Below are 44,866 nucleotides of genomic sequence, written 5' to 3' on the forward strand. Positions count from 1 at the left end.
TGATGGTCATGGTGTGCTCCGTTCTGTTCCGGGCTAGCTGTAACGATTCGCCAGGTATCGAACCGTCATATAACGGCAACATGATGACGTTGCCATCGGTATTGCCCGGCTCAGGGCAAAGGCGGCAGGCCGGGCAGTGCGAACGGCAGCTGCGGCAGCGGGAGGTGGACCGCCGGCAGCAGGCTCGGCGCCGGCGCCGGGATGTGGGGGTTGGGTACGTTCCAGGCGGCCGGGCTCTGAGTGCCGCCGCCGTGGTCCGCCCGATCCCAATCCGCCGGCTGGTCGTAGCTGCCGTTGTCGCTGTGTGAATCGCGGTCGGGGAACTGGTTGCCGCCACTGTTGAGGTGGTCCTCGTACCCGTCGTAGTTCTGCCGGTTGTGATCGACGTAGCCGTACTGGCCGTTGTCGTCCCAGCCGAAATCCCCGTTGCCGTTCCAGCCGTCGCTATCGCCGAAGCTGTCGCCGGAATCGTGGGAATCGCTGATCTGAGACGCCTGGCCGGGGTCGGCGAGGGCGGAGCCGGCGGTGACGGCCAGCGGTGTGAGGGCGATGACCGCGACCGCGGCGATTCGCGCGGCGAGGCGGCGGGTGCGCTGTGCGGGGTTCGTGTTCATCGGCGGGTCCTCACTCGGTCGCGCCCCGGTGCGGGATCCGGGGCGGTCACACTCACTGGAGTGCTTTATCGGAACATCACTCACCGTACCGCTAAATAACGGCACGTTCAATAGATAGCCGTCAAGTGGGGTGAGCGGCCTCACTGCGGAGTGGCGTGAACTGTGGATGCCGCCGCTATTGTGTGTACGTATATGTCTACGTATAGTTGGTTCATGCCGAACAAGACCATCTACGTCGCCGACGACGATCTGCCACTGTTCCAGCGCGCGCAGGAGTTGGTCGGCGGCAATCTGTCCGGCGCGGTGGTCACCGCGCTCAAACGCTTCATCGAATTGGAGGAGGGCAAGGTCGAGGGGTACGAGGAGATCGTGCTCCGGGTCGGCCACAACGGTGTCCGGCAGGTGCGCTTCCAGGGCGCCCTGCTCGGTGAACACCGGGACGTGGGCGATGAGCGCATGGAACACATCCGGGTGTTTCGGGGTCGCAAGGGGAAATACGCGCTGCACGAGCAGTATTCGAATTGGTCGGACTATCCCGAATCGGCGAACTGGCTGCGCGACCTGAAGAATTGGCGCCGCATGCTCGGTATCGAGCACGACTGGGGCGACTATGTTTTCACGGTTGTGGACACTCTGGAGGAATTGCGGGACAAGATTCCCGACCAGCTCTACCGGCGCATCTCGGGAGTCGCCGACCGTCCACCTGTGGAAGAACTCGATATCTGATCCGCTGCGGCCGCACACGGCCGTGACCGCGTACTGAAAACACCGCACCGCGACCAGGGGAGCGGTGTCGATAAAACATGCTCATATTCGCATCAAATTATTGATATTCGAAAGGATAACCATGAACAACGGACGCAGCCCGGCCATCCGCGCGGCCGGTCTCCGCAAGTCCTATGGGGACAAGGTGGTGCTCAACGGTGTCGATATCACCGTCGCCGAGGGCACCATCTACTCCTTGCTCGGTCCCAACGGCGCCGGCAAGACCACTACCGTGCAGATCCTGAGCACCCTGATCGCCGCCGACGACGGTGATATCCACGTCGGCGGACACGACCCGGCCACCGAGCCGGACGCCGTGCGCTCGGCGATCGGTGTCACCGGGCAATTCGCCGCGGTGGACGAACTGCTCACCGGGCGGGAAAACCTCCAGCTCATGGCGGATCTGCACCATATTCCGCGCAAGCGCGGCCGGGTACTCGCCCAGGAACTGCTGGAACGCTTCGATCTGCTGGAGGCGGGCGACAAATCCGCCGGCACCTACTCCGGGGGCATGACCCGCCGCCTGGACCTGGCCATGACCCTGGTCGGTGATCCGCGCATCATCTTCCTGGACGAGCCCACCACCGGTCTCGACCCGCGCAGCCGCCGCACCATGTGGGAGATCATCGACGGCCTGGTCCAGGACTACGGGGTCACCGTCTTCCTCACCACCCAGTACCTGGAGGAAGCCGACCAGCTGGCCGACCGGATCGCCGTACTCGACCACGGCCGGATCGTGGCCGAGGGCACCTCGGCCGAATTGAAACGGCTGGTCCCCGGCGGACATATCCGGGTGCAGTTCGGTGACGCCGCCGGGCTCCGCGCCGCGGCATCCGTTTTCGGTACCACCGCACGGACCCTCGATGAGGAACTGATCCTCGCCGTGCCCGGCGACGGCGGTCTCGGCTCGTTGCGCTCGGTACTCGACCGCATCGACGCCAATCACCTTCGCGCCGAGGGCCTGTCCGTGCACACTCCCAACCTGGACGACGTCTTCCTCACCCTCACCGGAACCCCCACCGCAGACAAGGAACCCGTGCGATGACCACTCTCACCCACGCGCCGCGTACGGCCGCACCGCTGGCCGATTCCTGGACCATGCTGCGGCGCAACCTCTTACAGGCGCGGCGTTATCCGAGCATGACGATCTCGGTCACGATCATGCCGATCGTCCTGCTGGCGATATTCAACTATGTCTTCGGCGGTGCGCTCGAGGGCGGTCTCGGCTCCGGTCCCGACGGCGGCAGCGTCGACTACATCGACTACCTGGCCCCCGGAATGCTCCTGCTGCTGCCGGCCTATCTGACCGCCTCGGTGGCGGTATCGGTGTGCACTGACGTCACCAAGGGCATCGTCAACCGGTTCCGGACCATGGCGATCTCACAGTCCTCGCTGCTCACCGGCCATGTGCTGGGCGTCCAGGTGCAGGCGTTGCTCGCCCTGGCCGCGATGCTGGGGGCATCGCTGCTGATGGGATTCCGCCCGTCGGCGACGCCGCTGGAATGGGTCCTCGCGATCGGCTTCCTGCTGCTGATCGTCTTCGCGCTGACCTGGCTGTCGGTGGCGTTCGGACTGATCGCCCCGAACCCGGAGAGCGCCAGCAATCTGCCGTTCCCGATCATGATGCTGCCGTTCCTCGGCTCCGGTCTGGTGCCCACCGACACCATGCCGACGGTGATGCGCTGGTTCGCCGAATACCAGCCGTTCACCCCGTTCACCGAGACTATACGGGGCCTGCTGATGGGCACCGCCATCGGAAACAACGCGCTGATCTCGCTGGGCTGGTGCCTGGTGATCGGCCTGGGCGGTTTCCTCTGGTCGACCACGGTGTTCCGCCGCCGGGGCCGCTGACACACCCGCCTGTGCCTGTCCCCGCCGGTCCGCCGGCGGGGATCTCGGCGCGCTAGTTGCGTTCGACCTCGATCGGATGGGTGGCCAGCAGCGACAGCGGCAGCGGCTGCCGTCGCAGCACCTCGGCCCACATATCGGTGCGGCGGCCGGCGATCGGGTCGCTGGGCAGAGCGGACACCACGATCCAGTCGTCGTTGGCCAGTTCACTGTCCAATTGGCCGAAGGTCCAGCCCGCGTACCCGGCGAAGATGCGGACACCCTCGACCAGCGGGCCGATCCGGTCCGGTTCGGCGTCCAGATCGACCAGCACCACCCGGCCGTCCACCCGGCGCAACCCCGGCGCCCCGTCGATGGACGCGCCCACCCGCAGCGTCCCCAGGCACAGCGCAGCGTCCCGTTTGACGGGCCCGCCCACGAACAGGGTGTGCGGCCGGGCCGACAGTTCGGCCCACTGCGGGAGCACATCGTGCACCGGGGTGTCGCTGGGCCGGTTCAGCACCACCCCGAGCGTTCCGGCGTCGTTGTGCTCGATGATGTAGACCACCGTGCGGCGGAACGTGGGCTCGGCCAGGTCGGTCGAGGAAACGAGCAGGGTCCCGGCCCGTACCGTCTGCTCACCCTGCCGGTTACCGCGACGACCAGGTTCGGGCTCATGCCCGTCACCGCGGCCGCCCCGGGTCTTGCGATCATCGGGGTCATCTGCCTGCGCCACCTGGCCATCATCGCAGTTATTGCCCGACTGTGCCGCTCTGATCAACTGTTCACTTCGCGCGAAGTCCGCCCGGCCGCCGTTTCCGCGCCATCTGGACATACCGCGACAGCCTCGTAGAGTCAGCGTATGCGTCCCCCCGAGGTGCTCCTGGACAACAGCGACGAAGTGTATGCCTTCTACCGCGAACACCGGCAGAACCGCCTGCAGGCGATGGGTGCCTACGCCCTGCTCGGGCGGCGCTACCGGCCACGGATCGGCTACGCGGCCGGGGCGCGCGAGGCGATCGGTGCCCTCATCCGCTCCCGGACCCCGCTGCTGATCGCGGTGAACCATCTGTCGCGGCTGGACCCCTACACCCTCGCGGCCGCTGCCTGGCGCAGTGAACTACGGCCCATCATCGGCCGCACCCGGGTGCTGGCCAAGGACGAGCTGTTCGAGCAGGCCAAATTGCGCCGCCGCATCGACATGATGGGTGGTATCCCGGTGTTCCGCGGGAGAGACCACGGACTGCGCGCGGTGAACGCGGCCGGGCAGCGGATGATGGATATCTGTGCCGAACGCCTGGCCGGTGGCGACAGCCTGGCGATCTTCCCGGAGGGGACCTGCAACGTTGTCGATCCGGCGCGGGTGCAGGCGGTCGGCACGGGTATCGGGCATATCGCCTTCCGAACGGCCAGGTCGGGGGTCCGGCCGGCGCTGCTCTGCCTGGGCCTGAGCTACGGTCCTCGCCCCGACCCTGCGGTGGAGCCGACCAAGGAGGAGGCGAAATACGCGAGCTTCCATTTCACGGCGCCGCGCACCGAACTCCCGGCCCGGCCCGCGGAGATCGCCCGGCTGGTCCGCGACGATCTCCAGCGGGCACTCGACGGGGCGATAGCCGCATACTGAGAGCGCCCGCGGCACCGGGCGGGTTCGTTCCAGAAGGAGGATCGCTCCGGCTGTGCGGCCGGCCCGCGGTGGTCACGGGCTCGGTGTGGCACCAGCGACAAGGATGGTTTCCGCAGCGCTGGACTGTCGCTTCTCGGTATAGCTACCGCGGCCCTACTGCGGTAGACCGAGGCGATCGCGGGCCCAGTGCGGCACCAGCGACAGGTACTGCGGTGTGGTCTCGATGAAATGCTGGACGGCCCGGCACATGGGCAACACGCCGAGCCCTTCGGCGCGGGTGGCGTCCAAGGCGGCCCCGACGAGGGTCCGGGCGTAACCCCGGCCGTCGAATCGCGAGTCGACCTCGGTGTGCACGAATGCGCGCTCGCCGACGGTGTCCTGATATTCGGTATATCCCGCGACCTCGCCCTCGATCGTGATTTCGAAGCGTTCCAGTGCGGTGTTGTTGCGGACCTCCGTCGGCATGGCTCGACGTTACTCGTTCGGCGGGCGATTTTCGCATCGATATGCGCGGCGGTTCAGTCCATTTCGATGATCGCCCGCCCGACGATCTCACCGCGGGCCAGTGCGCCGTAGGCCTCATCGGCCCGATCCAGCGAGTAGCGGCGGGTGATGACCTCCTGCGGCCGGACCGTGTTCGCCGCGACCATCCGCAGCAGCGCGGGCATATCGGTGCGCGCCTTCGCGCCGTAGGAGCCGCGGATCTGCAATTTGCGGCGTACCAGCCGGGCCAGATCCACCGCGCCGGTGGCACCGGCGGGCGCGATTCCCACCACCACCGCCCTGCCCCCGTCGTCGAGTACGTCCAGGGCCGTCGTGAACGTCGCGGCGCTACCCAGCGCCTCGAACGCCACATCCACTCCGTGCCCGCCGGTCAGCTCCCGGACCCGGGCCGCGGCGTCCTCGGTGCGGGAGTTGACCGTATGGGTGGCGCCGAGTTTCGTGACCGCGGCCAGTTTGTCGTCGCTGATATCGATCGCGATGATCTGGGCGACCCCGCTCGCCGCCGCGAACTGCACGATCGATGAGCCCACGCCGCCGGCCGCGACCACCGCGATCCGGTCGCCGAGCCCGAGCTCGGCGGTGTGCACGGCACCGAGCGCGGTGAACGAACTGCAACCCAGGATCGATACGGCCTCGAGTCCGATATCCGCGGGTACTGCGAAGACATCGGAGGCGGGCACCACGCAGTATTCGGCGAGCCCGCCCATCGAGTACATGGCCAGCGGAGTTCCGTCGGCACGGGCGAGGCGCGTCGTGCCGTCGTACAGAGTGCCGCCCAGCCGGTTGTACGCGAAGAATTTTTCGCACAGGTCCTCGGCGCCGCGGACACAATGGCGGCAGTCGCCACAGGGCATGATGAAGCTGCAGACCACGTTGTCGCCGACCGCGACCGTTTCCACGCCTTCGCCGAGTTGTTCGACCACGCCGGATACTTCGTGGCCGAGGACCGCGGGCGCGGGAAATTTCACCTCGGAGCGCAGGACGTGCAGGTCGGTGTGGCAGACCCCGCAGGCGGAGACCCGCAACAGGACCTCGCCGCGCCGGGGGACCGGCACCGGGATGTCCTCGATCACCAATCGGGGTTCGGCTCCGTGAAAAACTGCGGCCCGCACGCCACTCTCCTCGTCGTTCGTTCCGGCACATGCGCCCGATGTCGCGTGTGGGAACAGCCGGGCCTGACCACCGTCTCAGAAAAACGTGCTGCCGGGAGCCGGTTCGGCCGTGCGGCCGGGAATTGCCGCCCGAACCATCGCGCTTATGCGGTCCGGCATGGGGTCACACCTGCGTATTCGAGTAAAGGAGAGCACTGCTCTTGACATAGGCGCCGGAAGGTGCGATTGTTGTTCACAACAGAGAGCACTGCTCACAAAGGAGAAGATGATGTCCACCGCGACCCGCTACCTCGCCCCCACCGGTTTCGATCCGATCTTCAACCGGCTCGCCAACCTGCTGCCCAAACTCGGGATCAGCGTCGCCGGTTCGCGGTTGCTGGCGGTGCGCGGCCGCAAGTCCGGGGAGTGGCGGACCACCATGGTCAACCTCATGACCGCCGCCGACGGGCAGCGTTACCTCGTGGCGCCGCGCGGCCACACGCAGTGGGTGCGCAATCTGCGGGTGGCCGGTACCGGCGAGCTGCGGCTCGGTCGGCGGACCGAGGTCTTCACCGCCGTCGAGGTCGCCGACGCGGACAAGGTGCCGCTGCTGCGGCTCTACCTCGAGCGGTGGGGCTGGGAAGTCGGCCGCTTCTTCGAGGGCATCACCAAGGACTCCACCGATGCCGAACTCGCCGGAATCGCCCCGGGCTTCCCGGTTTTCCGGATCGAGAGCGCGAAGTGAGGCGCGGCCCGGGGGCCGGGCGTCAGATCCGGCGGGTCAGCAGGAATTCGATCGCCGCGGCGTAACCGTGGATGCCCATCCCGGCGACGACCGCGTCGGCGATGGGGGAGACGTAGGAATGCCGGCGGAACTCCTCGCGTGCGTGCACATTGCTGATGTGCACCTCGACGATCGGCACTTCCGGAACGACCAGCGCATCGCGCAGTGCCACCGAGGTATGGGTCAGGCCGCCGGGATTTATCACGATCGCCGACACCGTGCCGCGCGCCTCGTGGATCCGGTCGATGAGCGCGCCCTCGGAGTTCGACTGGAAATGGGCGATCTCCCGCCCGTGCGCCGCCGCGGCCCGACGACACAATTCGATTACATCGTCGAGGGTTTCCGAGCCGTATATCTCGGGTTGCCGAGTGCCGAGCATATTCAGATTGGGCCCGTTGAGGACCAGAATCGGGGTGCTCGAGGTTTGCGGGACGGCGGCATCGGACATGACAGCAACCCTACCGACACCTCACGCGCGGGCGGATGATTCTGGGCTACCGTAACGGGGTATCTCTTCGATGAATGCGGACTCGCGGGGTAACGGCGCACCGCTTCTGATCGATCGGTAGCGTAGCGTCGCCGGGTGGTCTCGGGCGCCCCGATAATTGATCATGGTCTGCTGTGCGACGAGTTGGGCTCGGCCGCAACCGCACACGGTGGGACAGGGTATGGTTTCGGGTTTGCGATCACTCGCAAGCAGGCATTTTTCAGGTACGGTGGTCTTGTTACCGGTGTGACAAGAGTGAAGAGTGGGCGACATGGACGTGAGGGGATCCCGCCGCTTTCGCTTCCGGGGCGCAATAGCCCTTGTGGGGGTGGCGGCTCTGGCAGTTGCGATGGGATCGTGTGGGTCCGGTACCGAGGCGGCCGGGCCCGAAGCGGTCGTCGACCAATTCACCGAACGGCTGGACGAGCACGACTACGCCGGCGCAGCGGAGTTGACCTCCTACCCCTCCGCGGCTTCGGCGACCCTTCAGCAAATGTTCGAGGGGCTCGAATCGGGCACCGTCGACTACGAGAAGGCGCAATTCATCGGACTCGATGCCGAATCCGGCATCTTCAGCCTCGACGTCGGGTGGAACTTCGGCGAGCAGAAGAACTGGTCCTACGGGCTGGAGGGCACCGTACGCAAACTCGCGAACGGCTGGCGGATCTCCTGGGACCCGGCCGTGGTCATGCCCGAGCTCAGCCAGAACCGCACCGTGCAGTTGGTGCGCACCACGCCGGACCCGCCGCCGAAGGTCGTCGACAATATCGGTAAACCGTTGATGACCCAGCAGATAATCAATGTCGTGGAGCTCGACCCGGCGCGGATGCCCGACCCGGTCGCCTCCACCGACGCGCTGGCCCGTGCCATCGAACCGGTGGCGCCCCTGATCACCGGCGCCTCACTCCGTGACGACCTGGCCGCCGCCGGTGGAAAGCCGATTACGGCGGTCAGCCTGCGCGAGGGCGATTTCGCGATCCTGGAACCGCGGATGGCGCCGATTCCGGGCGTGGTGATGAAACAGGAGCCGCGGCTCATCGTCTCCGATCGCCGGATCTTCTCGCCGATGCTCGATGCCATGAAGAAGGTCTGGGAGCAGAGCCAGGACCAGCATTCCGGCTGGGGTGTGCAACTGTTCGAGAACGGTCGCTTCGTCAAACAGCTGGCGGGCAGCCAGGGTCCGGCCGGTCCCGATATCGCGGGCACCATGGACCAGCGGTTGCAGCGCGCTGCCGAGGACGCCGTGGTCAGCGTGGGTTCACCCGCCTCCATCGTGGTCACCCAGCCCTCCACCGGAGCCGTGGTCGCGGCGGCACAGAACAACTACTCGAGCGCGCAGGGCCCCGTCGCGTTCACTGGGCTGTACCCCGTGGGCGGTGCCATCGAATTGTTCAGGAAGGCGGCCGGGGCGGCCAAGGGCAAAGCGCCCGAGGACGTCACCGACCAGGAGGTGATCGAGGCGGCCGCCATGCTCGGCGTCGGCGTGGACTTCCGGGTCCCGGGGCTCGAGGAAGTGACCGGGCGCCCGGCCGGGGCGGGCGGAGCCGAGCCGGTTCGCCAGGGCGGTGGAACGGATGCGCTGCTGGTCAGCCCGTTCGGTATGGCGATCGCGGCCGCGGCCATCACCAACGGCGCGACCCGCCCGCCGATGCTCGAACGGGGCCGGCCCGGCGAAACCGACGCACCCATGGGCCCGCTGCCGGGCCCCGTCGCCGCGGCCCTGCGCGCGGCGATGCGCGACGGGATGAACGCACCGCAGATGGCAAGGCTGCGCGGATTCCGTGACGTCGCGGGTTTCTCGGCGCAGGCCGGCGACGACGGCTGGCTGATCGCGAGCATGGGTGATCTGGCGTTCGCCATCCATATCGCCGATGTCGACAGCGGCGATATGGTCGTCCGTATGGGCGAGCGGATGCTGCAGGCGCTGGCGAAGCCGGACGAATGAGCGGCAGCCGGGTGATCACCTGATCGCCGCGACGGCCCCTCGCCAGCCCAGCAGGAAGAAGGCCAGTACCAGCGCCGCCACCACGATGAAACTGAAGGCGGTGCCCTGACCGGCGACCACCCGCAGCAGCATGCCGATCACCAGGGTGCACGACCAGATCACCACACCGGCGGGCCACAGGCGCGACCCGTCGAACGGGTCGGTACCGGCCCGGACGCGCTCCAGCAGTACCGCCGCGACCCAGCCCACGGCCAGTCCGGCCACGAACGGCCACGCCGTATGTAGCAGACCGGTGAGCACGGCCTCCTCGTGACTGCGCCGGCCGATGGCACAGAACAGCACCACCAGGACGAAGTCGGCACCGATCGCAGCGACCCATTTCACTCCGAGCAGCTTAGAGCGTGTGTCGAAGTAGCGGGTGGGGTGGCACCACTGTGTGGTGCCACCCCACCCGCTGTTCACCGGAAGACGCTGTCCGGGACAACGGCAAGCCGTAATGCCCGGGCGTTCGGGTCATCGTGCGTCGGCCGATGTCCGGCTGATGCTTTCCCATACTTCCGCACGTCGTTGCGCGAGCAGCCGCAAGCCCTTGTCGGCGGTGGACTTCACTTGGTCTGGAGTGGCGTTCTCGGGGCCGAGCAGGGCGGTTACGGCGGCGGCGAGCACCGACTCGGGGTCGACGGTGCGGGACCGAGGCGAGCGGTCGGCCGCGGTCGCGAGGAACCCGGTGGTGAGTGCCTGTAGGGCGAATGCCTGGTCGGCCAGCGGCCAGTCGGTACGCGCCATGCCGTCGGCCCGCCAGAAGGGCAGGACATCGTGCATCATGGCGTCGGGTCCGAGGGTGTCGAACAGCCTCGTGATCCGCCGATCGGCCGCCAGCGCGCCGAGCAGTTTATCGTCGCGGGCCATCAACGCGTTCGCGTACGGGTGCATGGCCGCGACGCGCAGCAAGAACGGGCACAGCCGGGAGGGGCGAGCCAGGTCGGGGTCGGCGATCACCGCGGCGGTGATCTCCTCGGCCATCGCGAGGAAATCCCGGCCGACCACGCTCATCAGCAGGTCCTCCTTGGAGTCCCAATACAGGTAGACGGTGCCCTTGCCGACGTGGGCCTTCCGGGCTACGTCGGCGATCGTCATCCCCTTGCTGCCGGTCCCGAGCAGCAGATCTTCCGCGGCAGCGAGAATACGCGCGGCCTTGGGCGAGCTGTGCTCGGGAAGTTCAGGCAACGGTAGTCCTCTCGTGCGGGCCGGTCGGCGGAAGATCGCGCAGTACTTTTCCGACAATATCGGCGTTCTTGAATTCGATGATGTCGGCAGTGTCGATCACCCGGTCGGCGAACCGTTTACCGAGTTTCGTCCGCGACAACAGCGGCAGTGCGCGGCGCACCATGATCTGGAAACGGTTGTCCATCACGAAAATCCGGCGCTGATCGATGGCCTTGTCCTGGTAATGCTCGAGATAGGGGCGCAGCACGCGCTCCCATTCGCCGAGTGCGGCCTCGATATCGTCGGGGTGCCGTTCCAGCATGGTGCCGAGCAGGTCCGCACCCGCGAAACCGGCGGAAACACCCATCCCGGCGTACAAGGTCACGCACCACGCGGCGTCGCCGATCAGCACCACCCGGCCGCTGTACCAGCTGTCCATGCGCACCTGCTCCACGGAATCGAACAGCACGGTGTCGGCGGACTCGAGTGCGGCGACGGCCTCGCCGAGAACACCGCCCAGCGGTGCCGGGCCGAAGGCGGCGCGGACGCGGTCGGCGGGTGACCGGGTGAATTCGGCGTCGACGTCGTCGGTCCGATAGGTCAGCAGAATGGTGGGATCGTGGTCGGCGAATGGGAACACCCACATCGAGCGGCCGGGTTCGAACAAAGTGGCGCCCTGCTGTGGCGCGAGACCGGCGGGCGTGCCCGGGAACGCGAATGCGGCGATCATGTAATTCAGTCGCTTCAGGTACCGGGAGTGCGGACCGAACACCAGGGTGCGCACTGTGGAACGCAAACCGTCCGCGCCGACGACCAGGTCGAACCGCTCGGTGGCCGATGTGTCGGCCTCGGTGTTGTGCAGGGTCACCGTGACGCCGGCCCCGTCCTGTTCGATCGCGGTCGGCACGGTCGAGAAGCGGACCTCCACATCGTCGGGAAGTGCCGAGTAGGCGGCCTTTTCGGCGTCACCGCGCAGCATCATCCACGGCCGGCCGGGCAGTTCGCTGATCGGCACACCGGGACGGACGCGGCCGTCGCGGTCCAGGTCCAGCGCCGGTGTGGCCGTGGTGCGATCGTGCATTTGGTCGAGAATCCCCAGTCGCTGTGCGGCGGCGCGGCCCGCGCCGAACAGCAGTACGAAGTAGCCGCCGGAGCGCCGGACCGGCGAGCGCTCCACGATGACCGGCGTCCACCCGGCCCTGTGCAACCTCGCGGCGGTAGCGAGGCCGCTGACGCCCATTCCGACTACAAGAACTCGTTTTCCATCGAACTCACTCACATTCCCGAGACTAACTGACCCGTTTGTTCATTTGGTCAGTTCGAGGCGTGAGCGCTTCGATACGGGTGAGGAAGCAACGTGTTCAGCGCCTCTTGTGCGAACCCGATTGCCCGCCCGGCCCACTCGGAGCAAAGGGATGGGCCGACGCGCGGCAGAGCAAAGTCGTCGCGCGACCGTAGGTCCACCATGAGGCCGGTTAGTTGTCGCTGTCGTCACTCGGCGGCTCCGCGCCGACTACGGCACAACCCGGCGGGTCCTGGTCACCGTTCATCCGTACACCCGGGCCGCCGACGCGGCAGTGCGCTCACGCGGCCGGCTCCTGACGAGTTGTCGGCGTGTGGACGATATCGAACGGCCGCGGCGCCGCGGCGACGGTGTGCGCCGCCGGCTCAGGCGATGCGCTGGGAGAATTCCTTCTCGTACTCGTCGTCCTCGGCATTGCGGGTGCGGAACAGGAACGCGAAGACGATCCAGCCGATGACGGCGATCAGCACGAAACTCACCAGCCGGTACACGAACGCGGCGGCGACCGCCTGCGCCGCGGGCAGTCCGGCGGCCGCGGTGAGACCGTAGATCAGCGTCGCGTCCACGTAGACGATCCCACCCGGGGCGAACGGGATCGAACCGACGGCCTTACCCGCCGCGAACGCGATCAGCAGTCCCGCCCAGCGGGGATCGCCGCCGATGGCATAGCAGGCAGCGCCCAGGCAGACGATATCGGCGAACCGGTGGATCACCGCCCACCAGGTGACCCACCCGCCGTCCCGGGTGCCCAGTTTCACCGATTCGACCTGGTCGAGCATTTCCCGGATCTTGTCGATACCGGTTTCCGCGGGCCTCTTACGCATCCGGTTCACCAGAAGCAGCGCCCGGCGCAGCACCTTCTCGAGCGTGCCCGGATGCCGTGAGGCGTAATTGTCCGCCCAGACCAGCGCCACCACCGCGGCCACCGAGACGAGCAGGTTCACCGGACCCACCCGGCCGCCCGCGAGCACGGTGCCGAGCACGCCGATCAGGGCCAGGCCCGCCGCGGAGACCACACCGGAGAAGACCAGCTGCCACGAGGCGACCACCGGGCTGGCGCCCCAGCGCCGGGTCTGCCGGTAGGTGAACGCCGTGGAGAACACCTGACCGGCGGGCAGGGTCACCGACATGGCGGTGGCGCCGTAGACCACAGCGACCGAGCGATGCTGGCTCACCTCGACACCGCCGGCACGCAGCAGTTGTTTCTGGACATGGCCGAATCCGGTCATGGACAGCATTTGCGCCGCGATACACAGCGCCACCCAGCCCCAATGGATTTCGGTGAGTTTGCGCCACGATTCGTGTAATCGCGGCCACAGATAAAACGCTTCGCCTATCAGTAGGAGAAGCACGATCGAAACGGCCAGCCATTTGAGCCACCGAATTCTGCGACCGCGATTCCCGGTATGCTCCGGTTCTCCGGCTCCGGGCACAGCAGCGGCGTCCGCTGCATCACCGTTGGCCGTCACGGGCCCAGCCTAATGGACACCCTTCGCCGAAGTCCGCTGCCTGGTCCGATACCGCCGTGAGCGGGTCAGTCCACGGTTTCGCTCGGCCAGGACAATCGCGTCTTACGGCGGCGGCCGCGCAGTTGCACTTCTTCGCCCGCCGTCCAGTGCCGCTGCTCGCTGTCCTCGGCGAAATACAGCGCCGAACCGGAGGCCAGCACCCGGCCCGGATGGTCCTTGGCGAGTTCGGTGAGCCGGGACGCCTCGTTCACCGGATCGCCGATAACGGTGTATTCGAAGCGATTGGCCGCACCTATATTCCCCGCGACCGCCAAGCCCGCGGAAACTCCGATACCGATATCGAGACCGGCGACCGCGCGCAATGCCTCACGTAGATCGCGGGCGGCGGCCAGCGCGGCCGTCGGCGCGTCCGGGCGGTCCAGCGGGGCACCGAAAATCGCGAGGGCGGCGTCGCCGACGAATTTGTTGACGAACCCGTGGTGGCGGTCGATCACATCCACCACGACCCGGAAGAATTCGTTGAGCAGGCTCACCACTTCGGTCGGTGGGTGTTCGGCGGCGGTCGCGGTGGAACCGACCATGTCCACGAACAGGACTGCCACGAAGCGGGTTTCCCCGCCGAGTTCGGTGCCGTAGTCCAGGGCGCGCTGGGCCACCTCGGCGCCCACATGCTGACCGAACAGTTCCTGCAGCCGCTGCCGGGTGGCCGCCTCCTCCATCATGCGGTTGAAACCGACCTGTAGCAGCCCGATCTCACTTCCGTCGAAGACCTCCACCTGCACATCGCGGGCACCGTTCTGCACCTGGTCGATTGCCTGGCTGAGCTGGCGGACCGGGTCGGAGATACTGGACGCGGTGAGCATGGACAGGGCCAGCGCCTGCATGATCACCACCCCGCACAGCAGCAGGATCGATACCGCCAGCGACTGCGCGGAGAATTTCACATCCGAGGAGATCTGGGTGACACACAGCAACACGATGGCGATGGTCGGGGCGAAGGTGCCCATACCCCAGGTCATCGCCATCCGGGTGCCGACGCCGGGAGTCAGGGTGTGGTCGAAACGCCCGGCGGTGAGTGCCTCGGCCGCCACCGGGCGCAGAATACGTTCACCGAGCATGTAGGTGAAGCCGAATACGATGGTCGCGGCCATACATTCGGTGATGATCACGGTGGCGGCCAGGGCCGGGGTCTCGGAGATGATCGCCGCGCCCAGCACCCCGCCGCCGAGGATCCACAGCGCAAGATGCAGAATCGCCTGCCGCAGCGGCGCGTGCAGGGCGGCCATCTGTTCCTGCCGGCTGGGCGGACCACCGCGCACCTGCCAGCGCATCACCGGTCGGAGCATCAGGGCCGAGGCCGCCACACTGAGGAAACCACCGGTGAGAAAGACGACGGCCGGGACCAGTAGTCCGATCTGCCGGGTACCCGGCTCCTCGCCTTCGGGTACCGGCAGTCCGTACTGGATGAACGCCCACACCAATACGGCGCCGAACGCATTCGCGAGCAGCATCGAGGTGAGGTACAAAGGCCAGCGCGTATGCATGGTCTGTTTGACCGCTTCCAATGGCGCTGACACGTGTACCAATCTAGCGCCCGGGGCCGAGGGCCCCGTGTTCCCGGGTTGTGCGGTCGGCCCTACCTCCGCCTCCGCCCCGGCCCCGCGCGTTAGGCTCGGCGGAGTGACCGACCCGAAACCATCTGCCGCGGACGCTGTTCACCCCATCGTCCGGCAGACCGCCGAATGGGCCTGGCGGTTGCTGGTGATCTTCGCCCTGGTCGCGGTGCTGGCGGCGGCAGTGCGGCGACTCGACACGGTGGTGATCCCGCTGGCCATCGCCATGCTGGCGGCCGCGCTGCTGGCGCCGCTGGTGGACTGGATGCAGCGCCGCGGGGTGCCCCGCGGGGTGGGGGTTTTCGTCGCGCTGGTCGGTTCGCTCGGGCTGGTCGCCGGCGTGGTGACCTTCGTGGTGGAGCAGTTCATCGTGGGTGTGCCGCAGCTGTCCGACGAGTTCACCAACAGTATCCACAAGGTCCAGGACTGGGCCATCAACGGTCCGATGCACCTGAGCGACGACCAGATCCGCAATGCCGGCGATGCCGCGGTCCGGGCCATCCAGTCCAATCAGGACACGCTCACCAGCGGCGCGCTGACCACCGCGACCATGATCGGCCATATCCTGACCGGCACCTTCCTCACCCTGTTCATCCTCATCTTCCTGCTCTACAGCGGTGACCAGATCTGGCGGTTCGTCACCCGCGTCGTGCCGACCCCGCACCGGGAACGGGTACGCACCGCGGGAGAACTCGGGTTCGGTTCGCTGGTGGGTTTCGTGCGGGCCACCGTCGTGGTCGCCGCTGTGGACGCGATCGGGATCGGCGCCGGGCTGGCCCTGCTCGGCGTGCCGCTCGCGCTGCCGCTGGGCTCGCTGGTGTTCATCAGCGCGTTCATCCCGATCATCGGTGCCTTCCTGGCCGGTTTCGTGGCGGTGTTCATCGCGCTGGTGACCAAGGGTTTCGTTACCGCGCTCATCGTGCTCGGCATCATTGTCGCGGTGATGCAGCTGGAGGGTCATGTGCTGCAACCGTTGTTGCTCGGGCGTGCCGTCCGGATCCATCCGCTGGCGGTGGTGCTCGCGATCGCCGCGGGCGTGGTGCTGGGCGGTATCGCGGGCGGCCTGCTGGCGGTACCGCTGGTCGCGGTGCTGAACACCGCGATCCGCTCGCTGCTCGCCGCGGACCCCGAGGAATTGCTCGGCGAACTGACACCGGACCGTAAAGGGATCTATGTGGCCGAACCGGATTCACCGGAGGACGGCGAGCATCCCGTGAGCAACAGCCCCCAGGTCCTGGGCCGTTTCGATCTCGGGGCCCTGCTCGCCGAGGTGCAGCGCCGGCTACCACTCGCCCGGACCGTCGCCCTACCGCCGCGCCGCGACGGCTCGGACCCCGAACGCAGCACCTCCACCACCCGGCCCGAAACCGGAGATGAGCAGGGCTGACGTGCCCCCTGCCACCCCCGCATCGGGGAATGCCCTGATGCGGGATCCGGGCTGTGCTGGGTAATCTCGGTCCTATGAACGGCCCCGATCCGGTATTCGACGGTGCGGGTTCCGGTGGCCAGGTGGGCAACCGGGACCTGCGTGTATCCGACGCCGAACGGGAACATGTCGGGCAGCTCCTGCAGCGCGCGGTGGGTCTGGGCATGCTCTCCCTGGGTGAGTTCACCGAGCGGATGGACACCGCGCTGGCCGCCAGGACCCGCGGCGAACTGAATTCGGTGCTCGTCGACCTGCCCGGGGTCCGGTTGATCGGTGAACCCGCCACCGCGCGGGGCGGTCACGGCAAACCCGTGCCGCTACCGCAACCCGGGGACGCCGCCCGCGCGGGGCTGTCGGGGATGGTGCAGGGCGGAGTCATCCGGCCGCGGATGTCCGGGGTGAATCGCCGGGGCAACTGGCAGGTCGCCCCGATGATGCGGGTCAACAGTTGGTTGTCCGGCGTAACCCTGGATTTCACCCAGGCGATCATGACGACCCAGGTGGTGGAGATCCAGGTCGACGACTACGCCAGTTCGCTCACTCTGGTGGTGCCGCAGGAGGCAACGGTCGATCTGGACGGCCTGGAACTGATCGGGTCCAGCGTGAACAACAAGGTGCGCAGCGGTCCGCCGATCGGACCGCTGCATCTACTGGTGCACGGCCGGGTCCGGTTCGGCTCGGTCACCGCCAAACAACCCTTCGCCGCTCATTGGCGCCGGTTGCTCGGGCATTGAGCCGTCGTTGCGGCGGCGCTAGTCCTGTTCGCGGCGGCGCAGTAGTTCGTTCACGCTGACCGAACGACCCTCACTCTGCTGGTGGCGGCCCGAGTCGTCGGCCGGCATCCCGGCCTGCTGACGTCGCGCGGACCGCAGCCCCGCCATCCACGATTCGATGCTGTTGCGTTCGCGCGGGTCGGCGTTCTGCTGCGGACCGACTCCACCGGCGGACTGCTGGGCCAGGCTGTCGGGCCGCGATCCGGCCGGGGCCGGGCGTTCGGCGGGCCGGGTCGGCGGCTCCGGTGCGGGGTAGAGACCGGGTACGCCCGGGGGCTGGGCTCCCGGTACCCGGCGCGGAAGTTCGGGCAGACCCGAGGCGGGTCCGGCCAGGGGCGGGCCGCCGGATTCCGGACCTCGCGGGATCGGGCGCGGCTGCGAACCGTGGTCCTGGCGCAGGCGCGGATCCGCCGGGGCCGGGTGTCCGTCCGGCCCGGGGCGGCGGGGCGGGACGGGCGGTCGCGCCGGACCCTGCCCGGGCCCCGGACGATTGCCGTCGCCTGCCCACCCGCCCGGCTGTCCGGGGCCGGGACGACCGGGCGGCCGGCCCTCGGGCGCCGCGGGGCGCGGCGGTGCGGGCGGTCGGGTCGCGCCGCCGGGCTGTCCGGGTGCGCCGGGGATACGCAGTGAACTGTCCGGCCGCGGGCTGGTCCGGGTCTGCTGCGGGGTGGGCGGCACGGGGGGAGCGTCGGCGGGGCTCGGGTAGACGGTGCGACCGCCGGCGTTCTGGGCCTCCCCGTCGTCGGTCGGTTCGGAGGCGAACAGACCGCGCAGGTTCGGGGTGGCGAAACCGGGCCGGGACGCACCGGGTTGCGGCCGGGCCGGACCACCCGGACCGGGCGGGGTGCGCGGTGCGTCCGACGGCGCAGCGGGCTGCTCCGGGCCCGGCTGGTTCGGCTGGAGGCGGCCGGGTCCGGGCCGGCTACCCGGGAGCGGCCGCAAGTCGTTGCGCGGGGCGGGAGCACGGCCCGGGTCGGCGACGGGAGCGCCCGGACCGCGGCCGGGTTCGGGGGCGCGGCCGGGAAGGCGGCCCGGTACCGGGCCGGATGGCTGCGGGCCCCGCTTCGGCGCCGCCGGGCCTTCCGCGGGTGACTGCGACGCGGCGGGCTGTGGGGCGGGGCCCTCTGTGGACCGTGGTCCGCGGCCGGGTTCCTCGGCTGCGCCGCGGCCGGCTTCGACCGGCCCGTCGGCGGGCGGATTGGCGCGCGGCCGGGTCGGGTCCGGTGCGGTGGGCATCTGCTGTTTGGGTGCCTTCGGGCCGGCGGGGGCCTGTTTGCCCCCGGTCTTGCGCTGACCCTTGGACACCGTCTGCATATGCGCGGTGGGCGCGGCGGCCTCGATCTCCTCGCGGGTGCGCTTGAGCACCGGGGTCTTGCGCTGCTTCTCGGTGTCGAGCGCCGGCATCTGCATGGTGACCGGATCGGTCACCGGGGTCGTCTTGACCAGGTCGACCACATCGCCGCCGCCGGGACGCTCATCGGCCAGGATCGGTTCGCCCAGGCCGATCTTCTGCTGGATCCGTTTCATCCAGGCCGGGGCCCACCAGCAGTCGTCGCCGAGCAGCTTCATGGTCGCCGGCACGAGCAGCATGCGCAGGATGGTGGCGTCGATGATGAGCGCCGCGATCATGCCGTAGGCGATGTACTGCATCATCACCAGATCGGAGAACGCGAACGCGCCGGTCACCACCAGCAGGATCAAAGCCGCGGCGGTGATGATGCGCCCGGTGTGCGCGGTGCCGATCCGCACCGCCTCGGTGGTCGAGGCTCCCATGGCGCGCGCCTCGACCATGCGCGAGAGCAGGAACACCTCGTAATCGGTGGACAGGCCGTAGATGATCGCGATGATCAGCACCAGCACCGGCGACATGATCGGCTGCGGCGTGAAGTTGAGCAGCCCGGCACCGTGACCGTCGACGAAGATCCAGGTGAGAATGCCGAGGGTGGAGCCGAGGCCCAACGCGCTCATCAGCGCCGCCTTGATGGGCAGCACCAAGGAGCCGAAGGTGAGGAACATCAGCACCGTGGTGACAAGCAGCACCAGGGCGATCATCAGCGGCATCCGGTCCAGCAGCGCGTCGATACTGTCGCCCTGCAGGGTCGGCTGACCGCCGACGTACATGGTCACGCCGTCGGGTACTTCGATCGCCCGCAGATACTCCACGGTCGGCCGGTAGTCCTCGGAATCGAGCAGTGTCGCGCTGCTACGGAATACCCCGGACTGCGTCGGCGACTCGGACGGAACCGAAAAACCGGACGCGTCGGCCAGGCCCGGCGCCTTGTCGGCCTCGCGCATCACCTTCGCGATGGCCCGGGTGTCCTCGCTGACGAACACCAGCTGGATGGGGTCGGACTGGCGCAGCGGGAAGGTTTTGTCGAATTCCTCCTGCGCGACTCGGGTGTCGTTGTCCGGCGGCAGGTAGCGTTCGCTCATACCGCCGAAGGCCAGGTTCTTCACCGGGATGATCAGCAGCAGGAGCAGCACACAGATCGGAATGGCGATCTTGAGCGGATGCTGCATGACCCAGGTGGTGGCCCGGCCCCAGAAACTGGCCTCCACCTCCTCGGCGGATTTGGTCTTGCGGATCTGCTTGAAACTGAGCATGTCCACCCGTTTGCCCAGCACACTCAGCATGGCGGGCAGCAGGGTGATCGAGGCCAGGGCGGCGAGCGCGACGGTCGCGATGGTGCCGTAGGCCATGGATTTGAGGAAGCCCTGCGGGAACAGCAGCAGGCCGCCGAGGCTCGCGATGATCATGGTCGCGGAGAAGACGACCGTGCGTCCGGCGGTGACCACCGAGCGACGGACCGCGGCGCGGGTGTCGTAACCCTCGGCCAATTCCTCACGGAACCGGCTGACGATGAACAGGCCGTAGTCGATGGCCAGACCCAGCCCGATCATGGAGACGACCGCGCCGACGAACGTGTTCACCTCGGTGAACTTGGTCAGCATCATGATGATGCCGTTGGCGCTGATGATGGTCAGGCCGCCGATGATCAGCGGCAACGCCGCCGCGACCACGCCGCCGAAAATGAAGAACAGCAGTACACCCACGGCGGGGATGGCCAGGATCTCCATCCGGTGCTGATCGTGGGCCATGGTGTCGTTCAGGGTGCCCGCCACCGGCTGCAGGCCCGCGACCTGCACATTGACGCCTTCGATATCGAAGACGTCCTTGACCGCGCGATAGTTGCGCACCATATCGGTGTCGTTGTCGCCGACGATCGCGACGGAGGCGAAGGTCTTGGTCTTGTCCTGCGAGCCGAACACCGCGGGCTGGGCTTCGCCGGTCTCGGTCTTCCAGTAGGCGCCGTTCACCTTGGCGATCTGGTCCGGATGCTCCCGGGGCAGCCGGTTCAGGCTGTCGACGATCTTGTCGCGGAAGGCCGGATCGCTGTCGACGGTCTGGCCCTCGGGCGCGGTGTAGAGCACCAGCACATCGGCGTTGTGGTCGCGACCGAACGCCTCGTCGGACAGTTCGGCGGCCTTCACCGATTCGGAGTTCGGATCGAACAGACCGCTGGAGCTCAGATGGTCGGCCAGGCCGAGACCGTAGGCCCCCAGGCCCAGCATCCCGGCGACGACGACTCCGATGACGGCGAATCGCAACCGATAGACCAGATCGCCCCAGCGGGTGAACACTTAAGCGACTCCTTGTGCGGGGCGAGAGGTGAGCAGCGCCGACAGCGGCCGGAACGGCTGCAGCCAGGCACCCTCGTCGGGCAGCGAGTCGAGGCTCACCCGCGGCAGCGGTTCACGGAAAACTCCCGGGATGTCCTCGAGGTCGACGAATTCGAGAGTATCGGATGTTACTGCCCAACTCGCGTGCTCGCGGAAGCCGAGTACCTGAACCGGGATGCCGTCGGAGGCGAGCTGCTCCAAAGGTTCCCGGAAGGCCTGGCCGTCGGCCGAGGCCACGATGATCCCGGCCAGGCCCGCGCCCCGGGTGCGCGCGGCGATATGGCCGAGCATATCCGAATCGACATCGGAATCCTCGTCGATCTTCGGCTTGGCGAAAACGGCGTAACCGACATTACGTAGCGCCTCGACCCACGGCCGGACCACATCCGCGGTGCCGGGGGCGATATTGGTGAACACGGTCGCCTCGGGCTCCAGCCGGTTCTTCTCCCCGACGGAGAGTTCGGCCGTGCGGGCCAGCAGCCACCGGCCGAGCGCGTCGAAGCGAGGCCGGTAGGCGGCGGTGGGCCGCCCACCCAGGATGGCGCCCAGTCCCATATCCAGGTTCGGCGCGTCCCAGACCAGCAGGACCCGCCGCAGACCGTCGGTATCCGGCCCTACCGACTCGTCGCCGGATTCGTGCAGACTTCCGGCAACCTCGTCGCCGGCCGGGGCCATCTCACTGACGCTCATCATTCGATCTTGCCCCATATGAACTCGTTGATCGCACTACCGGCGGTGTGTGCCTTGCTCTCGAATTTGGTGACCGGCCGCTCGAAACCGATCGGCGCGGTGTCGCGTTGCGCGGTACCGGCTCCCCCCACGGTCCCGTTCAACCCGATGAGCAGGGGTTGGGTCGCGCCGACCTCGGCGATGTGCTCGGCGTACCCGGCGTGGTCGGTCGCCACGTGCAGGATCCCGCCGGGGCGCAGCCGGTCGGCGATGAGCGCGAGGGTGGCCGGTTGCAGCAACCGGCGCTTGTGGTGGCGCGCCTTGGGCCACGGGTCCGGGAAGAATACGCGCACACCGGTCAGCGATCCGGGAGCAATCATGTTCTCCAGCACGTCCACGGCATCGCCGCGTAGCAGCCGGATATTACCGATCTCCTCGCGTTCGATTCGCTGGACGAGCTGGGCCAACCCGGGCTGATAGACCTCGATGCCGATCAGGTTCAGATGTGGTTCGGCCATGGCCATGGCCGCGGTCGCCGTTCCGGTACCGCAGCCGATCTCGATGACCAGGGGAGCCGAGCGGCCGAACCACGCCTCGGCGTCGAGCGATTCGTCGGCGACTTCGCGGCCGAGTACCGGCCAGCTGCGATCCCATGATTTCTGCTGGTTGGGGGTGAGTGCGCCGCGCCGGGACCGGAAGCTGGTGACCCTGGGATAGAGCCGGGAACCGGCGTGCCGTCGCCGCGGGCCTCCGGTATCGCCGGAGGTTTCCGAGAGGGCAACCGGAACGGACTCGGAGCTGGGGTGCACGGCGTCGTTCACAGCCCTATTGTCCAGCATGGCCGCTTCCGGGCCGCAGCGGACCGGTCCGGGGGCTACCCGTTGGTAGCGCGGGCCGCGGCGCACCCGGCGCGTAGCGGCCCCGGTTCTGACAGAATGCGCACGGAAGAAGGGGGTGTGGCGCGTGTCGGCAGTCGAAGGATCGGACAGGTATATGCGGGAGGGCGGCGCCGGAGATCCGCTGGACCGGCTGATCTCCACGCTCCGGATGGGCGACAGTGCCGACGCGGGGATCGCGAACGGTATCGAGGTGGCGGTGCAGCGCTGGCGGACCCTGCCGCGCGCGCAGGTCGCCGGCCGCACCCGGGCGGGGCGGACCACGGTGGCCCGGGCCCTGGGACTGCGACAGGCGGTGGAGACCGCGCCTGTCGACGAACCGGGCTTCCCCGATCCCGTACTCGACGCCGATATCGTCATCTACGTCCTGGCCAGTACCCCCTCCCCGGGTGACCGGCGGTTACTCGAGTCGCTGCGCCCGGAACGGACGATCCTGGTGCTGAACAAAGCCGATGCGATCGGCACCGGCTGGGCGGACGCGGTGGACGCGGCCCGGCAGTTCGCCCGGGAATTCCGGCTGCCCACGTTCCCGATGGTGGGTTCGCTGGCCGCGCGGACCGTTTCCGGTGCGTTCCAGGAGACCGATCTGGCGCTGCTGCGCCGGCTGGCGCAGTCCGGTATCGCGGCGGCGTTGTCCGCCGAGGCCTTCGTCTCACCGGCGGTGGGCCCCGATACCGATGAACGCGCGGAATTGCTCGAACGCTGGGATCTGTACGGGCTGGCCTGTGTGCTGACCGCTCTGGAACGGGAACCGGACCTCGCTCCGCAGACGGTCCTGCAGATGCTGCACATTGTCAGCGGGGTCGATCCGGTGGCGCGACTGCTCGGGCAGCGCTATCAGCAGGCGGTATCCCGCCGGGCGGGGATCCTGATCGATGAACTGACCCGGCTGGCGGTGCGTGCCGTGCCACACGGACGCAGCCGGGCGCGGGCACTGATCACCGAATACCTCGACACCGACGAGGCGCGGTGGCTGGCGCTGTGCGGCGGTCTGGTCGACCCGGAAGTAGCTCATCTGGCCGCGGGCTATCCCCGGCCCGAGCCCGAGGACGCCGACGACGCGCTGGCCCGCGCCATCCGGTGGCGGGCGGTGGTGGCCGGGGATATGGCGCCGGGTGCGCGCCGCGCGGCCATCCGGGTCCACAACGGTTACGTCCGGATGTGGGAGCGGATGAGCAGTGTCGGACTCTGACCCGGGTCCGGGGGCAAGGCCGCCGGACCCGCGGGGGTCGTCCGGTGCCGCGGCGGTGCATACGCTGCCCGACGCCGTGGCCGAGGTGGTGGCGCGCTGGAATCCGCAGGGTATGGCGTTGTTGCGGACGATGCCGGTCTCCGGCGCCGTGGCCGAGGTGCGGCTCATCGGCGCCGATGACGCGAACACCGCCCTGTTGCGTACCGAACTCACCCATCTCGAACCCCGGATCGAGCTCGGCGCGCCCACGGCCGATCCGTGGGTGAACGCCGCACCGGGCAGTGTGGTGCTGCTGATCCTCGACGCCGGCGTGGTGATCGGTGCGGCGGAGCTGGACACCGTACGCCGGCTGTGCGCCGCGGGGGCCCGGGTACTGCTGGTGCTGAACGGTACCCATGCGCACAAGGACTGGCAGCTGGTCCGGGACCGCAGCGCTCAGCAGCTGGCCGCCGCGGAGCTGGACTGCGAGATCGTGCCGGTATCGGCCCGGCTGGCCCTGGCGGCCCGGACCGGGGCCGATTCGACATTGCTCGACCGTTCCGGGCTGGCCGCGCTGCACGCCCGGCTGGTCGCGCTCACCACCGATACCGCTACCGCGGGCGCCCGCCGCGCGGCAGCCCTCGCCCAGGTGGTCGCCGGAACCCGGGAACGAATCGCGCAGGAGGAGGCCCGGCTGCGGTCGGGCACCGAAGTCGAGCTGCTGCGAGCGGAACGGGCCCGGCTGCTCGCCGATCGGGACGGCGGGCGCGCGGTGGCGGTATCCACCCTGCGTGCCCAGATCAACCTGGCCCGGGTGGATCTGCTCACTCAGGTCGGCTCCCGCGTGCGGGGATTGCATGCCGAGGCCCGGGCCGAACTGGACAGCATGGATCGCGGGGGCGGGCGCGACTTCCCGGAGCGGTTGCGGCAGGCGGTCGGGCAGTTGACCGGGACGGTGGACCTGGATATCGCCGCCCGGCTGACCGAACTGCGGGCGCGGGCGGCGGCCGCGCACCCGGCGAGCGTCCCACTCGCGGAGGGGACGCCCACGCCGCGGTACGAACCCGCGCCCACGCTCGGTCCGGATCCGCAACCCCGGCGCGGGGGTGTCGAAGATCACCTGATGATCGTGTTGGGCGCCTCGGCCGGAGTCGGTCTGGGACGGCTGATGGTGTCGCCACTGGCGTTGGTACCGGCATTGGACGTGGCGAGCGTGCCGGTGACACTGCTGCTCGGTGCGGGCGCGGCCGCGTGGGTGGTGCGGGCGCGGCGCCAGCTCGCCGACCGCGATCACCTGCGGCAGTGGGTCGCCGACGCGGTGGCGAATGTGAAAGCCCAGCTCGAGCAGCGAGCGGTGACCGCGCTGGTGGAGACCGAATCCGACCTCTCCGACGAAATGGTGCGAGCCGCGGCGGCCGGCATGGTGGATGTGGACCGCCGGGTGGCCGAACTGGAGGCGGCATTGCGCCGCGCCACCACCGGACAGCCCGGCCGCCTCGCCGCGTGTGCCCGCGACCGGCAGATACTGGAGCAGTGGTCCCCGGTGGCCGGAAAATAGTTTGTCCACCCCTATTGATCGGCAACCCGCTTCCATAGGGGGCGCAATACCGCGTTAACCTCTAGACAGGAACCTGGGCGTCCGCTTCGCGCCTTAGTACACTGCCTCGATCCGGCGGTGCACAGGGTGGACCGTTGCGGAAGCCTCACCCGCCAATGGTGGCGCTAGGTGTTTTCGCGCTGGTCACGGGCCCAAGGGCCAGGGCGGAAGCATTCTTCGCCGCCCATTTCAGGAGAGTTTTCATGACCTCAGCGACCATTCCCGGTCTTCGTGGATCCGACGGCACCGCGCCGACCGAACACAGCGAACTGCTCGCCTGGGTTCAGGAGGTCGCCGAACTGACTCAGCCGGATCGAGTCGTCTGGGCGGACGGTTCCGACGCCGAATGGGATCGGCTCACCACACAGCTCGTCGAGGCGGGAACCTTCCGCAAGCTCGACGAGAAGAAGAAACCGAACTCGTTCCTGGCTTTATCCGATCCTTCCGACGTGGCCCGCGTCGAATCGCGCACCTTCATCTGTTCGAAGACCGCCGAGGACGCCGGGCCGACCAACAACTGGGTCGACCCCGCGGAGATGCGGGCCACCATGACCGAGCTCTACCGGGGCTCGATGAAGGGCCGCACCATGTACGTGGTGCCGTTCTGCATGGGCCCGCTCGGTGCCGAGGACCCCAAGCTGGGTGTCGAGATCACCGATTCGGAGTACGTCGTGGTGTCCATGCGGGTGATGACCCGGATGGGCCGGGCCGCGCTGGAGCTGCTGGGTACGGATCGGCCCTTCGTGAAAGCGCTGCATTCGGTGGGCGCGCCGCTGGCCGAGGGCCAGGCCGATGTCCCGTGGCCGTGCAACGACACGAAATACATCACGCACTTCCCGGAGGACCGCGAGATCTGGAGCTACGGCTCCGGCTACGGCGGCAACGCGCTGCTGGGCAAGAAGTGCTACTCGCTGCGGATCGCCTCGGCCATGGCCCACGACGAGGGCTGGCTGGCCGAGCACATGCTCATCCTCAAACTGATCTCCCCGGAGAACAAGGCCTACTACATCGCGGCGGCCTTCCCGAGCGCCTGCGGTAAGACCAACCTCGCCATGATCCAGCCGACCGTGCCGGGCTGGCGCGCGGAGACCCTGGGCGACGATATCGCCTGGATGCGGTTCGGTAAGGACGGCCGCCTCTACGCGGTGAACCCCGAGTTCGGTTTCTTCGGTGTCGCCCCCGGCACCAACCGTTCGTCCAATCCCAACGCGATGGAGACGCTGGAGGCGGGCAACACCGTCTACACCAATGTCGCGCGCACCGACGACAACGATGTGTGGTGGGAGGGCCTCGAGGGCGAGCCCGATCATCTGATCGACTGGAAGGGCAACGACTGGTACCTGCGGGAGACCGAGACGCTGGCCGCGCATCCCAACTCCCGGTACTGCACCCCCATGTCGCAGTGCCCGACCCTGGCGCCCGAATGGGACGACCCGCAGGGGGTGCCGATCTCGGCGATCCTGTTCGGCGGTCGCCGCAAGACCACGGTGCCGCTGGTGACCGAATCCTTCGACTGGCAGCACGGTGTGTTCATGGGCGCCACGCTCTCCTCGGAGCAGACCGCGGCCGCCGAGGGCAAGGTCGGTACCGTGCGCCGCGACCCGATGGCGATGTTGCCGTTCCTCGGCTACCACGTGGGCGACTACCTGGGGCACTGGATCAATCTCGGCAAGAACGCCGACGCGGCCAAGCTGCCCAAGATCTTCTACGTGAACTGGTTCCGGCGTGGTGACGACGGCCGCTTCCTGTGGCCGGGCTTCGGTGAGAACTCCCGGGTGCTGGAGTGGATCGTCGGCCGCATCGAGGGTTCGGCCGAGGCCGAGAGCACCGCGATCGGTCAGGTGCCGACCGCCGCGCAGCTGGATCTGGCCGGCCTGGATGTGGAAGCCGCCGATGTCGACGCGGCGCTCGCGGTGAACGTGGACGAATGGCGGGCCGAGATCCCGCTCATCGAAGAGTGGTTCGAGTTCGTCGGCGACAAGCTGCCCTCCGGCGTGCGCGACGAGTTCGAGGCGCTCAAACAGCGCGTGCAGTGAGCAGGGTGGTCGTCCGGGCTCGGCTCGGGTGACCCATAGCTATTCCTCTCCGCGACCCGCGGCGAACATCGGTTCGTCGCGGGTCGCGTTGTCTCGCGGGTGTACCCGGCGGTGCCGGATCCGGCCTCCTGGTGCCTTATTCTGGATGTGTCCTGGATCTCAGACCACGCACTTCCGATTGGACGTCCCGATTCGCCCGATCGGCTCCCGCCGTCGTTATCCGTGGCCGAGCCGATCACCCCCGAGAGGTGGTTGGAAACATGGCCGAGAAGCTCATGACCCCGGAAGCCTCCGACGGTGTGCCGGTCAGTACACCGCTGCGCCGGGAGGCGGGGCGGTTGCGTGCGGTTCTCCCGGACGGGTGGCGGGTCGACGTGGTGGCGTCCGGCGACCCGGCCCAGGGCGACGAACCCGTTGTCCGGGCGGTTCCGGCCACCGATTAGTTTGCTGTACGAATTTCCCGTCCGATGCGGCCGAGATCGGCCGGCTCGAGTGTCCTCGCGCGCGACCGGTGTTTCAGTGCCGCGAAAGCGGGGTGCCGGTAAGGATCGTGTCACCTGGTACAACCGGCCCGGCGCTGGTCGATGTCGGAGTAGCTCTGCCACGCGTGATAAGGGAGCTGGACCAGGATGAGCTGGAGGTCGAGCTGGACATGAACAGCCGGCTCACCCTCAGTGGCGGCTGATCAGCTCAGCCCCATCGCGGCCTGCTGGTTGCATACGCAGTGCGGCGCGACCTGTTCGTCTTTCGCTATGCAGTGGCGGACTGGCCATGCTCATCCGTCAGGCCGGCTTGGCGGCGGACAGGTAGGTGCTCAGCGCTTCGGTCACACCGGGTGTGCCGAGCCAAGTATCGAAACCGATGAGGTCGGGGTTGGCGGCACGGCAATTCCGCAGGTCGGCCGCCGGCCGATCGACGTCGTCGTACATGCCGGCAAGCGCGGCTGCCCGCTGCGGGTTCTGTGCCCGGATCTCGTCCAACGAGATCTGCTGATATCGCACTGCCCGGCCTGTGGCGGCCGCGATGGAGGCCGCGATCTGAGGCGTAGTCAGTTCGTCCCCGGCGATGTCCATCTCACGGCCCATCCAGTCGGCCGGCTCGGTGAGTGCGCGCGCGGCGAACGAGCCGATATCGGCGACCGCGACGAGCTGTTCGACCACGTCCGGCGGGGTCGTGGAGGCGAGCACGCCGTCGGGGCGGAGCCCGCGGAAGGCACCGAGATAGTTCTCCATGAACCCGACCGGGCGCAGGATGGTGGCGGGTACGTGTGTACTGCGCAGGTACTCCTCGAGCTGGGTCTTGGGACGCAGCAGCGGGCTCGTGTCGGGCCGGTCGGCGCTCAGCGCGGAGGAGTAGACGATGTGCCCGACCCCAGCCTGCACGGCCGCGTCGATGATCGCTCGCCCGCGACGCAGCTCATCGTCGGGACCGATGTCCGGAGTCGCTCGCGGCGATATGAAGCCGGGCTGGTAGAGGAACAGACCGGCGGCCCCGCGCAACGCCTCGCCGACGGCATCCATGTCGTCGAGCGACCCCGGGACGACCTCTGCGCCCCTGTCGGCGAGACGCCGAGCGGCGTCCCTGCTCGGGTCCCGCACCACCGCGCGTACTGGACACCCGGCCGCGAGCAGGGCGTGCACCGCGGCGCAACCTTGGCGACCTGATGCCGCAAACACCGTGATCAATTCAGACACGTCGCCACTCCTGAGCGTCGTAGGCGATATTATCCGGGTTGGTAAACCCGGAAAGAGACGATACGGAATCCGGAACCCGCTTACAAGAGGGATGTGCGATGTCTTCGAGGAGAGCTCCGCGGGCCGACGCCCAGCGCAACCGCCAGCGCGTGCTCGACGTCGCTGAACAGGTCTTCGCCGAAGAGGGCAAGAGCGCGGGCCTGCTGGACATCGCCGCTCGAGCGGGCGTCGGCGCCGGAACCGTCTACCGGCACTTCCCCACGAAGGAGGCCCTCTACGCGGCTGTCATCTCCGCCCGGCTCACCGAGCTCCTCGACCTCGTGCCGGACCTGCCCGACGACCCGCCGGGCACGCGAATCGTCGAGTTCTGGCGCTTGGCGGTGCAGCAGGTACGCGAGAACGTCGCCCTGTGCGAACTCGTCACCACCGGTCAGCGCCTCGACATCGACCCTGACGTCGGACAGCGCTACCTCGCCACCCTCGGCGAACTCGTCGACCGAGCACGCGACGCCGGCCGACTCCGCGAAAACCTGACCACCGCGGATGTCATCTCCATGCTTGCGGCCGCCGCCACCGCCGAAGCGCGAGATCACGACGCGCCACCGGGCCGCCTGGCCGATCTGATATCCGCATCCATCTTCACCTGACCGCCTCACTTGGTTGAAAGTCATCAATGACCAACTGGGGCGCCGATTCCGCTGAAACATCCCGACCACCATTGGAATCCGCGGGCATCACCCCACGAACGAACGGCGTGGCCGAACGATTTATCGCCGCTACCACGACGACGCGACCTGGCCGACCTCGCCGAGGAATACAGCGTCGGCCGCTCCACCATCCACCGCATCATCAGCGGTACGGCCCCACGCGCCTGGAACATGCCTGTAACCGCGTCATGCCCCAGGTGACACGATTCTTACCGGCACCCCGAACCGGGTGCTGTGGCAAACTTTCGATTTCCACGGGGGGCGCTGCGCGCGAAGAGAACTGGTGATCCGGGTCAGGGGAATGGGTCATGGTCAGAGCATTGTCGCAGGTAGTCGAGCCTCGAAATCCGACCTCCCGGTTCGTGTTTCATCGAACGCACTATTGCGTTTTGTTGCTGAAAGGCGCATGCTGTTAGCCAGATATCAGCTCGCTCCATTCATCGAACCGAATACCCGCGATTGGGAGAGGCGTTCATGGCGGTGCAAGTGATCGGCCGGGCGTTGATGACAAGCGACCAGACCGACCATCAAGCGAAAAGCGTTGGCAGCGGCGGCTGGGTCGTGTCCTTCCTACCGGGGCGTACCCTGACCACGGAGCAGGCGATGGCGGCCATGCAGGCCGCCGAGGCCGTGGCCGTGGTCGGTGGGCTGGCCGATCTCGTGGGGCTCACCACTCTCGAAACAGTCGGCCTGGCCATTCAGGAATCACCCTGGACCAGATCCGAGCCGGTGGTGCGCAGCGGCTGGCGCGGCCGGATCGGCCGCAGCCGTGCGCAAGTGGCGCTTTGATCCCTCAGCCGGGTTTGCTCGCGACGACCACGAGATTGCTGACCAGTAACTCCCGGATACCGGGCACTCGCACCAGCCACCACGCCCAGCGCGGGTGGTAACGGGGGAACAGCGCGAAGACGTGCGCAGGTGTGCGCTGCGACCAGCGCACACCGTCGGCCGCCCGGACCGCGAACAGCGAGGTGCCGAAGCGGTTCTTCGGCTCCTTACCGTGCCGGCGCCGGTACCGGCGGGCGGCGTACTCCCCGCCGAGATAATGCCAGGGGCCGGTCTCGTGGCCGCCGAACGGACCGAGCCACACCGTGTAGGACAGCACGATCATGCCGCCGGGCCGGGTCACCCGCACCATTTCGTCGGCCATCCGCCACGGATCCGGCACGTGCTCGGCGACATTGGACGAAAAACAGATGTCGACCGCGTCGTCCCGGAACGGCAGCGCCATCCCGGAGCCGCGCACGGCGGCGGGTACCGAGATACCGGCGGCGTGCATTTCCGAGGGATCCGGTTCCACCGGGATATAGCGGGCACCGGCTCGGGCGAACTCGTCGGCGAAGTAGCCGGGGCCGCCACCGACATCGAGGACGGTGGCCCCGGCGAGATCGCGGCCGGTGAGATCGGCGTAGAAATCGGCGAGCAGATGGGCGCTGTCGGTGGCGATACCGCCGTAGAAGCGCGCGGGATCGGTCTGTTCGAAACGGAAACTGTGCAGCAGGCGCAGCGACCGGCGCACCGAGGCGCGGCGCGCGAAGCGGAAACGCTTCGGCACCGACCGGGCCGGGGAGCCGGCGGAACCGGGCCGGGGCAGGGTATCGGCGTCGCCGCCCGTCTCGGGCGATATCCGGTCCACAGCTGATTCCTCGGCGTCGAGCACGATGCCGAGTTTCCCATATTGTGAAAGATGACAGATTTCGCAGCCGGTGAATCCCGCTACGCGATCTTCGATACCGAATGGACACGCAGGTGGGCGACTTGCCGGACGTGCTCGAGCGCTAAGGTGTACCGCGATGCCCATGTCCCGTGCGCGGGACCCGAGCCCACCGGAGAACCCTCACGTGCGCGAAGTACTCCTGCTCTGCTGGCGTGATACCGGTCATCCACAGGGCGGCGGTAGCGAGCGGTACCTGGAACAGGTCGGCGCGCATCTCGCCGCCCGCGGGGTGAAGGTGACTCTGCGTACCGCCCGCTACCGGGGTGCGCCGAAGCGGGAGCGGATCGACGGTATCGAGATCAGCCGGGGCGGAGGCCGGTTCTCGGTGTATCCGCGCGCGCTGGCCGCCATCGCGCTCGGCCGGTGGGGTATCGGCCCGCTGCGCGGTATCCGTCCCGAGGCCGTGATCGACACCCAGAACGGCATCCCTTTCTTCGCCCGGCTGGTCTCGGGTGTGCCCTCGGTGGTGCTGGTCCATCACGGCCACCGGGAGCAGTGGCCGGTGGCCGGTGCCCTCGTCGGCCGGATCGGCTGGTGGATCGAATCGGTGCTCTCGCCCCGGGTACACCGCGCCGATCAGTACCTCACCGTTTCCCTGCCCTCGGCCGAGGAACTGGCGACGCTCGGCGTCGACCGATCCCGGATCGCGGTGGTCCGCAACGGCGCGGAACCGGTCCCCGCGCATGTGCCGACGGGCAGCGCGGTCGTCCGCTCGCCGGAACCCCGCGTGGTGGTGCTGTCGCGGCTCGTCCCGCACAAGCAGATCGAGGACGCGCTCACCGCTGTCGCCCGGTTGCGGTCCCGGATTCCCGACGTGCGGCTGGATGTGATCGGCGGCGGCTGGTGGGCGGACAAACTGCGGGATCAGGCCGCCGCCCTCGGTATCGCCGACGCGGTGACCTTCCACGGCCACGTCGACGAGGGCCGTAAACACGAGCTGCTCTCCCGCGCCTGGGTGCACGTCCTGCCCTCCCGCAAGGAGGGCTGGGGGCTGGCGGTCATCGAGGCAGCCCAGCACGGTGTGCCCACCGTCGGCTACCGCTCGTCGCGCGGTCTCACCGATTCCATCGTCGACGGCGTGACCGGGGTACTGGCCGACGACGCCGATCAACTGGCCGTCACGGTCGGTGAACTCCTGGACGACGCGGCCGCGCGCACGATCATGGGCGAGAAGGCCCGGGCCCGGGCGCGCGAGTTCTCCTGGGAGCACACCGCCTCGGGGGTGCACCGGGTATTGGCGGCCGCCGCGGCGGGGCAGCGGGTCAGTGGACTGATCTCACCAGGGGAAGACGTGGCTGCCGAGACACGCGCCGAACTTCCGGCCGGCGCCTGAGGGTACGCCGTTCGCGGCGCCCTGACGCCTACGGGCACAGGAATCTCGTTTCGGGCCTCGACGTACGAGCGCGTCGGGCTTTCCGCGCTCCGGCGCTCATACGGGCGCACCCGGGAAAAGTGGGGTTACCGCAGCGGCGAGTGGAACTCAGTTCCTGACTTTGCGTACTGCGAAGCCGGAGGCCCGGACGGCGAGCGGCGCCACCAGCAGCAGCACCCACAGGATGTGCGCGGCCACCATGAGCGATCGGTGTTCGGGTACGGGCCGCGGCCTGACATCCGGGACCCGGTACAGGTCCAGATCGCCGGTGCTGTGAACCGGTGCCAGCAGGGCCAGCGTCGCCGCGGAGTTTCCGCGCGGACCGGGGGTGTCTCGTTCGACCAGCACCCAGCCGACGCCGAGCTGTGCCAGTTCGTCCGCCGGCCCGCCGTCGAGCAGCAGGTTCTCCACGGTCTGCGCCCGGGCGCCCTCGCCGGTGACCGTCGCGCCGCGAACAGGCAGCGCGCCGGTCTGCAGGACATCGCGGGGCAGTAGCCGCGGCGCCGGGTCCAGAACCGGGGCCGATCCGGTGTAGGGGAAACGACGGAACATACCGCCCGGCAGTACGGCGATATCGCCGGGTCCGTCGACGCGCTCGGCGATCTCGTGCCAGGAGGCCGGATACTCGATCGCCCGCAGCTGCCCGCCGACACCCCAGCCCAGGTCGATCAGCGGCAGGGTCAGCATCCCGATGAACAGCGCGGCCAGACCCGGCGACCAGCGGACCGGGTCACCGTGGTCATCGGCGAGATCACTCTGCTCGTCGCCCGGGGTGCCCGCCTTCGCGCCGCGCCCGGAGCCCAGGCACGCGGCGGCCGCGCACAGCGCGTAGCCGGGGGCGGCCAGCGCCACATACTTCTGGGTGTCGCGCAGCAGCCCCGCGCCGGGTACTTCGACGACCAGCCATTCCATCACCGTGAGCCCCGCGGGGGTGGCCGCGAGCGCCGGGACCAGCACGGCCACGACGGCCAGGGCCGGCAGGATGCGGCGGGTCCGGGTGCGGTCGGGGTCCGTGTCGGCCGCCGCGGCCCGCCGGAACCCGAGCAGGACCACCGCGAGCAGCAGGATCGTCGCGACGGCGGCCAGCGGAGTCGTCCGCGATACCGGTACCGCCTCGGCGTTCCAGATACCGCCCAGTCCGGCCAGGCTGCCCACCGTGGCGAGCCAGGGTTCCGCGCGCGCGGCGAAAGCGGTGACGCCCGCGGGATCGGAGGGTTCGGCCGCGACCCCGGAGACGGCGGTGGCCACCAGCCACGGGGCGCAGGCCAGGACCGCGAGAGCTGCCACCCCGGGCGCGCGGCGCCATCCGGCCACGCTCACCGCGACCACGGTGGCGAGCAGGGCGCCGGTGGGGGTCAGGCCCGCCGCCGCGAGGCAGCCGGCCAGTACCGACCAGTCCCGCATCCGATCGGGCCGGGTCCGGCCCGCGGCGGTGCGCAGCCGTAGTGCGGCCAGGACCGTCCAGGGCAGCGCGGCATACCCCGTGAGCAGGCTCCAGTGCCCCTGGAGGAGCCGCTCGGCGATATAGGGGTTCCAGACGACGAGTGTGGTCGCCACCAGCTGCGCGGCGAGCGGGGCACCGAGCAACTCCCGGACGAGCACCGCGGCGCCGTACCCGGCGGCCCAGAGCGCGGCGAGCAGGACGGCCTTCACCAGCAATCCGCCGTCGATCAGCGGAGACAGTGCGGCGAGCAGAGCGTCCTGGGGTACCGCCCGCGGGGCCGCGTCGTCGAGGCCCAGCGCCGCGTCGGTGGGATAGGAGCGCGGCGTGCTCACGGCGTCCCGGAGCAGCAGGTATCCGGGGCGCAGCAGGGGCGCGGTGATCAGCAGGGTGAGCAGCAGGCTGTAACCGGCCGGGAGCAGACGCGTCCACCGGCCTGTTCGTTGCGCACTCACGGCCAGTCACCCTACGTTCGCCGGCCGCGGCGGGGCGGACCGGTATGTACACCGGGCCGGGTGGGACACTTGCGCACGTGCAGTGCGTTCGCCGTCTCCCCGCCGTGGCGGACATGACCCTGGTGACCGCGGGGGCGATGACCGCGAATATCGCGAGCTATCTACTGCAACTGCTGGCCGGACGCTGGCTCGGTGTGGCCGGGTACAGCGAGTTCGCCAGCCTGCTCGCCGTGCAGCTGCTGTGCGCGGTACCCGCGCTGGCCCTGCAGAACGTGGTGGCACGCGAGCTCGTGCACGGTGCCGATATCGCCGCGCTGCGGGCGCTGCGCCGGCGGTGCGCGCTGCTGGTGGCCGTGGCGGTCGTGGTACTGGTTCCGGTGGTGAGTGCGCTGCTGGAGGTCGGTATCGCGGCATCGGCGGCCGCGCTGGGATCGGCGCCCGCGCTGGTCGTGCTGGCCGGAGACCAGGGGGTGTTGCAGGGGTCGCGCCGGTTCCGCGGTCTGGCGGTGGTGCTCGGTGTCACCGGTATCGCCAAGGTTGTCCCGGCGCTGGTGGTGCTCGCCTGCGGCGGTGGCGCGACCCCGGCGCTGTGGGCGGCCGCCGGCGGAATCGCCGCCGCCGCGGTATATGCCCGGGTGGTGGCGGGCGGCGGTCGGCGGGGGGTGCCGGGAGGCGAACCGTTGGACGGTCGCACCGCGGTCCCCGGCGCGACGCCCGGGGTGGCGGGTGGGTTCGCCGGGGTGTTCGCGGTTCTGCAGGCCGCGCAGGTGCAGGCGGCCCTGATGGCGTTGTCCTCCGCTGATCTCATCGTGGTCCGCATGGTGCTGGACGAACCCGATGCCAGCCGCTACGCGCTGGGCACGATCGCCACCAAGGTCGCGTTCTGGTTACCGCAGGCGGTCGGGGTGGTGCTGTATCCGCGGATGGCGCAACCTGCTTCGTCCAGGTCGGCCGTGCGATCGGCGCTGGCCGTACTCTCCGGCATCGGGGTGGTCGCTGTGCTGGGCGCGGCGCTGGCCGCCCCGCTGGCGCCGGTTTTCGCGGGACAGGACTACGCGCCGATCGAGGGCCTGCTGTGGTTGTTCGCGCTGCACGGGGCGATTCTGGCGGTACTGCAGGGGGCGTTGCTGTCGGCCATCGCGGTGCAGCGGACGGCGCTGGCGGGGATCGCGTGGGCGGGTCTGGTAGTCGAGGTGGTGCTCGTACTCACCCTGGCGAGCAGTGTCACCGGACTGATCGTCACGGTCGCTTCGGTGGCCACCGTGACCACGACAGTCGTCGCGGTACTGGTCATCCGGACAGCGGCGGGTCGCCGGGTTCCGGCTCCCGCCTGAGCCGGGGCAGCGCCGCCAGCCCGACCGCGACCACCGCGACGAGGGCCGGGAACTGGACCCACAGCGAGTCACCCATATAACCGCCGGGCATCCGCCACGGGCCGGTGGACAGCGCGGCGGCCGAGACCGCCGTACCCGCTCCGGCGACCGCGGCGAGGGCGCGGCGCGGCAGCCGGGGCACGAATCGCACGGCCGCCAGGCCCGCGACGGTGAGTACCGTGCCCGTCACCCCGGCGATCAGTGTCGCCGCGGCGATCAGGGCGAGCGCGGCGGGTATCCGCGGCGACCACGCGCCCGGCGCCGCCGCCACCGGATCCGTGCGGGGGCCGCGCGGTACGGCGAGGGCGATCAGGGGGATCAGCAGCAGGAGGCCGAGGAACAGGGCGAGCCGGTACCAGCTGTCGATCGGGAAGGAGACGGTCACCGGGCCGGTGGTATCGGCGGGCAGCACCCAGCCCTGCTGCCAGCCGTCGACCACGATCGGCTGCAGTTCACGGCCGTCGGCGGTATGGGCAGACCAGCCGGTATTGGTACTCAGCGGCAGGGTCAGCAGGCGGGTACCGGTGCTCGGGGCGGGGGCGGTGGGCTGGGTGTTCACCAGGCGCAGCCGGTCGACGAAGAACAGTTCCGTCGGCGCGACCAGTACCTCGACATCCCCCGCGGGCAGCGAGACCGGTTGTACGACACCGGGTGCGGTGGCCGGGAATGCGCCCGCGTCCTGCGGCGCGTCGGGGCATACCTGAGCGGGAACGGGGTCACCGGCACGCAGTTCGCCCACGGTGGCCGTGACGCTGGTGTGGACCAGGCGGCCTCCCACCGCGATGGTCGGGCCCGCGTCGCAACCGACGGTCACGGGCCGGTCCGCGGGGGCAGGCGGCGGATACTGCGGGCCCAGTACCTCGATCTCGGCGAGACCGGGCGGCTGGGCCTGGTGATAGCCGAGCGCCGTCCGGTCCAGCACGGATTCCCAGCTGCGGACGCTCAATTCGATCCGGTCGGTGACCGTGGGATGCAGGTCGATCCGGGAGGCCTCGTCGGGTTCGGCGATCTCCCGGACCTGCGGGCCGTCGCCCAGATTCACCGTGACCGAGGTGGGCGCGGCGGGCAGGCCGCCCAGCGAAGGCGTCAGTTCCAGGCCGGTCACCAGGGTCGGTTCCGGAAGTTCGATCGTCAGCGCGGGTTTGGGTCCCAGGGTGTCGCGGACGGTGTCCTCCGGCGCGGTCCAGCTGGTGCGGGGATCCCCGTCGGTGGCGGCGAACGCGGAACCGCGTAGATCACCCACATCGGAGGCGCCGCGGGCCACGGGGCGCGCCGGGTCGGTCAACAGCGCCTCCAGGACCGGACCCTGCCGCGGGCGGACCATGAGCCGCGGCTCTACGGTGACCGGCGCCGGGACGGAGAGCGTCCGGCCGAACGGGCCGAGCTCCTCGGGCGCCAGCGCCAGGCCCTTACCGCAGCGCACGCGATCGGGGCTGTCGAAACACGCACTGCGCCCGGGGAATTCCTGGCCCAGATCCCATCCGGTGACTGTAGCGCCCGGAGGTGGCGGTGGGAGGATGGTCCGGTGCCGGATCTCGACCGGGACGCCGGCATCGCGCACGGTGTAGTCCTCCAGCTCCAATTCGCTGATCCCGAACTGGCCGCCGGTGCTGCCGCGTTCGGTGCGGATGGCGGTGATCTTCACCCATTCGGTGGAACCCACCGGCAGCGCGACCGAAACCGGTTCGCCCGGTTCGCTGATCCGGGCCGAGACACTGCCGTTGTTGGTGCGCACCTCCACCCATTTCACCGGATCGCCGATGGCGGCGGGGGTGGTGGTGAACCGCAGCAGACCGGAGGTGAACGGTTCGTCGAGTTCCAGCCGGATCCACTGCCCCAGCGCGTATTCGCCCGCATTGCTGATCCAGGCGGTCGCCGGGTCGCCGTCCACGGCGGCGGCGGTCGAATTGCCGGGGGCGGCGCCCCCGATCTGCGTCGCGTCGGCCGCCGAGCTCGACGCGGTGATGGTGGCCCCGGTCCAGCCGCCCTGCACCAGTTCGGCGCCCGGAACGGCGTAGTCGGGGACCAGGTTGTGGGTGTGGCGCGCGTCGCCGGGGGCGCGCAGCGCGGAGTTGTGGTTGTCGACCCTGCCGAAGTCGGTTTCCCGGTTCATCGGGGTATCGGTCACCGTCACCGGGCCCACCGGCAGGCCCGCGGCGGCGGCGTCGGCGGCCAGCAGGGTGGGCTCGTGCGAGGTCGCGGGGTCGCGATGAAGTCTTTCCAATACCTCCGGCCCGCCTTGGACCACAGGTACCGATTCCAGCGGCACGGTGTACGCGCCGGGGAAGTGCTCCGGCGCACCGGTTCCGCCGCGTACTTCGGCGGGGGTGCCGGGGGCCGGGGCGTCGACCCGGTAGATCTCCACCGCGGGATAGTCGGGCCGCAGATCCGCGTCGACCACGAAATCGTCGCGGCCTGAATCGTTTTCCACCGGCTTCCCGAATTCGGCGACCTTGTGCAGCCCCGGTGACCCCTCCACCGCGCTGTGTGCCAGCAGCGGGCGGGTGGAGCGGGAGGTGTCCGGGTCGAGATCGTTGCGCAGGACCAGCACCCCGATGCCCTGCCCGCGCAGCGCGGCGGCCAGACCGTCGGACGGCCGCCCGTCGGCGATCAGCCGCTGTATCGAATCCATCGCCCGGATGGTGCCGGGCGGATTCAGCGGGACGGCGTCCCGCACCGCCCATGGGGACTGCGCCAGCGCCTGGAGAGGTTCGTCCCGGGTCAGGCCCCACACCTGACTGCCGAAAGGCGCGCCGGGGACCACCAGCGCCCGGGTGTCGGCGGCATTGGCACGTAACCAGTCCGCGGTCTGCTGCCAGTAGGCGGAGACCGCGTCGTAGGCACCGCGCGGCGCGAGTTTCCCGGTCCAGGCGAGGGAACTCGACAGTGCCAGCGCCGCGAGGACCAGCATGGCGACCGCGACCCGGCGGTCGCGGTGCGGATTGCTGAACGCCGCCCGCCAGACCTCCGGCCGGACCGAGGCCGGTAGCGGTACCCGGGCCAGCAATTGGGCGATGCCCAGCACCAGCGGCAGCCGGATGAGCGGTTCGAGTTTGTGCACATTGCGCAGCGGTGCGCCGCCGGAGTCGAGGAAGACACGGATGGGTTCGGCGAACGGCCCGCCCAGCTGTCCCACATAACCCGCGCAGATACCGGTCAGCCCGACGCACAGGATCAGCACCAGCCGGCCGCGGGCCGGCATCGACCGCAGCGCCAGCCCGGCCATCCCGGCCGCGGCGATCAGTCCGGTGGCCAGCACCGCGGCGGGCTGGGTGACCAGCACCGCGCCCGCGATCCGCTCCGGGGAGACGAACGGTGTCCAGCTGTCGGTGCCGCGCAGTACCTCACCCAGTGACGCCCACTGGGTGGTGACCCCGGACGATTCGATGTAGTCGAGGAACGGCGGGCTCACCCGGCCCAGCAGCAGTAGCGGTACCGCCCACCAGGCCACCGCCAGGACGAGCAGCGGTACCCAGCTCACGGTGAACCGCCACCATGCGCGGTTGGGCCGGAAACTGGCCCACCACAGCAGCGCGGGCAGGAAGGCGGCCACGGTGGCGACCGCGTTCACCGCTCCCATCAGCGCCAGCGCCATCGCACTGCCGGCCGGCGACCGCGCCCCGCCGCGCCGATGCCTGCGGTAGGCGGTGCCCAGCGCGGCGGGCGCGAGCAGGACCCACGGCGCCAGCATCATGGGCAGGGTTTCCGAGGAGATCGAGCCGACGGTGGTCAGCACCCGGGGGGACAGGGCGTAGGCGGCGGCCGCGACGACCCGGGACCCCCGGCTGCCGATCCCGAGCGTTTCGCAGAGTTTGACAACGCCCCAGAAACCCGCGAGCAGCAGCAGCGCCCACCAGATCCGCTGGGTGACCCAGGCAGGCAAGTGCAGTACATCGCCGAGCGCGAAGAACGCGCCGTGCGGGAAGAAGTAACCGTAGGCCTGGTTCTGGACCTGGCCCATCGGCGCCTGGCTGCTCCACAGATGGGCGGCACGGGCGAGGAAACCGAGCGGATTCTCGGCGAGATCGTATTTGGTGTCGGCGACGGTGAGACCGGGGGCCTGCAGGAATGTCAGCAGGAACGCGGCGAACGCGGTGCCGAGAAACCAGCGGCGGCCCAGTTCATCGGTGGGCGCCGCATCGAGGGTGGGACGAGGGGCCGCGTCGGCGGGCTCGACGTGTTCGGACCGGACGGGCACCGTGGGTCAGATGTTCGCCGTCCCCGCCGACAGGCTCCGGCGGGGACGGGACGAGATCGGGCCGGGTCTCAGCGCTTGCCGTATTCGACGCTGTTCAGCAGCGAGCTGTCGGCGTTACCGCTGCGGTCGACTTCCGGCCGGCTGTCCTGCTGCAGCGCGGCGGTGATGGCGAAGACCGCGATGGCACCCAGCAGGGCGCCGCCGACCGCACTCGCGACACCGGGGACAGCAAACTTCATCGCAGCACTCCAAACTCCGAAGCAGGCATATATCTGGGCCAACCTAGCAGGACCGGCCGGGTCCGGGTAGGCACCGTCGGGCGTTTCACCCTAACGGTTACCGCCGGCCGGGCCCGATCGCGGTCCGCGCCGGGCCGGAGCATCGCCCCCGGACCCCCGGGGGTCATGCGTCCTCGGGTGCCACCGCGCAGTCGAGGGCGCCGAGCAGGGTGCGCAGTTTGGCGGTGGTCTCGGCGAGTTCGGCGGCGGGTTCGGAGGCCGCGACGATGCCGCCGCCGGCGTAGGCGCGCAACTCGCGGCCACCCGCGGCCAGTTCCGCGCTCCGGATGGCGACCACCCAGGTTCCGTCGCCGTCGGCGGTGCACCAGCCGACCGCGCCCCCGTAGAACCCGCGATCCTCCTCGTGGCCGGTGAGGTATTCGAGCGCGTCGGCGGTCGGGGTGCCGCAGACCGCCGGGGTCGGGTGCAGCAGCAGCGCCAGTTCGAGCGCGCTGGGCGCCGGCGTGCGCAGCACGCCGTGGATCGGTGTCCCCAGATGCCACACATCGTGGGTGGCGACCAGTTGCGGCCGCTCCGGTACCGACAGACCGCTGCACACCGGGGACAGTCGTTCGGTGATCCAGTCGACCACGAACGCGTGTTCGGCATGGTTCTTGCTGCTCGCGGCCAGCCGATCGGCCTGAGCGGAATCGGCCACCCGGTGTGGGAGCCGGGGCAGTGTCCCGGCCAGCGGGTACAGCTCGACGGCCGTGCCGCGGCGGTGGATCAGCAGTTCCGGGCTCGCGCCGATCATCGTCGCGCCGGTACGCCCGGCGGGGGTGAGATCGACCGCGAAGACGTTCGCCCGCGGATTGCGGGCCAGCAGGTACGCGGCGAGTACCTCGGGGTCCAGTGCGGCTGCCGCGGTGGCGAGGACGGAGCGGGCCGCCACCACTTTGCGCAGGCGAGGGGCGGGTTCGTTCAGCAGTTCCACCAGTCGCGCGACCCGCGCGCGGTGCTCGGCCGGGCTCGGCGTCTGTTCCACCACCTGCACCCGCGGCAGCTCCGGAAGCGCGGCCGGGCGCCACGGACCGGCGGTGTGCAGCAGTTCGTCCGGTTCGACCAGGGCGGCCGGGTGTCGTGGATCGAACGGTAGTGCCCCGGCGATCGCCGCGGCGGTGCCCTCGCGCAGGGCGGCCGCGGCCTGCCAGGGGTCGCGGTGCGCTGTGCGTACGCCGGTGCCGCGCACCACCGAGTCGGGCCGTGCCAGTAGGAACCCGGTCATGATCCGACCGTAGTCACGCCGCGGCACCCTTATTTCGCGGCGTGGCCGACGCGTCCGGCTTTCCGCGAGCCGGCCGGCTGCACCGGGGGAACCAGGAAAACAGGGCGGTGGCAGTGCTTGAGCACGGCGTCGGCCACGCTGCTGCGCACCAGCGCGCGCAGCCCGGTCGCACCCCGGGTACCCGCGACGATGATGTCGACATCGAGTTCGTCGGCGACCTCCACGACCGCCTGCCAGGCACTGGCGGCGTATTCCTGGGTGCGCGCCTCGGCGTTCAACCCCGCCAGTGCGGCCAGGTGCACGCCTTCGGCATTGATTTCGCGGGCGGTGGTGTAGGCGATGTCCTCGAGCTCCTCGTCGGGCACCCATTCCGGTTGGACCATCCCGGAGATCCCCGAGATCCGCGCGGCCTGGCGCACCATCGGCTCCCAGGCGGTCAGGACCACCGCGCGGTCGGCGGCGAGGAAACGTCCGGCGTATTCGATCGCGCGTTTGGCGTGTTCGGAACCGTCGTAGGCGATGAGCATCAGATCGCAGGGCATAACGGCCACCTCCGGGGCGGACTCCTCAGCGGTGTTACCAGATTACCTCCGGCCGGAAGCCGATCCGAAGTGTCGCGGTCGTGGCGCGCGGGCTACCGTCGAATGATGCGGAAGATACCGTTGGTCCTGTTCGCGGTGCTCGCCGCGCTCCTCGCCGGCTGTTCCGGTACCGAGAGCGGCAACTCCGGTCCCGGTACCACCGCGACCCCGGGCGCGGGCACGAGTCCCGAGGCCGCGATCGGCCCCACCACCACGACCGGAGGCGACTGCGCCGCCCGGTACCTGGCGCAGTTCAGCACCCGCGAGAAGCTCGCGCAGTTGCTCACCGTGGGGGTGACCGGTACCGACGACGCGCTCGCCGTGGTGCGCGACCACCAGGTCGGCGGGATCTTCGTCGGCAGCTGGACCGATCAGTCGATGCTCACCGACGGGGGGCTCGAGCAGGTGACGGCCGCGGCGAAAACGCCGCTCATGGTGACCACCGACGAGGAGGGCGGCCGGGTGTCGCGCCTCGGGAATCTCATCGGGACCGCGCCCTCGGCCCGGGTCACCGCGCAGACCATGACACCGGACGAGTTCTATACCGCGACACTGGACCGTGCGCGGGCCATGCAGGACCTGGGGATCACGGTGGATTTCGCCCCCGATATCGATGTGAGCTCCCAGCCCGACGATTCGGTGATCGGTGATCGCTCGTTCTCCGACGACCCGGCCGTGGTCACCGAATACGCCGACGCCTATATCCGGGCCATGCACGAGGTCGGTGTCGGGACGGTGCTCAAGCATTTCCCGGGCCACGGGTCCAGTACCGGCGATTCCCATCTCGGCGCCGTTCAGGTTCCGCCGCTGTCGGAACTGAGTACCAGCGACCTGGTGCCGTTCCGTGAGCTGATCGGTTCGGGTTCGGCGGTGATGGTCGGTCATCTCGACGTGCCCGGGCTGACCACCCCGGGCGTCCCGGCCAGCATCAGCCCGGAGGTCATGACTCTGCTGCGCGAGGGTTCCGGGTACGGGGCGGCGCCGTTCGACGGTGTCATCTTCACCGACGACCTCAGCGGTATGGCGGCCATCACCGAACGGCTGTCCATCGAGCAGGCGGTGGAGGCCGCGCTCGTGGCGGGCGCGGACAATGCGCTCTGGATCAGTACCGATGCCGTGGGACAGGTGCTCGATCAGCTGGAGCAGGCGGTGGCGGCCGGCCGATTGCCGATGGAACGAGTGGACGCCTCGGTACTGCGGATGGCCGACTACAAGCGGGTCCCGCGCCCCTGCTGACGCTCCGGGGCCGGGCCACGGTCCGGCCCCCGGATGACGGGCCGGGTTTTCGGCCGCCTACCGGAACAACACCGGCGTGCGGGTATCGCGGCCGGTAGTTCCCGGCCCGCGGAACTTACTTTGGAGTAATATTATGGGTTCACTGCGGTAGGAGACGTGATGGCGGGCGGTACGAAAAGGCTTCCGAGAGCGGTGCGCGAGCAGCAGATGCTCGATGCCGCGGTCGAGGTCTTCTCGCGCAAGGGCTTCCACGAAACCTCCATGGACGCCATCGCCGCCGAAGCCGAGATCTCCAAACCGATGCTGTATCTCTACTACGGCTCGAAGGACGAACTGTTCCGCGCCTGCATCCAGCGCGAGGGCCTGCGCTTCCTCGAATCGGTCGCCCCCGCCGGCAACCCGCTGCTCAGCCCGCACGAACAATTGCGTACCGCACTCGAGGGCTTTCTCGGTTTCGTCGATACCCATCGCAACTCCTGGCAGGTCCTCTATCGTCAGGCGCTCGGGCAGCAGGCCTTCGCCTCGGAGATCGAGAACGCCCGGGAGCGGGTCATCGAACTGACCGCCAAACTGCTGGAGTCCAGCGCCAAACACGCCGAACCCGGGACCAACTTCGATATCGTCGCCGTGGCGGTGATCGGTGCGGGGGAGGCCATCGCCGATACCGTCGCAGACGGCCGCATCGATGTGGCCGAGGCCGTGGATCTGCTCGACGCGCTGGCCTGGCGCGGTCTGTCCGGCCGCAAACCCGGCGGGTCGGACACCGCGGAAACGGGCCTGTTGCCCGAATAGTTCGTATCGCCCACTCGGCGGCGCTTCTCGGTTGCGTCACGCCCCCGCGCTCCGTATTTGCGATGCGCGCAACGGATGTCGCGGAGGACGCCATCCGGCCGGGAGGGCACAGTGTTCGGAATGTTGCGGCCGTGCCGGCACGGCGCCGCGAGATACGGGGTGGACCCGCAGCTCTGGCAAGCCCATATGTGCGGGCTGTGCCTGGGACTACGCGACGGGCACGGACAGTCGGCCCGGAGTGCGACCAATACCGACGCGGTGGTGCTCGCGCTGCTGACCGAGGCCCAGGCCGCGGCGCCCGCCGCGCGCCGCACCG

39 protein-coding genes and 1 pseudogene are annotated in these 44,866 nt (G+C 69.2%); 20 read left to right on the plus strand and 20 right to left on the minus strand.

Features of this window, described 5'->3' with window-relative positions; genetic code table 11:
* Nucleotides 1-110: 110 nt before the first annotated feature.
* Nucleotides 111-614 carry a hypothetical protein gene (locus tag NS4_RS27085; RefSeq protein WP_063062326.1) on the minus strand — a complete coding sequence of 168 codons (504 nt, stop codon included), beginning with the start codon at nucleotides 612-614 and terminating at the stop codon, nucleotides 111-113.
* A 213-nt stretch (nucleotides 615-827) separates the two neighbouring features.
* Here NS4_RS27085 and NS4_RS27090 point away from each other — a divergent pair, with 213 nt between their 5' ends.
* The 3 genes from NS4_RS27090 (at nucleotide 828) to NS4_RS27100 (ending at nucleotide 3,230) form a co-directional block, all read left to right on the plus strand.
* On the plus strand, nucleotides 828-1,340 hold the full coding sequence (locus NS4_RS27090; RefSeq protein ID WP_063062327.1) for an EXLDI protein: 513 nt from the start codon (nucleotides 828-830) through the stop codon (nucleotides 1,338-1,340).
* 121 nt (nucleotides 1,341-1,461) lie between these two features.
* Nucleotides 1,462-2,424 (plus strand): ATP-binding cassette domain-containing protein, encoded by a 963-nt coding sequence (locus tag NS4_RS27095; RefSeq protein ID WP_063062328.1) that lies wholly within the window; start codon nucleotides 1,462-1,464, stop codon nucleotides 2,422-2,424.
* The gene (locus tag NS4_RS27100) at nucleotides 2,421-3,230 is read left to right on the plus strand and encodes an ABC transporter permease (RefSeq protein ID WP_063062329.1); all 810 of its coding nucleotides are present in this window, start codon (nucleotides 2,421-2,423) and stop codon (nucleotides 3,228-3,230) included. Before NS4_RS27095 ends, NS4_RS27100 begins: the two co-directional genes overlap by 4 nt.
* A gap of 52 nt (nucleotides 3,231-3,282) precedes the next feature.
* On the opposite strand, the gene NS4_RS27105 is transcribed toward NS4_RS27100, so the two are convergent.
* On the minus strand, nucleotides 3,283-3,942 hold the full coding sequence (locus NS4_RS27105) for a YqgE/AlgH family protein (protein WP_063062330.1): 660 nt from the start codon (nucleotides 3,940-3,942) through the stop codon (nucleotides 3,283-3,285).
* A 126-nt stretch (nucleotides 3,943-4,068) separates the two neighbouring features.
* On the opposite strand from NS4_RS27105, the gene NS4_RS27110 reads away from it, so the two are divergent.
* Nucleotides 4,069-4,830: a lysophospholipid acyltransferase family protein gene (locus NS4_RS27110; RefSeq protein WP_063062331.1), complete on the plus strand. Its 762-nt coding sequence runs from the start codon at nucleotides 4,069-4,071 to the stop codon at nucleotides 4,828-4,830.
* A gap of 153 nt (nucleotides 4,831-4,983) precedes the next feature.
* Here NS4_RS27110 and NS4_RS27115 read toward each other — a convergent pair whose 3' ends face one another.
* On the minus strand, nucleotides 4,984-5,295 hold the full coding sequence (locus NS4_RS27115) for a GNAT family N-acetyltransferase (protein ID WP_063062332.1): 312 nt from the start codon (nucleotides 5,293-5,295) through the stop codon (nucleotides 4,984-4,986).
* Nucleotides 5,296-5,348: 53 nt separating this feature from the next.
* Nucleotides 5,349-6,446 carry a zinc-binding dehydrogenase gene (locus tag NS4_RS27120; RefSeq protein ID WP_063062333.1) on the minus strand — a complete coding sequence of 366 codons (1,098 nt, stop codon included), beginning with the start codon at nucleotides 6,444-6,446 and terminating at the stop codon, nucleotides 5,349-5,351.
* Between the two features lie 268 nt (nucleotides 6,447-6,714).
* On the opposite strand from NS4_RS27120, the gene NS4_RS27125 reads away from it, so the two are divergent.
* Nucleotides 6,715-7,170: a nitroreductase family deazaflavin-dependent oxidoreductase gene (locus NS4_RS27125; RefSeq protein ID WP_439955814.1), complete on the plus strand. Its 456-nt coding sequence runs from the start codon at nucleotides 6,715-6,717 to the stop codon at nucleotides 7,168-7,170.
* A 22-nt stretch (nucleotides 7,171-7,192) separates the two neighbouring features.
* On the opposite strand, the gene aroQ is transcribed toward NS4_RS27125, so the two are convergent.
* Nucleotides 7,193-7,657 (minus strand): type II 3-dehydroquinate dehydratase, encoded by a 465-nt coding sequence (gene aroQ / locus NS4_RS27130; RefSeq protein ID WP_063062335.1) that lies wholly within the window; start codon nucleotides 7,655-7,657, stop codon nucleotides 7,193-7,195.
* 388 nt (nucleotides 7,658-8,045) lie between these two features.
* Between aroQ and NS4_RS27135 the strand changes: the two genes are divergently transcribed.
* Nucleotides 8,046-9,641 (plus strand): NTF2-like N-terminal transpeptidase domain-containing protein, encoded by a 1,596-nt coding sequence (locus NS4_RS27135; RefSeq protein WP_084487778.1) that lies wholly within the window; start codon nucleotides 8,046-8,048, stop codon nucleotides 9,639-9,641.
* Nucleotides 9,642-9,656: 15 nt separating this feature from the next.
* Here NS4_RS27135 and NS4_RS27140 read toward each other — a convergent pair whose 3' ends face one another.
* The 5 genes from NS4_RS27140 to NS4_RS27160 form a co-directional block, all read right to left on the minus strand.
* Nucleotides 9,657-10,025, minus strand: a complete 369-nt coding sequence (locus NS4_RS27140) for a DUF3054 domain-containing protein (RefSeq protein ID WP_063062337.1) — start codon at nucleotides 10,023-10,025, stop codon at nucleotides 9,657-9,659.
* 129 nt (nucleotides 10,026-10,154) lie between these two features.
* Entirely contained in the window at nucleotides 10,155-10,868 is a 714-nt protein-coding gene (locus NS4_RS27145) for a TetR/AcrR family transcriptional regulator (RefSeq protein WP_063062338.1), read from the minus strand.
* Complete coding sequence (locus tag NS4_RS27150; protein ID WP_169811822.1) at nucleotides 10,861-12,126, minus strand: FAD-dependent monooxygenase; 1,266 nt, start codon at nucleotides 12,124-12,126, stop codon at nucleotides 10,861-10,863. The genes NS4_RS27145 and NS4_RS27150 overlap by 8 nt, the downstream gene beginning before the upstream one ends.
* Before the next feature lie 389 nt (nucleotides 12,127-12,515).
* Complete coding sequence (locus NS4_RS27155) at nucleotides 12,516-13,619, minus strand: lysylphosphatidylglycerol synthase transmembrane domain-containing protein (protein ID WP_063062340.1); 1,104 nt, start codon at nucleotides 13,617-13,619, stop codon at nucleotides 12,516-12,518.
* Between the two features lie 65 nt (nucleotides 13,620-13,684).
* Nucleotides 13,685-15,163 carry an adenylate/guanylate cyclase domain-containing protein gene (locus tag NS4_RS27160; RefSeq protein ID WP_063062357.1) on the minus strand — a complete coding sequence of 493 codons (1,479 nt, stop codon included), beginning with the start codon at nucleotides 15,161-15,163 and terminating at the stop codon, nucleotides 13,685-13,687.
* 136 nt (nucleotides 15,164-15,299) lie between these two features.
* Here NS4_RS27160 and NS4_RS27165 point away from each other — a divergent pair, with 136 nt between their 5' ends.
* A complete protein-coding gene (locus tag NS4_RS27165; protein WP_245665766.1) occupies nucleotides 15,300-16,619 on the plus strand; it encodes an AI-2E family transporter in 1,320 nt (439 codons plus the stop codon).
* Nucleotides 16,620-16,741: 122 nt separating this feature from the next.
* Nucleotides 16,742-17,392, plus strand: coding sequence for a DUF1707 SHOCT-like domain-containing protein (locus NS4_RS27170; RefSeq protein WP_157106281.1), 651 nt, complete (start codon nucleotides 16,742-16,744; stop codon nucleotides 17,390-17,392).
* Nucleotides 17,393-17,410: 18 nt separating this feature from the next.
* Here the strand turns inward: NS4_RS27170 and NS4_RS27175 are convergent, their stop codons facing one another.
* The 3 genes from NS4_RS27175 to trmB are packed head-to-tail and all read right to left on the minus strand — an operon-like array spanning nucleotide 17,411 to nucleotide 22,620.
* Nucleotides 17,411-21,073, minus strand: coding sequence for an MMPL family transporter (locus tag NS4_RS27175; RefSeq protein ID WP_063062342.1), 3,663 nt, complete (start codon nucleotides 21,071-21,073; stop codon nucleotides 17,411-17,413).
* Nucleotides 21,074-21,802: an NYN domain-containing protein gene (locus NS4_RS27180; RefSeq protein WP_063062343.1), complete on the minus strand. Its 729-nt coding sequence runs from the start codon at nucleotides 21,800-21,802 to the stop codon at nucleotides 21,074-21,076. It abuts the gene before it with no gap.
* Complete coding sequence (gene trmB / locus NS4_RS27185; RefSeq protein ID WP_063062344.1) at nucleotides 21,802-22,620, minus strand: tRNA (guanosine(46)-N7)-methyltransferase TrmB; 819 nt, start codon at nucleotides 22,618-22,620, stop codon at nucleotides 21,802-21,804. The genes NS4_RS27180 and trmB overlap by 1 nt, the downstream gene beginning before the upstream one ends.
* Before the next feature lie 154 nt (nucleotides 22,621-22,774).
* On the opposite strand from trmB, the gene NS4_RS27190 reads away from it, so the two are divergent.
* From NS4_RS27190 to NS4_RS33725, 5 genes are all read left to right on the plus strand, one after another.
* Nucleotides 22,775-23,869 carry a hypothetical protein gene (locus NS4_RS27190; RefSeq protein ID WP_063062345.1) on the plus strand — a complete coding sequence of 365 codons (1,095 nt, stop codon included), beginning with the start codon at nucleotides 22,775-22,777 and terminating at the stop codon, nucleotides 23,867-23,869.
* 55 nt (nucleotides 23,870-23,924) lie between these two features.
* The gene (locus NS4_RS27195; RefSeq protein WP_063062346.1) at nucleotides 23,925-25,406 is read left to right on the plus strand and encodes a hypothetical protein; all 1,482 of its coding nucleotides are present in this window, start codon (nucleotides 23,925-23,927) and stop codon (nucleotides 25,404-25,406) included.
* A gap of 242 nt (nucleotides 25,407-25,648) precedes the next feature.
* Nucleotides 25,649-27,481: a phosphoenolpyruvate carboxykinase (GTP) gene (locus NS4_RS27200; protein WP_063062347.1), complete on the plus strand. Its 1,833-nt coding sequence runs from the start codon at nucleotides 25,649-25,651 to the stop codon at nucleotides 27,479-27,481.
* 260 nt (nucleotides 27,482-27,741) lie between these two features.
* Nucleotides 27,742-27,924, plus strand: a complete 183-nt coding sequence (locus NS4_RS27205) for a hypothetical protein (protein WP_063062348.1) — start codon at nucleotides 27,742-27,744, stop codon at nucleotides 27,922-27,924.
* A gap of 107 nt (nucleotides 27,925-28,031) precedes the next feature.
* Nucleotides 28,032-28,166, plus strand: coding sequence for a hypothetical protein (locus NS4_RS33725; RefSeq protein WP_281219988.1), 135 nt, complete (start codon nucleotides 28,032-28,034; stop codon nucleotides 28,164-28,166).
* Nucleotides 28,167-28,263: 97 nt separating this feature from the next.
* Here NS4_RS33725 and NS4_RS27210 read toward each other — a convergent pair whose 3' ends face one another.
* A complete protein-coding gene (locus tag NS4_RS27210; RefSeq protein WP_169811823.1) occupies nucleotides 28,264-29,175 on the minus strand; it encodes an NmrA/HSCARG family protein in 912 nt (303 codons plus the stop codon).
* Between the two features lie 98 nt (nucleotides 29,176-29,273).
* Between NS4_RS27210 and NS4_RS27215 the strand changes: the two genes are divergently transcribed.
* Both NS4_RS27215 and NS4_RS27220 read left to right on the plus strand, forming a co-directional pair.
* Nucleotides 29,274-29,822 (plus strand): TetR/AcrR family transcriptional regulator, encoded by a 549-nt coding sequence (locus tag NS4_RS27215; protein WP_084487777.1) that lies wholly within the window; start codon nucleotides 29,274-29,276, stop codon nucleotides 29,820-29,822.
* A gap of 534 nt (nucleotides 29,823-30,356) precedes the next feature.
* Nucleotides 30,357-30,671, plus strand: coding sequence for a hypothetical protein (locus NS4_RS27220; protein WP_063062351.1), 315 nt, complete (start codon nucleotides 30,357-30,359; stop codon nucleotides 30,669-30,671).
* A 4-nt stretch (nucleotides 30,672-30,675) separates the two neighbouring features.
* Here NS4_RS27220 and NS4_RS27225 read toward each other — a convergent pair whose 3' ends face one another.
* Nucleotides 30,676-31,476, minus strand: a complete 801-nt coding sequence (locus NS4_RS27225; RefSeq protein ID WP_063062358.1) for a class I SAM-dependent methyltransferase — start codon at nucleotides 31,474-31,476, stop codon at nucleotides 30,676-30,678.
* Between the two features lie 247 nt (nucleotides 31,477-31,723).
* Here NS4_RS27225 and NS4_RS27230 point away from each other — a divergent pair, with 247 nt between their 5' ends.
* Nucleotides 31,724-32,932, plus strand: coding sequence for a glycosyltransferase family 4 protein (locus NS4_RS27230; RefSeq protein ID WP_063062352.1), 1,209 nt, complete (start codon nucleotides 31,724-31,726; stop codon nucleotides 32,930-32,932).
* 147 nt (nucleotides 32,933-33,079) lie between these two features.
* Here NS4_RS27230 and NS4_RS27235 read toward each other — a convergent pair whose 3' ends face one another.
* Nucleotides 33,080-34,867, minus strand: a complete 1,788-nt coding sequence (locus NS4_RS27235) for an MmpA family trehalose lipid delivery protein (RefSeq protein WP_174552141.1) — start codon at nucleotides 34,865-34,867, stop codon at nucleotides 33,080-33,082.
* A gap of 137 nt (nucleotides 34,868-35,004) precedes the next feature.
* On the opposite strand from NS4_RS27235, the gene NS4_RS27240 reads away from it, so the two are divergent.
* Entirely contained in the window at nucleotides 35,005-36,201 is a 1,197-nt protein-coding gene (locus NS4_RS27240; RefSeq protein ID WP_245665772.1) for a polysaccharide biosynthesis protein, read from the plus strand.
* Here the strand turns inward: NS4_RS27240 and NS4_RS27245 are convergent.
* From NS4_RS27245 to NS4_RS27255, 4 genes are all read right to left on the minus strand, one after another.
* Entirely contained in the window at nucleotides 36,158-40,438 is a 4,281-nt protein-coding gene (locus NS4_RS27245) for an alpha-(1->3)-arabinofuranosyltransferase (protein WP_439955815.1), read from the minus strand. The two genes, NS4_RS27240 and NS4_RS27245, sit on opposite strands and share 44 nt — an antisense overlap.
* 68 nt (nucleotides 40,439-40,506) lie before the next feature.
* Nucleotides 40,507-40,677 carry a DUF2613 domain-containing protein gene (locus NS4_RS31760; RefSeq protein WP_081877246.1) on the minus strand — a complete coding sequence of 57 codons (171 nt, stop codon included), beginning with the start codon at nucleotides 40,675-40,677 and terminating at the stop codon, nucleotides 40,507-40,509.
* A gap of 163 nt (nucleotides 40,678-40,840) precedes the next feature.
* Nucleotides 40,841-41,941, minus strand: a complete 1,101-nt coding sequence (locus NS4_RS27250; protein WP_063062361.1) for an isochorismate synthase — start codon at nucleotides 41,939-41,941, stop codon at nucleotides 40,841-40,843.
* A 29-nt stretch (nucleotides 41,942-41,970) separates the two neighbouring features.
* Nucleotides 41,971-42,483, minus strand: coding sequence for a universal stress protein (locus NS4_RS27255; RefSeq protein ID WP_063062354.1), 513 nt, complete (start codon nucleotides 42,481-42,483; stop codon nucleotides 41,971-41,973).
* Between the two features lie 105 nt (nucleotides 42,484-42,588).
* On the opposite strand from NS4_RS27255, the gene NS4_RS27260 reads away from it, so the two are divergent.
* The 3 genes and pseudogenes from NS4_RS27260 to NS4_RS27270 all read left to right on the plus strand — a co-directional run.
* A complete protein-coding gene (locus NS4_RS27260; RefSeq protein WP_157106279.1) occupies nucleotides 42,589-43,758 on the plus strand; it encodes a glycoside hydrolase family 3 N-terminal domain-containing protein in 1,170 nt (389 codons plus the stop codon).
* 159 nt (nucleotides 43,759-43,917) lie between these two features.
* On the plus strand, nucleotides 43,918-44,550 hold the full coding sequence (locus NS4_RS27265; protein ID WP_063062356.1) for a TetR/AcrR family transcriptional regulator: 633 nt from the start codon (nucleotides 43,918-43,920) through the stop codon (nucleotides 44,548-44,550).
* A 111-nt stretch (nucleotides 44,551-44,661) separates the two neighbouring features.
* Nucleotides 44,662-44,866, plus strand: a pseudogene (locus tag NS4_RS27270) (DUF5685 family protein); the annotation flags it as partial.

It is taken from the genome of Nocardia sienata NBRC 100364 (assembly GCF_001613205.1).
In the GTDB taxonomy this organism is placed as follows: domain Bacteria; phylum Actinomycetota; class Actinomycetes; order Mycobacteriales; family Mycobacteriaceae; genus Nocardia; species Nocardia sienata.

What these genes read in the sequence shown, in the direction of transcription:
- trmB (WP_063062344.1), bottom strand. Translation starts at nt 22,620, where the DNA reads ATGCTGGACAATAGGGCTGTGAACGACGCCGTGCACCCCAGCTCCGAG.
- NS4_RS27110 (WP_063062331.1), top strand. Translation starts at nt 4,069, where the DNA reads ATGCGTCCCCCCGAGGTGCTCCTGGACAACAGCGACGAAGTGTATGCC.
- NS4_RS31760 (WP_081877246.1), bottom strand. Translation starts at nt 40,677, where the DNA reads ATGAAGTTTGCTGTCCCCGGTGTCGCGAGTGCGGTCGGCGGCGCCCTG.
- NS4_RS27220 (WP_063062351.1), top strand. Translation starts at nt 30,357, where the DNA reads ATGGCGGTGCAAGTGATCGGCCGGGCGTTGATGACAAGCGACCAGACC.
- NS4_RS27240 (WP_245665772.1), top strand. Translation starts at nt 35,005, where the DNA reads ATGACCGCGAATATCGCGAGCTATCTACTGCAACTGCTGGCCGGACGC.
- NS4_RS27250 (WP_063062361.1), bottom strand. Translation starts at nt 41,941, where the DNA reads ATGACCGGGTTCCTACTGGCACGGCCCGACTCGGTGGTGCGCGGCACC.
- NS4_RS27255 (WP_063062354.1), bottom strand. Translation starts at nt 42,483, where the DNA reads ATGCCCTGCGATCTGATGCTCATCGCCTACGACGGTTCCGAACACGCC.
- NS4_RS27265 (WP_063062356.1), top strand. Translation starts at nt 43,918, where the DNA reads ATGGCGGGCGGTACGAAAAGGCTTCCGAGAGCGGTGCGCGAGCAGCAG.
- NS4_RS27200 (WP_063062347.1), top strand. Translation starts at nt 25,649, where the DNA reads ATGACCTCAGCGACCATTCCCGGTCTTCGTGGATCCGACGGCACCGCG.
- NS4_RS27085 (WP_063062326.1), bottom strand. Translation starts at nt 614, where the DNA reads ATGAACACGAACCCCGCACAGCGCACCCGCCGCCTCGCCGCGCGAATC.
- NS4_RS27100 (WP_063062329.1), top strand. Translation starts at nt 2,421, where the DNA reads ATGACCACTCTCACCCACGCGCCGCGTACGGCCGCACCGCTGGCCGAT.
- NS4_RS27215 (WP_084487777.1), top strand. Translation starts at nt 29,274, where the DNA reads ATGTCTTCGAGGAGAGCTCCGCGGGCCGACGCCCAGCGCAACCGCCAG.
- NS4_RS27095 (WP_063062328.1), top strand. Translation starts at nt 1,462, where the DNA reads ATGAACAACGGACGCAGCCCGGCCATCCGCGCGGCCGGTCTCCGCAAG.
- NS4_RS27090 (WP_063062327.1), top strand. Translation starts at nt 828, where the DNA reads ATGCCGAACAAGACCATCTACGTCGCCGACGACGATCTGCCACTGTTC.
- NS4_RS27115 (WP_063062332.1), bottom strand. Translation starts at nt 5,295, where the DNA reads ATGCCGACGGAGGTCCGCAACAACACCGCACTGGAACGCTTCGAAATC.
- NS4_RS27190 (WP_063062345.1), top strand. Translation starts at nt 22,775, where the DNA reads ATGCGGGAGGGCGGCGCCGGAGATCCGCTGGACCGGCTGATCTCCACG.
- NS4_RS27180 (WP_063062343.1), bottom strand. Translation starts at nt 21,802, where the DNA reads ATGAGCGTCAGTGAGATGGCCCCGGCCGGCGACGAGGTTGCCGGAAGT.
- NS4_RS27260 (WP_157106279.1), top strand. Translation starts at nt 42,589, where the DNA reads ATGCGGAAGATACCGTTGGTCCTGTTCGCGGTGCTCGCCGCGCTCCTC.
- NS4_RS27205 (WP_063062348.1), top strand. Translation starts at nt 27,742, where the DNA reads ATGGCCGAGAAGCTCATGACCCCGGAAGCCTCCGACGGTGTGCCGGTC.
- NS4_RS27135 (WP_084487778.1), top strand. Translation starts at nt 8,046, where the DNA reads ATGGGATCGTGTGGGTCCGGTACCGAGGCGGCCGGGCCCGAAGCGGTC.
- NS4_RS27160 (WP_063062357.1), bottom strand. Translation starts at nt 15,163, where the DNA reads ATGCATACGCGCTGGCCTTTGTACCTCACCTCGATGCTGCTCGCGAAT.
- NS4_RS27125 (WP_439955814.1), top strand. Translation starts at nt 6,715, where the DNA reads ATGTCCACCGCGACCCGCTACCTCGCCCCCACCGGTTTCGATCCGATC.
- aroQ (WP_063062335.1), bottom strand. Translation starts at nt 7,657, where the DNA reads ATGTCCGATGCCGCCGTCCCGCAAACCTCGAGCACCCCGATTCTGGTC.